Below are 46,866 nucleotides of genomic sequence, written 5' to 3'. Positions count from 1 at the left end.
GGACCCTGGCCGACGGCTGGGCCTACGCCCGACTCTATGAGTCGACCCGCCAACGCAACGACGCCCTACCCGGCTGGCTGCACTTCTACAATCACCACCGCGCTCACTCCGCCATCGGCGGCCAGCCACCAGTCACCAGGCTGACCAACCTCCCTGGACATCACACCTAGGTGCACACTCCACCCGTGGTCGCGGGCGAACCGGTGCTGGCCCGGGCGGTGCGGATCCTGTCGGTGTTCGAGCCGGGGCGGCCCGAGCTGGGTGTCGCCGAGATCGCCCGGGCATCGGGGCTGCACGTCGCCACCGCGTCGCGGCTGGTCGGGCAGCTGGTCGAGCTGGGCCTGCTCACGCGGACCGGCTCCGGTCGGCTGCGGATCGGAATGCGGCTGTGGGAGCTGGGGCAGCGGGCGTCGCCGACGCTGACCCTGCGGGCCGCCGCGCTGCCGTTCCTCGGGGACCTGCACGCCGTCGTCGGGCACCACGTGCAGCTGGGCGTCCTCGACGGCGACGAGGTCATCTTCCTCGAACGCCTCTCCGCCCCCGGGGCCGTCGTCAACCTGACCCGGATCGCCGGGCGGCTGCCGCTGCACGTCTCGTCGTCCGGTCTGGTCCTGCTCGCCCACGCGCCGCCCGACCAGCAGGAACGCGTCCTCGCGGCACCCCTGGAACGACGGACGTCCGCCACGGTGACCGACCCGGCCCGGTTGCGGGTCCTGCTCGCCCGCGTCCGGCGTGACGGCCACGTCGTCACCGAGGGGCACGTGCACCCCGACGCGACCGGCGTCGCGGTCCCGGTGCGGGGCCGGGACGGGGCCGTCGTCGCCGCGCTGTCGACGGTGCAGCCGCGCGACGGCCGGGCCCGGACCCTCGTCCCGGCCCTGCGCGCCGCGGCCCACGGCATCGCCCGGGCGCACGCCGGGGGAGACCCCGCGCCGTGAGGGCGTTCAGCCCAGGAAGTCCTCGACCACCGCGTCGAACGCGGCGGGGTTCTCCAGGAACACGAAGTGCGAGTTCGCCTCGTCGGTGCCGAACACGTGCAGCCGCGCACCCGGGACGCGCTCGGCGATCCAGCGCTGTGACTCCGGGCTCACGTGGCTGCCCTCGCAGCCGACGACCAGCGTCGGGACGTCGATCCGGGGAAGCACATCGCGCCAGTCCTGGGCGCAGTGGTCGAACAGCAGCGGCACCCCGGCGTGGGCGGGGGTGTGGGTGATCTCCTGGGCGACCAGGGACCACACGTCCTCGGCGGGGGTGCCGGAGAACATCGAGCGGACGAACGCCTCCCGCACCTTCGGGCCCTCCGGCCCGGCGAGGTTCGCGGCCAGGTCGAGCAGGCCGCCGACGTCGAAGATCGCCCCCGACCCGGCCTGCTCGTCCACCGACATCCACGGCACCGCCGCGACCGCCGCCGGCTGGTCGACCAGCGCCAGCCTGCGGATCCGGCCGGTCCCGTGGGTGTCGATGTGGCTCCACAGCACCGAGGCGCCCATCGACCAGCCGAGCAGGTCGGCGCGGTCGAGCCCGAGGTGGTCGAGCAGCTCGACGAGATCCTGTGCGAGCCGCGCGATGCGGTAGCCGTGGTGGGGCTTGTCGGAGACGCCGTGTCCGCGCTGGTCGTAGGTGATCACGCGCCGGCGGGAGCCGAGTCCGGTGAGCTGGTGGGTGAACATCGCCTGGGTCTGTCCCCAGCCGTGCAGCATCACCAGCGGGACGCCGTCGCCGCCGGAGTCGCGGAAGTCGAGCGTCACGCCGTCGGCGGTGGTGAAGGTGGCCATCGGTCCTCCTCGGGTCCGCGGAGAGTCTGGGTCGCTGTGGCTCCGGTCACCACCTCCGTTGGACGAGTGATCAGGCCGTTCCGTGCTCCGACTGTCGAAGGTGGGCCCGGGCCCCGATGACGTCGAGCGCGGTGAGCCCCAGGTGCAGCGCCAGCCGGGTCGCGCCGTCGGAGACGTCCAGGCCGGTGAGCCGGGCGACCCGGTCGAGCCGGTAGTAGAGCGAGGTCCGGTGGATGTGCAGCCGGGCGGCCGCGGCCGGGCCGTTGCCCGCCTCGTCGAGGTAGGCGCGGACGGTCGCGACCAGCCGCCCGTCGGGGTCGGCGGCGCGGAGCCGGTGCACCTCGGCCGGGAGGGTCTCCTCGGTCAGGTGGTCCGGCGGGACCGCGAGCAGCGGGCCGAGCGCCCCGAGCTCCGACCACCGGGCCACCGGGGGCCGCAGGCCCAGCTCCGCGGCCGCACAGGCGGTCCGCGCCTGCGCGACCGACCCGGTGAGCAGCTCCGGCGCGGCGACCGAGCCGCCGATCCCGGCGACGCAGCGGAACCGGCCGTGGGCCAGCTCCGCGACCCGGTCGACGACCCGGTGCACCCGCCCGGGAAGGTCCTCGGCGCCCGCCGCCGGGGGGTCGGCGAGCAGCACCGCGGTGCTGCCGGTGACCGCGGTGAGCCACCCGCACGGGTCGTCGGGGCGGCGCCCGGACAGGGCCGTCCGCAGGGCGATCCGGGCGTGCTCCCCGTCCTCACCGGCCCCGGGGACCGCGACGACGGCGGCGACCGCGCCCGGCCGTGGGGCCCGGCCCGTCGCGGCGAGCGCGGCGGCGGCCCGGGACCGGGCCGCCGGGTCGTCGCCGACGAGGTCGAGCACCCGGCGGTCGTCCTCGTGGGCCGCGTCGGCGGTGCGCGCCAGGTCCAGCAGCGGCAACGCGAGCCGGTCGGCGACCTCGGTGATCCGCCCGAGCTCGCCGGTGGTGAGCGAGCCGTCGGCGTCCATCACCATGAGCAGCGCCAGCAGCCTGCCCTCCCAGCGCACCGGGACACAGACCCGGGCGTGCATGCCCAGCTCCTCGCTGGCCGGGATGATCCCGGCGCGGGTCCAGGTCAGGACCCCCTGGGACAGCACGTAGCCGCGGATCCGCGGCTCGGCACCGCGGTTGAGCACCGCCGCGACGCGGGTCTCGTCGGCGTCGCCGTAGTGCGCGCTGGCGTAGAGGACCTGCACGGCGGGGTCGTCGATGACGACCGACCTGGACAGCTCGTCGGCGAGCCGGTCGATCAGCGTCGTCGCCGCGTCGCCGAGCACGCCACGATCCTACAGACGGAGCACTCGGCGGCCGTGGTGCTCGTCCGCGGTCGGTGTCCGCGCTCCCCGCCGCGGGCGCAGGGTGGCGGGGACGGCGACGCGAGGAGGGTCCGGTGCGGGAGCTGGAGGGCCGGGTGGCCGTGGTGTTCGGTGCGGGGTCCGCGGGGCGGGGGCTGAGCAACGGCGAGGCGGCGGCGCTGGCCTACGCCGACGCCGGCGCGGTGGTCGCCGCGGTCGACCGCGACGCCGGGGAGGCGGCCCGGGTGGCCGCGGCGATCACCGGCGCGGGTGGCGCGGCGCTGGCCGTGACCGCCGACGTCATCGACGAGGGCGACGTCGCCCGCGCCGTCGCCCGGATCGTGGACACCCTCGGGGTGCCGCACGTGCTGCACAACAACGTCGGCGCCGTGGTGCCCGGCGAGGTCACCGGGATTGACCTCGCCGACTGGAACCGGGGGCTCGCGATCAACCTGACCAGCGCCTACCTGACCTGCCGGCACACGCTGCCGCACCTGCGCGCCGCCGGCCGCGGGGCGATCGTGAACGTGTCGTCGCTGGCCGCCATCCGCGACACCGGCTACGTCTACCCGGTCTACAGCGCGGCGAAGGCCGGCCTGGACCAGCTCACGGTGTCACTGGCGCTGACGTATGCACGCGAGGGGATCCGCGCCAACGCGGTCCTGCCCGGGCTGATCGACACCCCGATGGTGCGCGAGCAGGTCGTCGACGCCCCCGATGCGTTGGCCGCCCGGCACGAGGCCAGCCCGACCGGCCGCATGGGGTCGCCACACGATGTCGCGCAGGCCGCGGTGTTCCTCGCCTCCGACCGCGCCGCCTACGTCAACGGCGTCTGCCTGCCCGTGGACGGCGGGCTGTCCGCGCGGTCCCGGTGAGATCCGGGATCAGGCCCCGGCGCCCGCGCCGACCGGCACCGGGCGCAGGGTCAGCGGCAGCAGGTCGCGGACCTCGGTGCGCAGGGTGTCCAGCGCGTGCGGGTCGTCGCCGGTGAGGAACCCCAGCAGGGCCTGCTGGAACACGCCGTCGACCATCCCGTAGGCGGCGTGCGGGCTGAGCGCGACCGTCGTGCCGGCGAGCTCGGCGTACCGGGTGACGACCCGCCACACCATGTCCTCCAGGGTGCGGTCGATCTGCCCGACGGCCTCACGCAGGTTCGGCTCGAACATGCTCTGGGCGCGCAGGTCGTACCAGAGTCGGTGCATCGGGGCCTCGTCGACGATCGTCTGGCACAGGGTGTCCGCGAACGCGGTGACCAGGCCGTCGGCGGTCGTCGCGTCGGCGACGGCGCCGTCGTAGCGGGTCACGCACACCGCCTTGTACTGCCGCACGCAGTAGACGATCAGCTCCAGCTTGTCGGCGAAGTAGTAGTGCACGACGCCGTGGCTGTACGGGGAGTTCTGGGCGATCTCGCGCAGCGACGCCCGGGCGTAGCCGAGCTCGCCGAGGGTCTGCAGGGCAGAGTCCGCCAGCGCGCGACGGCGCGCGTCGTGCTTGTCGACCGGGTTCGCCCGTGCCACGCGGCCCCCTCCCGTCGTTTGCCAGGGGCCACTGTAACCGACCGTCGCGCCTCCGACGCCGGTGTTCTGGACGCCTGACCGACGATATCTTGACAACTGGTCAGAGATGTCGGCAGTGTGTGGTTCACATCACCGATCGACAGTGGAGTCGCCGTGACGCAGATCGACCTGACCGGACGCACCGTGCTCGTGACCGGGGGCGCACAGGGACTGGGCGAGGGGATGGCCCGCGCGCTGGCCGACTCCGGTGGCCGGGTCGTCGTCGCCGACCTGCAGGACGAGGCGGGCGGCACGCTCGCGAAGTCCCTCGGCGAGCAGCACGGGTTCGTGCACCTGGACGTCACCGACGACGCCTCCTGGACCAGCGCCGTCGCCGAGACGGTGGAGCGGTTCGGCGGTCTCGACGTCGTCGTCAACAACGCGGGCGTCGAGGTCACCCAGCTGCTCGCCGACACCGAGCCCGACGACGTCCGCCGGATGCTCGAGGTCAACCTGCTCGGCACGATGCTCGGCATCAAGCACGCCTTCCGCACCATGCGCCCGGGTGGCGCGGCCGGCCGCGGCGGAGCCGTGATCAACGTGGCCTCGGTGGCCGCGACCATCGCGTTCCCCGCCATCGGCGGCTACTCCGCGACCAAGTCCGGCGTCGACCGGCTCACCCGGGTCGCGGCGATGGAGTCGGGCAAGCTCGGCTACGGGGTGCGGGTCAACTGCGTGTACCCCGGGCTCATCCCGACCGCGATGGGGCAGAAGCTCGCGGTCGAGACCGCCGGGCTCGGGCTGTTCGAGAGCCCGGAGGCCGCGGTCGGCGCGGTGGTCGAGCTGACCCCGTCGGGTCGGCTCGGCGAGGTCGCCGACATCGCCGACGTGGTCGCGTTCCTGGCCTCCGACGCCGCCCGGTTCGTCAACGGTGCCGGCCTGCCGGTCGACGGCGGCATGGGCATGTGACCCGCCGGGGTCCTCGCCGCCCGGGAGCGCCGGTCCCGGGCGGCGAGGACCCCGCGGAGTGCAGCGGAGCGCCGGTCCGGCGGAGGAGCGGACCGCGCCCTGGACACCCGGTGTCGACGACGGCTACGGTGACGGTCCGGGCTCGTCGATCCGACGACCGGATCTGCTCGATGCCTCTCACGGGCGACACCCTCTTGGGGGCCGTCGCCGTTCGGCCGTCCGGTACAGCTCCGTGCTCCGACGGCACCACGGGTCGACCGTCCTCGTAGTGGGGAACCGACCCCACCTCCCCCCTGGCGGACACATGACCGCGCCCACGCCATCCCGTCGTCTCCTCGCCGTCCCGGCGCCCGACACCGTCACCACCGACCCGCAGGTCCACGTCGGACGCGGCGTTGCCGCGACCGTCGTCATCGGCGTGTCCGGCGAGATCGACCTCGCGACCGGCCCCTCGGTCGAGGCGCGGGTGCTCGCCGCGGTCGACTCCGCGCCCGGTGGCCGGGTCGTCCTGGACCTGAACGCGGTGGGGTTCCTCGGGCTGCGTGGTGTGGCGATGCTGCGTGCGGCCGCGGACCGCGCCCGGGCCACGGGCGCCTCCCTGGTGGTGGTGCTGGACCCGGCCGCGCCGGCGGCACGCGCGCTGCGGCTGGTCCCGGGCCCCGGTCTCACCGTGGTCGCGGTCGACGTGCCGGTCGCCGACGCGTCCTGACCCCGGCGCGTGGGCGGCAGCGTCGTCGTCCCGCGGGCCGCGGGGTCAGCGGGTCAGCGGGGCAGCGGTGGCGCGGCGGGCGCGTCGAACCAGGGCTCGTCCGGGATCGACGGGTCCGGGGTCTCGCGCACCGCCGGGTCTGGGACGCCGTCGGTGGCCTGCGCCGGGCGGGTCGCGCCGAGGTAGTCGTCACCGCGCCACCGGTACCAGGAGGTCTGCACCGGCATCCCGAACGTCGGCGCGCTCACCATCCGGTCCTGCCCGACGAACAGACCGACGTGGTGGACCTTGTCGACGGTGCCGTAGAAGACCAGGTCACCCGGGCGCAGCGCGTCCCCGGCGGGCACCTGCGGGCCGCGGCGGTACTGGGCGTGCGCGGTCCGCGGCAGGACGACGCCGGCCTTGCCGTAGGCGAAGGCGGTCAGCCCGGAGCAGTCGAATCCGTGGTCGCCGTTCTCCGGCCCGTTGCCACCCCAGACGAACGGCAGCCCCACCTGGCGCAGGGCGACCTCGACCGCGGTGGCCGCCCGCTGCTCGGGCGTCCCCGGCGGCCCGGCCGCGGCGACACCGCCGGTGACGAGCAGCAGGACCACGGTGACGAGCGTCGTCGCGAACGGGGACCGCAGCGGCACGGTGTTCCTCCCGGTCGGTTCCTCCCGGTCGCCCGCGGTCGGCGGGTGCGACGCGGTCACCGGGCGGTGACCTGCGCCGAACCTAGGGACGGACCGGGGTGACCGGTAGCGGAAGCGATCGAGCGGGTGAACGGGACGACCCGGTCGGCGCCGTCACGGGATGCGCCGCCACGGGATGCGCCGCCACGGGATGCGCCGTCACGGGATGCGCGCTCGGGTGTGGCCGGAGGGACGGGTCAGCCGCCGAGGCCGGGGATGCCCGGCATCTGCGGGAGCACCGGCGTCGAGGCGAACAGGTCGAGGTACATCCCGCCGGAGACCAGCAGGCCCAGGACACCGAGCACGAGGCCGCCGAGTGCGACCGGCCGGACCCAGGCGCCCGCGGCGGGCCGGGCGGCCGGGCCGAGGACCAGGACGAGCCCGACGAGCACCGCGACCAGCGCGACGACGCCGTTGACCAGGGCGGCGACGTCCCAGGGCGCGCCGTAGAAGGACTCGATGGTGTCGCCGGGGCCGCCGGTCGCGGCCTGGATCTGCCCGACGAGCGACTCGCGCTCGCGCAGCATGTCGCCGACCGAGGTGCCGGTGAGCGAGGCGAGGCCGAGCCCCGCGGCGACGACGGCGCCGGCTCCGGCGAGTCCACCACCGGAGGTCGTCGTCGAGGTCGTCCCGGAGGTCGTCCCGGAGGTCGGAGTGGTCGTCGCGGTGTCGGCCGGGGTGCCGGACCCGGTCGGCGCGGGCGTCGCCGCGGTGGACGAGTCGCCCGTGGCCGCGCCGGTGTCGGCCGGGTCGGTCGCCTCCGGGCTCCCGGCGGCGGTCGTCGCGCTCTCGGCCGGGGTCGCGGGGGTGTCGGTGGCGGGGGAGTCGGCTCCGGTGCCATCGGTCGTCTCGGTCGTGCCGGTCGTGGTCGCCCGGTCCGTCGCGACGGAGCCGGACGCGTCGTCGGTCCCCGGGGTACCGGTCGCCGTGCCGCTGTCCGTGGACCTGCTCGTGTCGGAAGCCATGGGCCGCACCGTACGCGAGGTCATGATCGTCGTGGTGGCCCCCCACCTGGGCGGATGCGTCGCCGGTCCGTTCCGTCGGGACCATCACCGGATGGGGGCGGTGACCGGTCGCTCCCCGTGTGGTCTAGGAACCGCCGTAGGGCGGCTCACCGGTCTCCGGGACGAGCACCGGGGTGTTCTCGTCGAGGGTCTCGCCGCGGAAGAACGGCCGCAGCCGCACCGCGCAGGCCAGCATCAGCGGCACACCGAGCGCGATCATGCCGACGCCGATCACGAACACCCCGCCGACCGGGCCGAAGGAGGTCTCGCCGTAGCCGGGGTCGAGCATGTCGATCGAGCTCTGCACGAACGCCCACACCATGACCACCCCGCCGAGCAGCGGCAGCAGGCCGCGCATCAGCAGGTCGCGCGGTGAGCGCAGCAGGGTGCGCCGGAAGTACCAGACGCAGGCGAAGGCGGTGATGCCGTAGTAGAACGCCACGGCCAGGCCGAGCGAGGCGACGGTGTCGAGCAGCGCGTCCGAGCTGACCAGGCCCAGCACGAGGTAGAAGACCACCGCGGACAGTCCCATGACGACGGTGGCGAACCCGGGCGTCGCGTAGCGGGGGTGGACGCTGCCGAAGCGGGGCGGGACCGCCCCGTAGACGGCCATCGCCAGCGCGCCGCGCGCGGTGGGCAGGATCGTCGTCTGGGTCGACGACGCCGCCGACACCGCGACGGTCAGCAGCAGCACCGCGGTGAGGGCCGTGCCGCCCATCGGCGCGCCGAGCAGGGTGAGCACGTCCTCGGAGTGCTCCGGGTTCGCCAGGCCGATCCCGGTCGCGCCGAACCCGGCGTAGGACTGCAGCGCGACGGCGACGACGACGTAGATCGCCAGGAGGATCACCGTGGCCAGCAGCGCGGCCCGGCCCGGGGTGCTCGTCGAGCCGCGGGTCTCCTCGCCCACGGCCAGGCAGGCGTCCCAGCCCCAGTAGACGAAGATGCACAGGATCAGTGCCTGCGCCGCGGCCGAGCCGGAGATCCCGGTCGGGTCGAACCAGCTCCAGCTGGGCAGCACGGCCTGCGGGCCGGCGTCGCCGGAGTACACCAGCCACAGCGCACCGGCGGCCAGCACGGCGAGCACCACGATCTGGAAGACGATCAGCGCGTTCTGGAACCGCTCGGACAGCACGATCCCGCGGTGGCTGATCCAGGTCATGACCAGGATGAACAGCACCCCGACACCGACCTTGACCAGGGTGTTCTCCGCAGCGGCGTCGAACCCGAGCGCGCGCAGGGTGTAGACGGCGGCGATCTCGGCGACGTTGGCCAGCACGATGATCGCCGACACCGCGACGCCCCAGCCGCCCATCCAGCCGACCCACGGCCCGAAGGCCTTGGTGCCCCAGGTGAACGTGGTCCCGCAGTCGGGGACCGCGCGGTTCAGCTCGCGGTAGGCGACGGCGACGAACAGCATCGGCACGAACGCGACGAGGAACATCGCGGGCGCCTTCTCGCCGACGGCGAGGACGACGTAGCCGAGCGTCGCGGCGAGGCTGTAGGCAGGCGCGGTGGCGCCGAGCCCGATGACGGTGTTGCCCCACAGGCCCAGCGCTCCGGTCCGGAGCCCCTTCGGGCCGGCCTCCACGAGGGGAGGCGGTGCGGCGGCGGTCAACCGCCGATCTCGGCGGTGAGGATGGTGGGCACGGTCGTTCCCCGTCTCGTCTGCTCCCGCCCGGGTCGGCGGCGGCACACAGGATGCGGCACTGGCGCACCCGAACGGAAACGCCGGTGTCGTGTCTCACGCCCCGGCCCGGCCACCGGACCGGTCACCGGGTGGGCCGGCGGATCAGCCGGCCGATCCGCCGGGGTTCAGCACTGCCGGTGCGGCGTGCCCCGGACGCTGAACCAGTAGGCGCCGGCCTCGGCGCCGGAGATCTCGGTGCGGACCTCGGCGGTGGCCGGGCGGCCGAAGCGGCGCCGGATCGCCTTGCGGGCCGTCTTCTCGATGCGGGCGGCGAGCCGCTCCGGCTCGGAGTGCCCGGCCATGGTCAGCACGGCGACGAAGGCGTACCGGGCCGGTCCGCGACGCGGCCAGGGCCCGGTGCCGTCGGCCAGGGACAGCTCGACGGTCATCGGACGCTTGCGGTGCGTGTGCAGGGCACGGGTCAGCTCGGCCTCCACGACGTCCGCCTCGACACCCGCGGGCGCCTCGATGCGGACGATCGCCATGACGGCGCTCGCCGCGGACCCACCTGTCACCACGGTCACGGTCATGTGCTCCTTCCGGGTGCGCACCGCCCCCACGAAGGCGCGCATCACGGACATTCATGCCCTGTCCACCCGGTCATAAACAAGGACTTGACCGAAAAAGGTGCGTCAGGATCACGAGAACTGCTCATGGCGCCACCCGAACGGATCAGTGCGGTGTCGTCCCCGTCACTGCCGGACGTGAGGCGCGGGTCAGGCGTTCGAGCACCTCCAGGACGTGCTCGTAGTCGCGGCCGGTGGCCCGGCTCATGCCGATCTCGCAGGTGCGGTTGCAGGAGGCGTGGGCGTCGGCGTCGACCCCGGCGAGCTCCCACGCCTGCCCGGCGGTGGCCGCCGCGGTCAGCTCCGGGTGCAGCATCCCGCGGTCCCCGGCGAAGCCGCAGCAGCTCCACGAGTCGGGGACGACGACGTCGTCGGCGACGGCTGCGGCCAGGCGCCGCAGCGAGTCGAGCAGGCCGAGCTGGGTGGCCGAGCAGGTCGGGTGCAGGACGAGCCGGGTCAGCCGGGCGGGCACGGTGAGCGCGGGCAGGATCCGTTCGGCGGTGAACGCGACGGCATCGAGGACCCGCAGGCCGCGGTAGCGTTCCGGCCCGGACGCGACCATCACCCGCAGGCCCTCGGTGCACGACGACGCGTCGGACACCACCGGTACCGCCCCACCGCGGCTCGTCGTCCACAGCGCGGGTAGGACCCGCTCGGCCATCGCGGCGAACCCGTCGTGCAGCCCCTTGGACTTCCACGGCGTGCCGCAGCACAGGGACCCCAGGCCGGCGGGTGCGCTCGCCCGCAGCCCCGCCCGTCCGCAGAGCCGGGAGAACGCCTCGCCCGCTCCGGGGCCCGCCGAGCCGAACATGGCACCGGTGCAGGAGGAGAACAGGACGAGGTCGGCGTCGGTGGACACCAGACCGCCGGGGACCCGGCGCCCGCCGCCGCGGGGCAGGTCGGGGCTCCACTGCGGCACCTGTTCGGGGTCGGCGACCCGGCGCAGCGCCGCGGAGGCGGGCCCGGCGCCGGGCACGGTCTTGGCGACCGTGAGGGCCAGGCCGGCGGCCCGGGTGGTGGCGCCCCAGTGCTCGGCGGCGAGGGTCCAGCCCGCGCCGGCGGGGCCGTGGTCGCGTTCGCCGCGTAGCCGTCGCACCAGGTCACCGGTGTTGATCAGGACGGGGCAGGCGGTGCCGCACATGCCGTCGACGGCGCAGGTGTCGACGCCGTCGTAGGCGTAGTCGGCCTCCAGCTCGGCGAGCAGGGCGTCGTCGCCCGCGGCCCGGGCGGCGGCCATCTCGCGGCGCAGCACGATCCGCTGCCGCGGGGTGGTGGTCAGGTCGCGGCTGGGACAGACCGGCTCGCAGAACCCGCACTCCACGCAGCGGTCCACCTCGGACTCGACGGCCGGGGCGGTCTTGAGGCCGGCCAGGTGCGCGGTGGGGTCGTCGTCGAGGACGACGCCGGGGGAGAGGATCCGCTGCGGGTCGCACAGCCGCTTGATCTCCTGCATGACCTCGTAGAGCTCGTCACCGTACTGGCGGCGGACGAACGGCGACATCATGCGGCCGGTGCCGTGCTCGGCCTTGAGCGTCCCGCCGTGGGCGAGCACGAGGTCGACCATGTCGTCGGTGAACCGGCCGAAGCGGTCCCGGCCGCCCGCCGTGCCCGAGTCGTCGAGGGTCTCGGTCAGCATGAAGTGGACGTTGCCGTCCTTGGCGTGCCCGAAGATCACGGCGTGGTCGTAGTCGTGCTTCGCGAACAGCGCGATCAGGCCCTCGCAGGTCGCGAGCAGGTCCGGGACGGGTACGGCGACGTCCTCCAGCAGCGCCGCGGTGCCCGGCGGGCGGGCGCCCGCGACCTTGGCGTAGAGCGCCTTGCGCAGCTTCCACAGCCCGGCCTTCGCGACCGGGTCCGCGGACAGCTCCCGCGGGCCCCGCAGCGGCAGCCCGGAGATCAGCGCGGAGGCGTCCCCGGCGAGCTGGGTGACCTCGTCGGCGGTGTGCCCGCGGTACTCCACGAGGAACGCGGCGTGCGCCTCGACGGTCAGTGCCCGCAGCCGCGGGTCGGCATCGGTGTCGCCCTGTCCGACCCGCAGCGACGTCGCGTCCAGCAGCTCGATCGTCGCGGCGCCGGAGTCCACCAGGCCGGGCAGGGCCCGGTTGGCGGCGGCGAGGTCGTCGAACACCAGCAGCCCGGTGCGGGTGTGGGCGAGCACCGGCACGGTGCGCATGGTGATCGAGGCGAGGAACGCCAGCGTCCCCTCGGAGCCGACGAGCAGCCGGGCCAGGACCTGCACCGGGTCGTGGTGGTCGAGGAAGGAGTTCAGGCCGTAGCCCATGGTGTTCTTCAGCGCGAACTGGCGCTCGATCTCGGTGCGCAGCGCCGTGTCGCCGCGGAGCCGGTCGCGCAGCCGGGCCAGGCCCGCCCACAGCCGCGGCTCGCGGGCGCGCAGCTCGTCGTCGGCGCCGGGTGCGCCGGTGTCCAGGGTGGTGCCCGACGGCAGGACGAGCTCGACCGAGTCGAGCAGCGCGTAGCTGTTCGCGGCGGTGCCGCAGGCCATCCCGGACGAGTTGTTCGCGACGACCCCGCCCAGGGTGCAGGCGACCTCGCTGGCCGGGTCCGGGCCGAGCATCCGGCCGTACCGGGCGAGCCGGGTGTTGACCGAGCGCACCGTCGCGCCGGGCCCGACGCGCACCCGCTCGCCGCCGTCCAGGATCTCGACGTCGCGGAAGTGCCGTCGGACGTCGACCAGGATCCCGTCGGTGACGCCCTGCCCGGACAGGCTCGTCCCGCCCGAGCGGAACGTCACCGGCACCCCGCCCGCCGCGCGGAACAGCGCGGCGACCTCGGCAGCGCTCGACACCGTCACGACCGCGGCCGGGGTACGGGCGAAGTGCGACGCGTCGTGGGCCATCCGGAGCCGGTCGATCGCCCGGGTGGCGACGGCGGCCGGCCGGACCGCGGCGGCGAGCCGGTCGTGCAGGGCGAGCAGGGCCGGGCGGCCTGCCGGGTCGGTGGGCGATGTCTCCGCGGGCGATCCGGTGAGGGTCACGGTGGTGCTCCTGGCGTGTGGTGGGACGCGCGTGCACCCACCCTGCACCAGGCTCAGCCCCGTGCCGAGGGGAAGTCGGGGGGACGCTTCTCGCGCAGCGCGGCGGCGCCCTCCACCACGTCGGGGCCCATGAAGGTCAACATCGCGTAGGCGGCGGACTGCTCGAAGGCCGGTCCCGCGCTGCGCAGCCACGAGTTCAACGCCCGCTTGGTGAGCCGGATGGCCTGCTGGGAGCCGGTGCCCAGGGCGTGCGCGACCCGCAGCGCCTCGTCGAGGACCTGGTCGCGCGGCACCGCCTTCGCGACCATCCCCAACCGCTCGGCCTCGGCGCCGGTGACCATCTCGCCGGTCAGCAGGTAGTAGCGGGCCTTCGCCATCCCGGCCAGCAGCGGCCAGATGATCGCGGCGTGGTCCCCGGCGGCGACGCCGAGCTTCACGTGGCCGTCGCCCAGCTTCGCGTCCTCGGCGGCGATCGCGATGTCGGCGAGCAGCGCGACGACCACCCCGGCGCCGACGGCGACGCCGTTGATCGCCGACACGACCGGCTTCTCGCAGTCGATGATGTTCCAGACCAGGTCGGACATCTCCCGGAGCATGTGGGAGACGCGTTCGTGGTCGCCGGCCATCCGCTCGACCATGCCGAGGTCCCCGCCCGCGGAGAACGCCTTCCCGGCCCCGGTGATCACCGCGACCCGGGTGGCGGCGTCGGCGGACACGTCCCGCCAGACCCGCGCGAGCTCGCCGTGCAGGACCTCGTCGGCGGCGTTGTACTTCGCCGGGTTGTCGATGGTGATGAGCAGGACGCCGTCGTCGCGGCGCTCGAACCGCAGCTGGGTGTAGGTGCTCGGGTCGAGGGTCATGGGGGTCCTCCGGGGGCTGCGGGCAGAGCGTGTCGAGGAGTCGAGGAGTCGAGGGCGTGCGCGACCCCGGCCACGACGACGTCGCGCGCCCCGTGGTCATTCTGCACCGGCGGGCCCGAGCCCGTCGGGCCGGTCAGCGCACGACGCGCAGCGGACCGGAGGGCCGGTCGAAGAAGGTCGGGAGAGTGTCCTCGCGCGGGTCGGGGGTCCGGGGGAGGACCTCGGTCGGGGGCTCGGCGTCCTCGGGCGGACGGCGCATCCGGGGGAGGACGCCGGTCGGCGGCTCGGGCTCCCCGATCGGTTCCGCAGCGCGCTCCGCGGCGTCGGCGGCGCGGCAGTCGGCGAGCAGCTCCCGCACGTCGTCGGTCACCGCATGCCCGTCGCCGAGTGCGCGCTCGGCGACCTCGAGCGTCGCGGCGAGCAGCCCGGCCGCCCCGCGCAGGTCGCCGGTGTCGGCACGCGCGATCGCCACCGCGGCCCGGGAGGCGATCGTGCAGGGATGGTTCTCGCCGAGCACCCGTGTCCGCCGGGTGATCACGTCCTCGTGCCGGCGGACCGCCTCCTCGGCGTCGCCGGTCTCCCGGTGGGCCGCGGCCACGGCGTCGGCGGCCGCGAGTGACGCCGGATGGTCCGGGCCCAGCAGCGCCTCGCGGGCGGCGAGGTTGTGGGTGGCGAGCTCCAGCCCGCCGGTGCGGTCGTAGCCGAGCAGCAGCGCGACGGCGAGGGTCCCCTCGGCGACGAGCGTGTCGGGGTCGTCCGGACCCAGGTCGCGACGGGCGGCGGTGAGGACCTGCTGGACGCGACGGGTGGCGTCCAGCAGTCCGGGCATGTCGCCTCGACGTCCCGCGGTGCGCACGTCGGTCGCGGCGCGGTCGTGACGGGCGCGCAGGTCCTCGCGCAGGGGGGCGGTCGTCGTCGACCGTCCGGCACTGCGGTGCAGGACGGTCACCCTCCGCTCGATCATGGACAACCCGACCCCCTCCGTACTCCGCGAACGAGCCGTGATCACTCGAACAGCCCACCCGTTAGTTACGGAACGTACCCATCATCGGAAGTAACGCGCACCTCGGAGGGGTGTCCGATAATGAGACCCTCTCGTTTGTCACGTTGTGTGACAGCGAGCGCGCGGACCGTCCGGGGGGTCACTCGGCCGTGCGGTCGGCGCCCCCGAACGGGTGCACGGCCGTCGCGGCACCTGGAGCGCGGTGTCCGGGGGCTCGACAATCGTGGCCACGCCATGCGGAGAGGGGACCTCGTGTCGAGGCAGGGGGACGCCGACCACACCGATGGTGAGGTCGCGGACGACGCAGGGGCGGTGCGGCGTCCAGACACCGGCGCCGACCCCGTCGCCGGTGACCGAGTGGACCGGCCGGTGCGCCGGCCCTTCCGCCCGCCGCCTCCACGACCCCCGCTGCGGCCGACGTCGCCCTTCCTGGGAGTGGCGCCGCTCGTCGGCCCGTCTGTGGACGAGCCCGGTCCTCCGGGCATCGAGGCGTTCGGGGCCGGCGTGACGCGGCCCCGTGCGGTGCCGGAGGCCGCCGCACCGTCCTCCGACGACTCCGCGACCGCGGATCCGGTGCTCACCGCCGAGGTGCCCCCCGCGGCGGGCGCTGCGCCGGATCGGGAGAGCACCGCAGAGCCGGGCCCGGCCTCCGCTGCGCCCGCCTCCGTCGAAGCGACCTCTGCTGCGTCGACCTCTGCTGGTGCGACGGCCGCTGTGTCGACGGCCGCTGTGTCGACGGCGGCCGCGGGACCGGGATCCACGGCGCCCGCCGCCGCTGCGCCGGGCACCGCCGGGTCGGGCACCGCCGGGCCGAGCGTGCCCGGAACGCCGCCCGTCCCACCGCCCGACGGCGCCCGCTCGCTGCCACCGCCGACCGGCCCGCACCCGACCCTGCCCGGTGTCCCCGCGGTCGGGCCGCGCGCGACGCCCCGGCTCACGGCAGCGGTGCTGGTCGGGTCCCTGCTGGCGGCCGCCGGTGCGGCCGCGGGCGCGGTCGCGCTGGTGTCGGAGCAGAGCGACGGCGCAGGCTGGCCCGGCGCGACCGACCCGACGGCGGTGACCCGCCCGGACGGGGTGACCGCGGGTCTCCCCGGGGGGCCGGGACCCCTGGTCCCGATGCCCGGGGTCTCCTCCGGTGACGGGGCGCCTGACCGGGCCGCCTCGCCGGAGCGGTACCGGGCCGACCCGGATCCCGACCGCGCGTCCCGCCCGGACCCGGCCGCGGGCCCGGACGAGCGGCGGGCCGGTCCCGCGACACAGCTCCCGGCATCGAGCGCGGCACAGCGCCCGGCACCGAGCCCGGCACCGGGCGGCGGCCGCGCACCGGCGGCGCCCTCCGCTCCGCCGGTTCCGGGCGGACCGGCGGCGGGTGGCCGGGTGGCACCGGCTGCCCCGGCTCCGAGCGCCCCCGCCGGGGGGACGACCCCGGGGGCACCCGGCACCCCACCCGGCGGCACGAGCCCGGCCGGACCCGGCACGCCTGGCGCCGGCACGGGACAGCCCTCCGGCACCGGAACCGCACCGGCCCCCGCGCCCCCGGCGGGAGCCGGGCCCGCGTCGGGCCCGGGATCCGGAGCAGGGACGGGATCCGGCACGGGCACCGGGAACGGGGCGCCGGACGTGACCGGCACCGGATCCGGCGGTGGCACCGGCCGCCCGTCGACCGGACACCCGCCGGCGGGCGGCCCCGCAGGTGGCGGTGCCGCGGGTGGCGGTGCCGCGGGTGGCGGGGCTGCGGGTGGCGGGGCTGCGGGCGGCGGGGCTGCGGGCGGTGGCGCCGCACCGACGGCCCCGGCCGGCCCCGGGGCCTGACCCTCCCGGGACCGACGGACGTGGCGGCGACGGGCGACTCAGCCCGCCGCCAGGATCTGCTCCCGCAGGATGTCGGCGTGCCCGCAGTGGTGGGCCAGCTCCCGCAGGACCTGCAGCAGCAGCCAGCGGACCGTGATCGGGTACCCGCGTCCGGTCACGGTGTCGTCGAGCGCCAGCCCGGCCACGGCGTCCCGGGAACGCTCGCACACCCGCAGGTAGTGGTCCCGGACCGAGCCGATGGTCTCGTCGTCACGGGCCAGGAACGACTCCTCCACGGTCTCGGGGATGCCGAGCTCCGCGCGCGTCGCGCCGTGGACCCCGATGCCGAACCACACCGTCTCCATGAACGCGGCGTGCCGGACCAGCCCCAGCAGCGTCGTCGCCGACGGGACCAGCCGCCGTCGCGCCTGCTCCTCGGTCAGTCCGTCGAGAAGGCCGGCGATCAGCGTCCGGTACTCCTCGACGAACGCCGTCAGCTGGGTCCGCTCGTCGCCGACCATCACCGCGAAGGGATCGCTCATGGGAGCGACCGTACGACCGTGGTCGGACGGCGCAGATCGTTCCCCGCTCCGACGCGCCCGGCCGGCCCGGGCCCGCACCGTTGCAGCATGACCACGACAGACCGGATCCCCGGCCCACCGCAGGTGCCACCCGCCCGACCGGACAGCGGGTCGTGGCCGCGCGGCCGGCACCGTCCCGGACGGGCCCGGGTGGCCGGCCTCGACGCCGCCCGCGGTCTCGCGGTCCTCGGCATGATCGTCGCGCACGTCGCCGTCGCCGCGGGGTCGACCTGGCTGGTGCAGGCGGTCACCGGGCGCGCCGCGGTGCTGTTCGCGGTGCTCGGCGGGGTGTCGCTGACCCTGATGGCCGCGCCCGTCCTCGCCGCGCCGACCGCGCGGAACCGGGCGTGGCTGCGCCGCCGGATCGCGGTGCGGGGACTGCTGCTGGTGGTCCTCGGGCTGCTCCTGGCCGAGATCAGCAGTGGACCGATGGTCATCCTCGTCGTCTACGGGGTGCTGTTCTGGCTGCTCCTGCCGGTGCTGTTCGCGCCGGCCCGGGCGCTCGCGGTCGCCGCCGCGGTCTGGGCCGTCGCCGGGCCGCTGCTGTCCTGGGTGCTGCGTGCCAGGTTCGGGTCCACCCCCGACGCCGACGGCCGGACGGTGCTCGGCGCGACCGTGCAGCTGTCCGATCTCACCTCGCCCGCCGGCCTGCTGCACGCGCTCGACACGGTGCTGCTCAGCGGCGCCTACCCCGTCCTGACCTGGATGCCGTTCCTGCTGCTCGGGATGGCGCTCGGCCGGCTCGACCTGCGCACCGCGGGCACGCGGCTGGTCGCCGGCGGGGCCGCCGGCGCGGTGCTCGGTTACGCCGGGTCCTGGCTGGCGCTGGACGTCCTGGGTGGCCGCGACGCGCTCCTGGCGTCGGTCGCGCCCGTCGCCGACCGGCTCGGCGTCCCGGCCGAGCTCGCGTTGCAGCTGCTCGGCGGCACCGCCCTGGGCACGGTCGCCACCACCACACCCGCCTGGCTGCTCGCCGCGTCCCCGCACAGCGGCAGCCCGTTCGACGTCGTCGGGGCGGCCGGGGTCGCCGTCGCGGTGCTCGGCCTGTGCCTGCTCGCCGCGCGGTACGGGGGACGGCTGCTCGCTCCGCTCACCGCGACCGGCGCGCTCGCGCTGACCCTGTACGCCGGGCACATCGCGCTGCTCGCCGCACTCGGCGGGTGGCCGCAGGACGCGCCGTGGGCGGCGACGGCGCTGGTCGCGGGCCTGGCGGTGGCCGCAGCGTGGACCTGGCGCCGGCTCGTCGGGCGCGGTCCGCTGGAGGCACTGGTGCACGGCGTCTCCGTCCGCGCCGCCGGGTCTCCGCCCACGGTCGGAGACCGGGGATCGGACCCCGCTCCGATGTCCCGCGCGGCCGCCCCGCGCGAGGCTGGAGACATGGACAGCACGACGGCGGGCCGGGCGGCCGACACGATCGGGTATCGGCGATCATCGACCACGGGGCCGGCGTGGTCGGCGCGACAGGCCGGTCCCGGCCGGGAGGAGACGCGATGAGCACCGCGACACGGCTGCGGGACGTCGTGCGTCGGCTGCCCGCGCTGCGCTCGTCGCCGTCGGAGGCCCCGACCCTCGTCGAACGTGCGGTGGCGCTCGGCCGGCGCAACCCCGTCGTCGTCGACGCCGTGCTGGCCGCCCTGCTCATCTGGGTCGCGGTCAGCTGGACACTGGAGGGCAAGGGCGTCCGCTCGGACATGCGGATCGAGGCGCTGGTCGTCTCCGTGCTGGCGTCGCTGCCCGTCCCGCTGCGCCGGGTGTACCCGATGCCGGCCGCGATCGCGACCGCGGTCGTCGCGCTGGTCTGTTCCTTCGGGCTGCCCGGCACGACGGCCGCGTTCCTGCTGCCGTCGCTGGTCATGGGGTACTCGGCCGTGGCCTACGGGCCCCGCTGGGCGGGCTGGCTGGCCCTGGTCGTGCTCATGGTGGGGGTGTTCGGACCGTTCGTGGCCCGCGGTCCGGCGGCCCTGTTCGCCTCCCCGGACATGACGCCGCTGGTGCTGCTGGCCCTGATCGGGGCGATGGCGACGGTCCCGCTGCTGGTGTGGCTGCTCGGGTCGCTGCGCCGCGCCGCCCACCGTCGCACCCTCGACCTGCGCGAACGCAACCGGCTGCTGGAGGAGAGCCGCCGCCAGGAGGTCCGCCTCGAGCTGCTGGCCGAGCGGTCGCGGATCTCCCGCGAGGTGCACGACGTCGTCGCCCACTCGCTGTCCGGGATCATCGCCCAGGCCGACGGCGGCCAGTTCGCCGCACAGCGCGACCCGGCGAAGGCCGTCGAGGTGCTCGCCGGCATCGCGACGACCGGCCGTTCCGCGCTGTCCGACGTCCGCGGTCTGTTGTCGATGCTGCGCGACACCGGCCCGGACGACGGCACCGAGACCGACCCCGCGCGTCCGCAGCCCGGCGTCGGCGACGTCCCCGCACTCGTCGAGCAGGTCCGGACCGGCGGGCTGCCGGTCGACCTGCGGACCGTCGGCACCCCGCGGGAGCTCCCGACCGGCCCCGGCCTGACCGTCTACCGGATCGTGCAGGAGTCGCTGACCAACGTCATCAAGCACGCGGGGACCGGCGTGCCCACCCACGTCGAGCTGCGGTGGACCACCGACGAGCTGACCGTGCGCGTCCACGACGAGGGCGCCCGCGGCCCCGTCCCCACCCCGCCGCGCGGCGGGCACGGCCTGACCGGCATGCGGGAGCGCGCCGCCCTGCACGGCGGCTCGGTCGAGGCCGGGCCGCGCGCCGACGGCGGCTGGACGGTCCGGCTGCGCCTGCCCCTCACACCCCTGGCCCGAGGAGAACGGTGAACCCCGTACGACTGATGCTCGTCGACGACCAGGAGCTGGTCCGCACCGGCTTCGCGATGGTGCTCGATTCCTGCGACGACCTCGCCGTCGTCGCCCAGGCCGGCGACGGCGAGGCCGCACTCGCCGAGCTGGACCGCACCGAGGTCGACGTCGTGCTGATGGACGTGCGGATGCCCCGCCTCGACGGCATCGCCGCCACCCGCCGGGTCGTCGCCGAGCACCCCGGGGTGCGGGTCCTGGTGCTGACCACCTTCGACCTCGACGAGTCCGTGACCGAGGCCATCGCCGCCGGTGCCAGCGGCTTCCTGCTCAAGGACGTGTCCCCGCAGGACCTCATCGAAGCCGTCCGCACCGTGCACCGCGGCGACTCGGTCGTCGACCCGGTCTCCACCCGGCGGCTGCTGCGCGCCACCCGGCCGCTGCTCACCGCGCCCGAGCCGGCCGCGGCGGAGCCGTCGGTGGACGCCGTCGCCGCGCTCGCCGAGCTGACCCCGCGGGAGCGGGAGGTGCTCGTCCTCGTCGGCAACGGCCGGTCGAACGCCGAGATCCGGGCCGACCTCGTCGTCTCCGAGGCGACGGTGAAGACCCACATCGGGCACCTGCTCGCCAAGACGCAGTCGCGTGACCGCGTCCAGCTCGTCGCACTGGCGTTCCGGGCGGGTCTGGTCAGCTGAGCCCGGCCGCCCCGCTCAGAAGCCCGGGTGGTCGCGCAGGTTGACCTGGTCGCAGGTCAGTGCGAACGCGTCGACCTCCTCCGGCGACGGCGGTGTCGCCCGTGCCGCGAACTCCGCGAGCCCCCGGAAGTAGCGTTCCCGCGGCGCGCCGGGCACGAACAGGATGAGGAACCGCGCGTCGCTGTCGGGGCCGGTGCGGAACGCGTGCACGCCCCGGTGCGGGACGTGCACCAGGTCACCCGGCCCGGCCTCGGTCCAGGTCTCGTCGGTCATGATCCGCAGCGCGCCGTCGAGGACGTAGAAGCTCTCGGTGAACCCGGTGTGCAGGTGCGGCAGCGCGCCGGGCGAGTCCGCCGGGATCCACGACTCGAACAGGCCGAACCCGCCACCGACCTCCGTGCCGGGGGCGGCGAACCGGGTCCACGAGCCGGTCGGGGAGGTCACGGCGCGCTCGGTGGTCGCGGCGGGGCGCCACACCGCGCCGGGCTCGGGAAAGCTCACGCACCGAACGTAGCGGACCGGTGACCGGGCGTCCCGGCGCTGTGGCCGGTCACCGCCCGCGCGGGGCCGTGGGGGAGCGCCGGGGCGGCGAGCGCCCCTCGGTATCGTCACCGACGCTGCCGGAGGTGTCCGGCCGTGGCCGGAGCGGAGAGGTGGGTGAGGCACGTGCGCGTCCTCGCCCCGCTGACGTTGCTGGTCCTGGCCCTGGTGCTCTGCGCGGGACCCGCCGTCGCCACCGCCTCGGGCGGCCACGGCGCCGCGCCGGCGGTCGTCGTCGGCTCGGACTGCTCGCAGCACCCGCTCACGCTGCTGCACCCGGGGGACTGCGAGCAGGCCCCCCGCCGCGACGACGACGTGCCGGCCCCCACGCTGGTCCCGGTCGCCGTCGTCTCCGTCCTGCCCTCCGGGCACACGGGCGTCGCGCCACCCACCGCACCGGAACGGACCCTGTGCGCGCCGTCGCCGGTGGAGCACCTCTGCGTGGACCGCAACTGAGGCGTGCGGTCACCCCGCCACCGCGTCCCCGCACCCGTTCCGACCCGGCCACCGTGCCGGGCCCCGTGGAGGAAGACTCCCGATGACCCGCAACGTGAAGATCTCCCTGGCCGCCCTCGGCGCGTTCGCGCTGATCGTGGCCGCCCTGCTGTTCGCGACGCGTCCCGACACCCCAGAGACCGGCGCCGCCGCCGGCACGCCCGACAGCCTCGTCACCGCCGACGCCGCCCGCCTCAACGACGCCCCGAACGCCTCGGCCACCCTGGTCGAGTTCGCCGACTTCCAGTGCCCCGCCTGCGGCCAGGTCCAGCCGATCATGGACCAGCTGGTGGCGCAGTACGGCGACCGCGTGCAGTTCGTGTTCCGCAACTTCCCGCTGCCGATGCACCAGAACGCCGAGGCGGCGGCACTCGCCGGTGAGGCCGCCCGCGCCCAGGGCGCGTTCCACCCGATGTACGAGCGCCTGTTCCAGACCCAGCGCGACTGGTCCGAGTCCCCGGACGCGGCGACGGTGTTCCGCGGCTACGCCCAGGACCTCGGCCTCGACCTGAACGCCTACGACGCCGCGATCGCCGACCCGGCGACCGCCGCGAAGATCCAGGCCGACAAGGACGCCGGGACCGCCGCGGGCGTCGAGGGCACCCCGACGATCTTCGTCAACGGCGAGAAGGTGCAGCTCCGCTCGGTGCAGGACATCACCGACGCCCTCGACGCCGCGGTGAACCGATGAGCGTCCCGGCGGCGCCCTCCGCGGCACGGACCGAGGAGTTCTCCCGCGTCCCCACCGACACCCCGGCCGTGCCGGGGCCGGTGCCGCGGTTCCTGCCGTGGCTGCTCGTCGTCGGCGGCGTGCTGGGGCTGGTCTCGGCGTTCACACTGACCGTCGAGCGCATCGAACTGCTGATGGACCCGAGCTACACGCCGTCGTGCAGCATCAACCCGGTGCTGTCCTGCGGGTCGGTCATGACGACCCCGCAGGCGGCGTTCTTCGGGTTCCCGAACCCGCTGCTCGGGATCGGGGCGTTCGCGGTCGTGGTGACGACGGGTGTGGCCCTGCTGGCCGGGGCCCGCTTCCCGCGCTGGTGGTGGGTGGGGCTGACCGTCGGGTCCGCGCTCGGCGTCGTGTTCGTGCACTACCTGATCGTCCAGAGCCTGTACCGGATCGGCGCGCTCTGCCCGTACTGCATGGTCGTGTGGGTCGTGACGATCCCGATCTTCTGGTACTCGCTGCTCGCGACCCTGGACGCCCTCGGCGGCGGCGCGCGTGCGCTGCACGCCCGGATCGCCGGCTACCACGCGGTGCCGGTCGTGCTGTGGTTCCTGGTGATCGCGGGGCTGATCCTGCAGCGCTTCTGGACCTACTGGTCCTCGCTGCTCTGAGTTGTTCCGAACCGGTCCGCGGGGCCGGGGACGCACGTCCCCGGCCCCGCGACGGTCAGCGCTCCCGGCGGGGGTCCGCGGCGTCGATCCCCAGCACGTGACGCAGGTACAGCGGCCGGATCGCGGCCACGCAGGCCAGGAACGGCAGCACGACGGCCGCCAGCAGCGGCCACACCGCGGGCGGCGGCGCCGCCATCCCGAACAGGGGGGCGAGCGGGGTGTAGGGCACCGCGAGCCCGGCGAGCACGACGGCGCACACCGTCGCCACCACCGGCCGCGACGCGCGTCCCGCCCTGGTGCGCAGCAGGAGCAGCACCAGGACCTGGGACAGCATGCCCTCGGAGAACCCGACGGCCTGGAACACCGCCTGCTCCTGCGGGGTGTCCAGGCCCAGGAAGCGCCACACCGCCCAGAACGTGACCAGGTCGAACGCCGAGGCCAGCGGCCCCAGGACCGCCATGAACCACAGCATCCCGCGGGTGTCCCAGCGCCGGGGCCGCGCCGTCCACCCCGGCTCCACCCGGTCGAACGACAGCGAGAGCGCGGCCACGCCGAACAGCACGCCCTGCAGCAGCAGCTGCGCGGGCAGCAGCGGCAGGAACGGCAGCACCGCGGAGGCGACCAGCACCGACAGCGTGTTGCCGACGTTCAGCGCGGCGGTCACGGTCAGGTAGCGGGTGGCGCGGCCCAGGGTCCGCCTGCCCTCCTCGACCGCGGAGACGACCACGTCGGGGCTGCGGTCGGTCAGCACGATGTCCGCCGCCGCCCGCGCGGCGGGCACCGCCCCGTCGACGCCGATCCCGACGTCGGCGATCCGCAGCGCGCCGACGTCGTTGAGGCCGTCGCCGAGGAACCCGACGGTGTGCCCGCGGGCCTGCAGCGCGGCGACGACCCGCTCCTTCTGCAGCGGTCCGAGCCGGGTGAACAGGGTGGTGCGCTCCGCCGCGCGGGCCAGCGCGACCTCGCCCAGCGCGTCGAGCGCGGCCCCGTCGAGGACCCCGGTGACGGCGATCCCGGCCCGCGCGCACACCTGCTCGGCGACCGCGGTGTCGTCGCCGGTCAGGACCTTCACCGCGACGCCCTGCTCGGCGAAGCGCTCCACCGCACGGGCCGCGGACTCCCGCACCGGGTCGACCATCCCGACGAAGCCCAGCAGCAGCAGGTCGCGCTCGGGATCGTCGTCGTCACCGGCGCCCAGCGGGCGCAGCAGGGGCGTCCGGCGGGTGGCGACGGCGACGACCCGCAGCCCGGTCGCGCGGTGCCCGGCCACCGCGTCGGCGGCCGCGACCCGCAGCGACGCGGTCAGCTCGACCGGTTCGCCCGCGCGCGCGACCCGGGTGCAGCGGGGGAGCACGGTGTCCGGGTCACCGCGCACGATCACCAGCTCACCGGGGTCGTGCGCGTCGCGCAGCACCACCGCGCAGCGGCGACGGGCGTGGTCGAACGGCAGCTCCTCGACCCGGGTGAGCAGGCCGTGGGCCAGCAGCGCCGACCCGTCCCGGTCGGCGGCGGCCATGGCGTCGTCGAGGCCGTCGCGCGGGGTGGTCTGGAAACGCACCGCGACCGCCGCCGCGTCCGCCGGGGCGGGGTCGGGACGACCGTCGACGTCGACGGAGTGGGTGAACACCACCCGGTCCTCGGTGAGCGTGCCGGTCTTGTCCAGACAGGCGATGTCGATCGACCCGAGGTCGTGGATGGCCTCCGGACGGGTCACCAGCACCCCGGACTCGCGCAGCCGGGTGGTGCCGCGCAGCAGCGTGGTCCCGACGATCAGCGGCAGCAGCTCGGGGGCCAGCCCCACCGTGACGACGACGGCGAACAACAGCGCCTGCCGCACGTCGCCGGACACCTCGACGTTCACCAGCAGCACCAGTGGCGCCGCGAGCAGCATGCAGCGCACCAGCGCCCGGCGCACCGACCGCAGGCCCCGGTCCACCTCCGACTCCGGCCGGGGACGGCGGCCGCGCCCGGCGAGCTCCGCGGTGTGGGTGTGCGCGCCGGTGGCCAGCACGACCGCCGTCGCGGTGCCGCGCACCACCGTGCTCCCGGCGAACAGCAGCGCCGGGTGCGCGGTGACCGGCCCGTCGTCGGACCCGGCCCGCGACGGCCGTCGCCGCGGCCCCCGTGACGACGGCGCCCGTGACGACGGCGGAGCCTTCGCCACCGGCAGCAGCTCCCCGGACAGCGACGACTGGTCGACCAGCAGGTCCCGGGCGCGCAGCAGCCGCGCGTCGGCCGGGACGGGGTCGCCCGCGCCGAGCAGCACGACGTCGCCGGGCACCAGGTCCTCCGGCGGCACCTCGCTGTCCCGCGGTGTCGTCCCGGGGGCAGGGCGGCGGCGGACCGTCACCGTGGTCGCGGCGTGCGCCCGCAGCTCCCGCGAGAGCCGGTCGCTGCGGACGGCGTGCCACAGGCGCAGCCCGACGCCGAGCGCGGCGACGACGAGCACCAGTGTCGCGCTGCCGGGGCTGCCGGCGACGGCGAGCAGCACCCCGAGCACCGTCATCAGGCCGGAGAACGGGCCGGCGAGCGCGCGGCGGGCACGGGCGGCCGCGCCCGTGCGCCGGACGGCGTCGGTGGCGTTGTCGCCGTGCACGTGCAGCCGCAGCGCGGCGGTGTCCTCACAGAGTCCGCGGCGCGAGGACTCCAGGCCCCGGAACAGCGCGAACGCGTCGGCGTCCGCCCAGTGCCGCAGTGCGGGCTCGCCGGGCGTGGCGGGTGGACCGGCGGATGCGGGTGGCGGCCGTGCCGCGGCACCGTCGCGTCCGATCGTCCGGTCCAACGGTGCTCCTCCGGTCCCCGGCACCGCGTCCGGTGCCGCCCGGTACGGTAACAGTTGCGTAAGTGACGCAACTGTCTGGAGGTCCGGTGGAGACCGCCCCCGAGGGCCCGCAGCCCCTCGACCCCGAGCTGCTGGCCGACGCGGCCGCGGCGTTCGGGATGCTCGCCGCGACCTCGCGGCTGCAGATCGTCTGGCTGCTCGCCGAGGGCCCGCGCGACGTCGGCACGCTCGCCGCGGTCCTCGGCCAGCCGGTGGCGGCGGTGAGCCAGCACCTGGCGAAGCTCAAGCTCGCCGGGCTGGTCCGGGCCCGTCGCGAGGGCCGCCACCAGATCTACGTCATCGCCGACGCCGGCATGGTCGAGGTGGTCCGCACCGTGGTGGCCGCACAGGACCGCCGTCGCGGGCCGGACGCCGTCCGCGACCGGGGGAGCGCGTGACGCCGCCGGGCCCGGTGCCCCCGGGCCGTCCGCGTCCGGACCGTGCCGGCACGCCCCGTCCGCCCGGCGCCCCGACGGCCCGGGGGGCCGCGACCCCGCCCGCCCCCGGTGCGGCGACGAGGCGCTCCGGAGCCGCGCCGTCGACGTCCGACGCGTCGTCGCGGGCTTCCGCGGCCCGGGGCGCGGCGGCCCGGCGCGACACCCGGGCGCCGCAGGCGTGGCCCCGCTCCGGCGGTCCCGCCGGCCCCCGGCCGTCACCGGCGGTCCCCGGCGGTGCGTCGGCCGGTCCGCGGTCCCGGCCCGCCGACCCCGGCGCCCGTCCCACCACGCCGATGCGCCCGGTCGCCCCCTGGCCCCGCGCCGAGCAGCGCACACCGGCCCCGCGGTGGCACTGCGTCCGCGGCCTCGTCGCGGCGCTGTCGGTCGCGGTCTTCCTCGCCACCGGCGCCGGCTGGGCGATGGTCGGTGGCACCAGCGGCCTGACCACCGCCGACGTCACCGGCCCGCACGTCGCCGACGGCGCGACCGACATCCTGCTGGTCGGCAGCGACTCCCGGGTCGACGCCCGCGGCAACCCGCTCCCGCGCGAGGTCCTGGACGCCCTGGACGCCGGCGACGCCGACGGCCAGGACAACACCGACACCCTGATGCTGGTCCGCATCCCGGACGACCCCGACCTCGGCGCGTCCGCGGTGTCGATCCCGCGCGACTCCTGGGTCGACGTCCCCGGCCTCGGCCTGCACAAGATCAACTCTGCGCTGGCGCGCGGCGCGGCGATGGCCCGGCCGGACCTGGTCCGCCAGGGCCTGAGCGGGCCGGACCTGGAGCGGGCGGCCAACGCCGCGGGCAGCAGGCTGCTCGTGCGCACCGTCGAGGAGCTCACCGGCGTCTCGATCGACCACTACGCCCAGGTCAACCTGGCCGGGTTCGCCGACATCACCCGCGCGCTCGGCGGCGTCCCGGTGTGCCTCAAGGCCCCGGTGCACGACAGCTACTCGGGCGCCGACTTCGCCGCGGGCCCGCAGACCGTGCAGGGCGCCCGGGCGCTCCAGTTCGTCCGCCAACGCCACGGCCTGCCCGAGGGCGACCTCGACCGGGTCCGCCGTCAGCAGGCGTTCCTCGCGGGGCTGACCCACCGGCTGCTGTCGGCGGGCACCCTCACCGACCCGACGGCCGTCGCCGACCTGATGCAGGCGATCAACGGGGCGGTCGTGCTCGACCAGGGCTGGGATCTCACCTCGATGCTGGCCCACGCCTCGCAGCTGCGCGGGGACCGGGTCACCTTCCGCACCATCCCTACCGGCCGGGCCGACTACCGGACCGGCAGCGAGGGTGTCGCGGTGAAGGTCGACCCGGCGCAGGTCACCGCGTTCTTCGCCGGGCTGACCGCGCCCGGGGCGCCGGCCGACCCCGGGGCCGGCGACGACGCGGACCCCGCCGCGCCGACACCGGCCCCGGTCACCACGGAGAGCAGGACCGGACGGGCCGCGGCGCCCCGGGGTGACCCGACCCCGGCCGCCGACACCCAGCCCGAGCTGACCGCCGACGGGGTGCCCTGCGTCGACTGACGCGGCCCCGTCAACCCGGCCGAGGAGCCTCCCATCACCGAGATCATCGACTTCCTGACCTCCGTCCCGTTGTGGGTGGTGGTGCTTGTCGCGGGGCTGGTCACCCTCGGCGAGACCACGATCGGCGTCGGGCTCGTCCTGCCCGGCGAGACCGTGCTCATCGGCGCCGCGATGGCCGTCCCGGACGTCCCGGCCGCGGTGCTGGTCACCGGAGTGGTCGCCGTCGCCGCGGCCTGCGGCGACTCGATCGGCTACGCGGTCGGCCGCCGTTTCGGCCCGCGGCTGCGCGAGTCCCGGATCATCGGCCGGATGGGCCGCGACGCCTGGGACGACGCCGCCCGCACCCTGCGCCGCTGGGGTCCGTGGGCGGTGCTCGGCGCCCGGTTCCTGCCGGTGGTGCGGACGATGACCCCGGCCGCGGCGGGCGCGTCCGGACTGCCGCTGCGGCGGTTCCTGCCCGCCGTCGTCGTCGGGGCGACGGTCTGGTCGGCCGTGCACGTGACCGCAGGCTTCCTGCTGCGCGAGGCCGCCGAGCAGTTCGAGAAGGCCTTCGGGATCGCCGGCTGGGTGGTCCTCGCGGTCGTGGTCGTGGCCGGCGTCGTCGGGTGGCGGGTGCGGCGTCGTCGCGCGCAGGCCCGCCGGGCCGCCGCCCGCGAGACCGTCGCCGTGCTCGCCGAGGAGCGCCGCGACGCCGCCTGACGCCGGACGGGCGTGCCCTCAGCGCCGGATCGGCGGGTTCCGGTCGCGCCGGGCCAGCAGCACGGCGGCCCCCGCCGCGACGACGACGAGTCCGGCCAGCAGCAACGACCAGCCCAGGATCGACGGCGCGTTCGGATCGGTCGAGATCACCGAGGCGTTGATCTGTGAGACCTCACCGGGGACGAACTCCCAGGTGACGGTGCCGCCGTCGGTCTCGCCGTCGGACTCGACGACCTCGCCCGGGAAGCTCATCGCGAGCCGCACGTCGGCCCGGTCCACCGGCATCGTGGTCAGGTCGGCCCGGCCCTGCACGGCGATCCGCTCCCCGACCCGGCGCAGCTCCAGGTTCGCCCGGCCCGAGGCGTTCCCACCGAGCAGGTTCAGCTGCGAGACCTGCGCGAAGGTGAGGTTCTCGAAGGCCGCGCGGGTGCCGACGAAGCCGTCCTGGTCGTACGGCGACAGCTCGACCTCGTCCGTGAGGTCGGCCGGGACCGCCAGCTGCGGGCCGCGACCGTCCGGCGCGCCCGCGGGCGTCGCGACGACGATCGTGCCGTCGACGGTGTCGTCCGGCTGGACGGCGAGGGCCACCTGGACCCGGGCGCAGCCGGTCAGCGCGAGCAGGGCCAGCACCGCGAGCAGCACGAGCGCACGCGTCCGGGTTCGACGGCGTGCGGGTGGCGCGGTGTGGTGCGACGGCATGGCGTCATCGTGCCACCCGGGTACGACGGTCCCGGTGTCACTCGGGGGCGTGTGTCGGGTGATCCGTGGGGAGCAGGGGAAGCTCGCGCCCGAGGACGGCGAAGGGACGCGGGTCGCCGGTGAACAGGTGCTCGCGCAGCACGTCGACGAACCCGGCGCGACGGTAGAGCCGCCAGGCCCGGCCGGGCCTGGCGCGGCCGTACTCGGGGGTGGACAGCAGCATCCGGCTCCGGGCGGCGTCGCGGGCCAGCGCCCGCAGCAGCGCCTCACCGATGCCCGAGCCCTGGGCCTGCGGGTGGACGTGCAGCTCGGTCAGCTCGAAGTAGTCGGTCAGCCAGTCGACGCTCACGGCGTCGGGCTCCCCGCGCCGGGCCCGTAGTCCGCGACGGACCTCCTCGAACCACCACTGCCCGGGGCCGCCCCAGTAGCCGTAGCCGATGCCGGTGAGCCGGTCCTGCGCGTCGAGCCAGCCGACCGAGCGCCAGCCCGGTCGGTAGGAGTGCTCGAGCCACAGCGAGCGGCGCTGGCGTGCGGTCGACCGCGGGTAGCCCATCGCGGTGACGTAGACGTCGATCGCCTCGCCCAGCCGGTCGGCGAACTCGCTGCGGCCGAGACCGACCAGACGCGCCCGCGACGGCGCGGCGGTCACGGCGACCACCGGCCCCGGTGGGGACCGCACGCCCGCGCGGGTGCGGGGTCGGTGTCCGGGTGCATGTCCCCATCACACCACGCCCGGCCGGTTGCGGCGGGTCCGGACCGGGTGCCCCGCCACGGAGCCGGTGGGTGAGTGGCGCCACCCGGGCACCCGACTTGACGCGACGATCGAACACGCGTTCTACTGTCGTATGTCGAACGCGCGTTCGATGCCGGGGCGTCCGGTGGGCGGAGTGGGGGAAGCACCCCGTCGCCGGGCGTCCCGGAGACCGATTCCGGTGGTGGGAACCGAGGCCCGGCCACCGGGTGGAGGGCGTGGTGATGCCAGTGGGCGGCTTCTCGCGTTTGTTCCGGTCCCGCCAGCCGGCGGCGATCGACGTGCGCTGGCAGAACGGTGAGCCGGTCGAGTTCTCCCGGCGTCCGTCGCGCCGCGGGGAACATTTTCTGGTCACCGGGGTTCGAGACCAGTGGATCGAGGAGTCCCCGTGGCCGTTCCCGTCGCCGATGCCGGTGGGCGGGGACCGGCTGAGCTGTTGGCGGGTGCTCGCCCGGTCGGTGCAGGACCCGCAGGAGCCGCCGCGTGAGGTGGTGCTGCGGATGCGGTCCGGTCCGGGCGTGTGGGACCTGGTGAAGGTCGACTGAGTGGTGCGGGAGGTGCGGGAGGTGCACGTGCGGAGCAGGACGATGGAACTGGACCTGGCGCTGCCGGCGCCGCGGTCCGCCGGCCGGGCGGCGCCCCGGTGGCCGCCGCCCCACCGGCGCGGCGGCCCGCCCGGGCGCGGCCGGTCGCCGACGGGCTGTGGCCGCTGGACTGCGGCGCGGCACGGGGCTCGGGGCGGGGCTCGGCACGGGCCGCTGCCGACCGTACGGAGTCCGCGTCCGGTGCGGCGCCGTCCCGGCGGGGGAGCGGCCGGACCGGTACGGACCCGGTGGGGGGCGGGTGCACCGGACGGTCGGGTCGATCCGGGTCGACCGGAGCCGCCGGCCGGTCCGGGCAGGTGATCCCCCTGCCGGGCACAACCGCGCCGGCGGACGGCGGCGCCGTCCGATCGGCCGGCGAGACCGCGCGGCCGGTCGCGCCGCTCCGGTCGCCCGCGCCCGCTCCGCCGTCGCGGGATGCGCTCGGGCTGCTGCGCCAGGCTGCCGAGCAGCTCGCCGAGGCGCACCGGGAGACCGAGCCGCTGCGTCGTTACCCGGCGGCCTACCTCGCCGCGCTCCGTGCCGGGGCGGCGGTGCTGGCCATGCGGGCCCGGCCCAGGACTCGCCGGGGAGCCCCGCGCGACGTCTGGCGGCTCCTCGCCGAGGTCGCACCGGAGCTGGAGGAGTGGGCGGTGTTCTTCGCCGGCTGCTCGCGGCTGCGGATCGAGGCCGAGGCCGGGATCGGGCGGCACGTCGACCGGCGCGCCGCCGACGACCTGCTGCGCCAGGCCGAGCAGTTCGTGACCCGGGTGCAGCTGCTGCTGCCCCGGTGAGGATCCCCGCCGGAGCGGCGGACGGCGCCGGGGGCAGGTCGGGCGGGCGCGAACGGGCGCGCGGCGAGCAGACCCGAGAGGGGGTCGGTCAGGCCGAGGCGGCGGGGCGCGAGGCACTGCGCAGCACCCGGCCCAGCAGTGCGGTGAACACCGCGGAGATCTCCCGGGCGCCCGGGGTGTCCCAGGCCTGGATCGGCAGGCAGGCGCCCTGGGCCTGCTGGACCGCCGAGCGGTCGGGCAGGACGCTGTTGAACACCAGGGGGCCGAACAGCTCGCGCAGCTCGGAGATCCGGAACTCGTGCTCGGTGTTGCGCGGCCGCACCCGGTTGACCAGCACGCCCAACGGCTGCAGGCGGTCGTTGGACCGCTCGCGCTCGGTCTGGACCGCGTCGAACGCGCGCTGCACACCGGACACCGAGAACATCGTCGGGTCGGTCACCAGGATCGCCCGGTCCGCGGCCGACAGCGCGCTGCGGGTCAGCTGCCCCAGCGACGGCGGGCAGTCCACGATCACCAGCCGGTAGCGCTCCTCGGCGGGCTCGGAGCCGCCGGAGTCGTCGGTGATCAGCTCGCCCGCCAGCCGCTGCAGGGCGCGGTCGAGCCGGTACAGCTGCGCCGCCCCGGGGTCGGGGTGGTTGTGCCGCTCGGTCTGCTCCGCACCGACCAGCACGTCGAGGCCCTCGCCCCACGCCGACGGCGCGATGGCCCGCTCGACGACCGCGCGGCGCGGCTCGTCCAGCACGTCGGCGACGGTGGCCGTGGTCGGCTCCGGGTCGAGCGCGGTGGTGGCGTTGGCCTGCGGGTCGAGATCCACCACGAGGGTGGAGACGCCGTGACGCTGCGCCGCGCCGGCCAGACCCAGTGCGACCGTGGTCTTGCCGACGCCACCCTTGAGACTGAGCGTGGCGACGACCTGCACCCACCCAACCTACCGTGCGGTGCGGCACGGTCGCCGGGCGGAGTCCACATGATCGTCGGTGCCCCGCCGTGGGTGTCGTGGCGGGCGGGCGGGCCGGGCACCGGCAGGGGCCACTAGTCTCGGCGCCGTGGGATCGCCGACACGCGAGCAGGCCGGAGCAGCGCGCGGGGCTGCCGTGTTCCGGGTGCTGGACAGGGAGATCGACCGTGTCCGCCGGGACACCGGGGCCGCGCCCCGGGTGCTCGACGTCGGCGGGGGCAGCGGCACCTGGGCGGTGCCGCTGGCGATCGCCGGCTGCGCGGTGACCGTCGTCGACACCAGCCCCAACGCGCTGGCGACGCTGGCCCGACGCGCCGGTGAGGCCGGGGTCACCGACCGGGTCACCCCGGTGAACGGCGACGTCGACACCCTCGCCGAGGTCGCCCCGGCCGACGGCGCCGACCTCGTGCTGGGTCACGGGCTGCTCGAGGTCGTCGACGGCCCGGACCGGGTGCTCGCCGCGCTCGCCGCGGCCGCCGCCCCGGGCGGAGCGGTGTCGGTGCTGACGGTGGGGCGCTACGGCGCGTTCATCGGGCGCCTCGCCAGCGGCCGGTTCGCCGAGGCCCGTGCCCTGCTCACCGACCCCGAGGGGCGCACCGGTCCCGACGACCGGCTGCTGCGCCGGTTCGACGCGCACCGGCTGCAGGAGCTCGCCGCCGGGACCGGACGCCTGCAGACCGAGATCCTCCAGGGCGACGGCACGCTCGAGGCGTGGCTGCCCGGCCCCGGTCAGGAGGGCGAGGCGGCGGGCCGCGAGGAACGTGACGAACTGGACGCGCTCGCGTCGCAGGTCGGCACCCTCGCCGAGGTCGCCCCGCGGTTGCATCTGCTCGCCCGGCGGTACTGACGCCCGTCCCGCCGCCGGTGTCCGACGGTCGTCGTTCGGCTGCCGTCGGTGATCGGTCGACCGGCGTTCACTCGTCCGCCCACCCCCGTCCGGGTGGGTCCGCGACGGTCCGGGTGATGGACGACACGCCGCGCAACACCGTCCGCTCGACGATCAGCCGAGCGGGTTGGACGGTCCGGGTGGTCGCGGCACGATTCGCCTCGTACTCTTGTCCTCAGACGCCCAGGTTGGGGCGCCCGTCGTACCGGTCGGGGCGAGGAAGCCCGGTCCGAATGCGGCCTACCGTCCGATTACGTGTGCCGGAGGTGAAGGCATGCCGCTCTCCGAGCACGAGCAGCGCCTGCTCGAACAGATCGAACGCGCCCTCTACCAGGAGGACCCCAAGTTCGCGTCCTCGGTCAGCGGTAGCCGGCGGAGCAAGCCCGCCCGGCGCCGCCGGATCCAGGGCGCCGTCCTGTTCGTGGTGGGCCTCGTGCTGCTCGTCGCCGGGATCCCCTTCCGGGCGCTCTGGCTCGGCGACCTGCCGATCCTCAGCATCGTCGGCTTCCTCGCCATGCTCGGTGGCGCGCTGCTGGCGGTCACCTCGATCGGCGCCCGTCGTGGCGGCGAGGAGACGACCGGCCAGGGCGGATCCGCCCCCAAGGACAAGCAGTCCGGCGAGAGCGGCGGTGGCTTCACCGGCCGGATGGAGGAGCGCTTCCGGCGTCGCTTCGAGCAGGAGTGACACCGGGCGCCCCAGGCGACTGCCCGCGTGACGCCCGGCGGGGCGGGACACCGACTCGGTGACCCGCCCCGCTGTCGTGTGTCCGGCACCGTCGCTGGGTGCCTGACGGTCGGGTAGGGGCGCGCCGCCCACGGCTACCCACGGGGCACCGGCTCGGCGACCGCGGTCCGGCGGTCGCGTCGCCAGGAGGCCCGCTGAGCTGCGCCGGTATCGCCGCCGAGTGGGTTCCGGACTTGACTTCACAGATCTGTGTACCTAGCGTCGACCCCCAGGGGTTCACTGATCAGTGAAGGGGTCTCGGATGCGTCAGGTTCTGCACGTGGTCATGGAGTTCCTGCGGGACGTCGCCTGGGGGGTCAACGCCGGCAGCGCGATCCGGCACGGTGCCCCACCTCCTGCCCCGCGGCGCGCCCGGCCCGTCCGGGAGCACGGCGGCGACGCGATCGGAGGTCGGGAGGCCGACCAGGGCCAGGCGCACCCTCTGTGCTGGACGGTCGATGCCCGTGGGGGACTTCGCCTGGCCGGCGGCACGCTCCCCGGGCCGGGCCCGGACCCCGTCACACGCTGACGCGGAGGTCGGCCCACGCGCCGGCGGAGCCGCGAGACGATGCGGTCGCCCCCGGTCCTCTGGGTTGGGTGCGAGCGGGTACGGCGCGTGGCCAGAGTGTGGCCTGCCTGCTCAGCGCAGTACCGCTCGTTCGTCCCGCAACAGGCGCTCGGCCGCCTCTCGCGCCCTGCGCAGGAGGTCGGGGTCGTCGCCGATGCCGTGGTGGGTGATCGCGCCTTCGAGGAGCAGGAACACCAGGTTCGCCGCCGCTTCGGGACCGGCGATCCCGGGGTGGTCGGCCCGGACGAGTGCTTCGAGGTGCCGGCGCACCGCACGCTTGTGGGCGCGGACGACGCGATGGGCGGGATGGTCCGCGGGAAGCTCTCCCGCGGCGTTGATGAAGGCGCAGCCACGCTCGGAGAAGTCGACGTTCTCGGTGTAGGAGTCCCAGAGCGCCAGCACTCCCGAGCCCGGACTCGCGGCCACCCTCCGCTCCATCAGCTCCCACCACGCGTGGTGCCGAGCCTGCAGGTAGGCCTCGACCAGGCGGTCCTTCGAGCCGAACCGGTTGTAGAGCGTGCGCTTGGTGATGCCGGACTCGGCCGCGATGGTGTCGACCCCGACAGCGTGGATCCCGCACCGGTAGAAGAGCTCCGACGCCACGTCCAGGATCCGGCGCGCGCCCGCGGTCAGCGCCGGCGCACGCAGCGCCTCGTGATCCTCCGTGCTCGACATCACCGCCCTCCTCCCCGTGCTCCAGACTTCACCGATCAGTGTACGTCGCTGTCGGGCCGAGACGTGCGGCCCTCGTCGAGGTCGTCGGCCGGCGCGTCGTCGTCGGCCGGACGGCGCCCGCGCCGGACCGCCTCCGGCACGACCGAGGCCGGCAGCACCCGGGCCCGCAACGGCGTCCCGCCGGCCGCGATCGCCGTCCGCACCTCGTCCACCAGGCCGTCGAGCGTGCCGGGTCCGGGCAGCATCCCGCCGTACCAGCTCGCCTCGACCCGGCCCGCCAGCTCGCGCAGCGCCTCCGCGGGCCGCCCGGACAGGCCGTGCCGCTCGATGATGCGGTCGGCGGCCGCGCGGATGGTGTCCCCGGGCGGCACCGGTATCCCGTGGTCGCGGGAGGCAGCCAGGACCTCGTCCCACGCCGCGGTCGCCGCGCCGTCGCCGCCGGCCCGGGCGAGCCCGGCCCGTCGGGAGTACTGGTGCCGGCGCCACAGGCCCGGGGTCAGCACGACGGTGAGCACCGAGGCCGCCAGCAGCAGCGCCACGACCAGCGGCCACCACGACCCGGTCGCGGCCGTCGGCCGGTCCGCCGCCTGCTCCTCGGTGGGCGGGGGCTCCGGGGTGGGGCCGGCGGCTTCGGGGGGCGGCGGCGTCGCGGACGGCTCGTGCTGCGGGGTCTGCTCGGCGGCGGGCGTGCCGCTCTCCTGCTCCCGGGCCTGCTGGACGTAGGCCGGGTCGATGGTGCGGCCGTCGGCGAGCGGGGTCGGGTCGAAGGTCAGCCAGCCGTACCCGGGGAACCACGCCTCGACCCAGGCGTGCGCGTCCTCGGTCGTGATCGTCCGGGCCCCGGAGCCGTCGGCGTCGCCCGCGGTGAAGCCGACCGCCACCCGGGCCGGGACGTCGACGGCGCGCAGCATGACCGCCATCGCCGAGGCGTACTGCTCGCAGTAGCCGGTGCGGCCGCGGGTCAGGAAGTCGACCAGGGCGTCGCCGTTGCCGCCCGGCGCGGTCGCCAGGCTGTAGGTGAAGGGGGAGCCGGGCCCGGTGAAGTGGTTCTCCAGCGCCATCGCCCGGTCGAACGGCGTCGCGGCACCGGCGGTCACCTCGCGGGCGATCGCGGTGACCCGCGGGTCGACCCCGTCGGTGTCGAGGTAGGCCCGGTCGACCGTGGTCGGGCCGGACGCCGCGCGCAGCTGGTCGGCCGAGGGCTCCGGCAGCCGCATCGACTGGGTCCAGCCGTCCTCGGACTGCGCGCGTTCGCTGTAGACGATGCCGCCGGCGGCGTCGTAGGCCCAGCTCGGCGAGGCGACCGCGATCCGGGTGGGGTCGCCGAACACCGGCAGCCAGTAGTCGCGGAAGCCGAGGTTCTCGACCTGCACGTCCTGCGCCGCGGCCGGCCCGGACGTCGACGGCGGCAGCGGCCCGGTCAGCGGCACCCCCGGCAGCGGACGGCCCGCCTTCCAGCCCTCCTGCGGCACGTAGGTCTGCAGGGTGAGCGCACGGAGGTAGGTCGGGGTCTCCAGACCCCGGACGCTGAACAGCGGCCGCGGCTCGCTGCGGGTCAGCTGTCCGCGCAGCGAGGTGAACGGGTTCAGCCCGATCGAGCCGTCGGCGTTGCCCCCGGTCCCGCCGGTGGCGTCGAAGCGACCCGAGGTCCCCACCGACGACGCCAGCAGCCCCGCCAGCAGCGAGCCCACGACGGCGACCGCGACGACCGCGGCCCCGGCCGGGATCTGCCGCAGCCGGTCCGGGCGCAGGAGCAGCAGCACGCCGTAGCCGAGCGTCGCCGCGACGACGGTCCACCAGGGCAGCAGGTCCGGCTGCAGCGCGGTCGGCACCGCGAACACCACGAGCAGCGGCACCCCGGCCGCGGCCGGGGCGGCGACGGTCACCGCGAGACCGAACACCGCGATCGCGATCGTGCCGAACCCGAGGGTGACCAGCAGCAGGATCTCCGGGCTCGCCGGCACCGGCGGCAGGCCGCTGTCGATCTGCTGCCCGGCACCGCCGAGCAGGCCCGACAGCTCGCCGAACGCCGTGGGGCCCGGGAGCACCCCGAGCACACCACTGCCGGTGAACCACGCGGTCACCAGCAGGATCAGGGCCAGCAGCTGCCCGGGCGCGACCAGCCAGGCCCGCAGCGGCAGCAGCAGGGCACCGACCAGAGCGACCAGCACGACGGCGACGGCGGCGTGGGCGAACCAGGCCGCGCCCTGCACCACCGAGCTCATCGCCGTCCCGGCGAGCAGCACCGCGACGACGGTCGCGACCGGTCCCAGCACCACCGTCCAGGCCGGCGCGCCCGGCGTCCGGCCCGCCGGCGCGGTCTCGGCGACGGGCGCGGCGGGCGGCGGCGCGGGCCGCACGGGGGGCCGGGTCGGCGCGCTCATCCGGTCGCTCCCGCGGTGCCGGGCGAGCCGCAGGCGTCGGCCCAGGCCCGCTGGACGGTCATGTCGGAGGTGACGACGGTGGCGTGCCACCCGGCACGGCGCAGCGCGGCCGCCGCGACCGACGCCGGGCGGGCCCGCGTCGCCGCGGACCAGGTGTCGACGTCGAGGAGGACGGCGTGCCCGCCGCGCGGCCAGGCCGAGACCAGCGCGGTGACGTCCTGCGGCGCGGTCCCGCCGAGCACCGCGAGCACCCCCTCCGGATGTCCCGGTCCGGGGCCGGGTGCGGTGAACCCGGTGCTCGCCGAGGGCCGCAGCACCGCGAGCGACTCCAGCCGCGGGGGCACGGCGTCCGCGCCGGTCACACCGGGCGGCACGTCGCCGACGGTCTCGCCGGACTCGTCGACGAGCGCGACGGCCTCGCCGCGCTGGAGCAGGTGCACCGCGGCGCTGGCGGTGAACGCCACCGCCCACTCCAGGCTGGACGCGGGTCCGTGGCCGCGGTGGGCGCTGTCGCGCCGGTCGATCAGCAGGGTCACGCCGGACGGGTCGGGCCGGTCGTCGAGGCGGACCATCAGCTCGTCGCGCCGGGCGCTGGAGCGCCAGTGCACACGGCGCAGCTCGTCGCCGTGGCGGTAGGGGCGGATCAGCACGTCCGGGGTGCCGGGGCCGGGGCGGCTGCCGCCCTCGGCGCCGCGCCCGGCGGCGGTGGAGGTCAGGGCGGGCCGCCCGGTGAGCGGGGTGACCCGGGGGAGGACCAGCAGCCGGTCCGCGGGCAGGAGGTCGTGACGGAACTCGGCGAGGCCGAGCGCGTCGGTCCCGCGGCCGCGCAGCGGGCCGATCCGGTACGCACCGCGGACCGCGGGCCGCACCGGGTAGCCGACCCGGGCGCCGCGGCGACCGAGCCGGTGCACGGTGAACCGTGGCGGGTAGCGGTCGGCGGGACCGGCGGCGTCGGGCACGTGGTCGGCGATCCGCAACGCGCCCAGCAGGGCGCCGCCGGCGATCCGCAGCAGCACCGTGCCGCCGTCGCCCGCCTCCAGCCGGGCCGGTTCCAGGGTGCGCGCGATCTGCAGCGAGCGGCGCGACCGCAGCGCGACGACGAGCGCGAGCAGCGGCAGGAGCAGCACGAACGCCCCGATCCGGACGAGGTCGCGCTCGTCGAGCGCGATCGCCGAGAGGACCATCGCGGCGCCGCCCGCGAGCAGGCAGCGCCCGCGCACGGTCAGCCCCGCCGGCCGTTCCCGGCGCGGCGCGCCGCCGGCCGCGAGCGGCGCCGAGGACCCGGACGCGGCCGGGGCGCCGGGCTCGGCGGGAGCCGGTGTCCGCGGCGGCGGCGCGGTCGGCGCCATCTCAGCCCCGCGGCGGGGACGGCACCGCGACCCGCGCGACGGCGGCCCGCACCAGGTCCGCCGGCGTGCGGCGGGCCGCGACCCCCTCGGGACCCAGCATCAGCCGGTGCGCGAGAACGGGTACGGCGACGGCCTGGACGTCGTCGGGCACGACGTACCCGCGCCCGGCCGTCGATGCCCAGGCCCGGGCGGCGCGCAGCAGGTGCAGGGTCGCGCGCGGCGACGCCCCGAGGCGGACCTCGGGCAGCCGCCGCGTCGCACCGACGACCTCGACGCAGTAGCGGCGCACCTCCGCCGCGGTGTGCAGACCACGCACCCCGGCGATCATCGACCGCAGCGTGCGCAGGTCGGTCACCGGTCGCAGCCGCTCCAGCGGGTCGGTCGAGCCGTGCTCCTCGAGCATCGCCAGCTCGGCCGCCGGGTCGGGGTAGCCGACCGAGACGCGGATCGTGAACCGGTCCTGCTGGGCCTCGGGCAGCGGGTAGGTGCCGTCCATCTCCACCGGGTTCTGGGTGGCGACGACCATGAACGGGTCACCCAGCGGGTAGGTGCCGCCGTCCACGGTGACCTGGTGCTCGGCCATGCACTCCAGCAGCGCCGACTGGGTCTTCGGTGACGCGCGGTTGATCTCGTCGGCGATCACGACGTTCGCGAACACCGGGCCGGGCCGGAACTCGAACTCCGCGGTCTGCCGGTTGTAGACCGACGAGCCGGTGATGTCGCCGGGCAGCAGGTCCGGGGTGAACTGCACCCGGCTCACCGCCCCGTCGACGGCCCGGGCGAGCGCCTTGGCCAGCGTGGTCTTGCCGACGCCCGGCACGTCCTCGACGAGCAGGTGCCCCTCGGCGAGCATCGCGACCAGGGCGAGCCGGATGGTGTCGGGCTTGCCGACGATGATCCGCGCCATCGCGGCGGCGATCCGGCCCGCCGCGTCGGCGACGGCGACGGCGTCCATCGGCTCGGGCGCGTAACCGGGGTGCGCACCGCTGGCCTCGGCCCGGCGGACGGGACCACCGGACGGCGACGGGACGGGCGGTACGGAGGGCGCGGACGGCGCGCTCGACGACAACGGGCCTCCTCAGGAGACGGCTCGGATGACCCCAGTCTGTCAAACGTCCCCCGATCGGGACCGGGCGCCGCCACCCGCCCCGCGACGCTGCTCCGTACGGCCGAACGCGGCAGGCCCCGGAACTCTCCCGCCGGCGCCGTCGGCACCACCGCCGCGGCGCCCCCATGGGCCTCCACGGTGGTTCCCCCACCGCTTCTGACCTGCGGAAACAGTCGATGAACGGCGGAAGATCCACCCGTCTCGGGTTGACGGTGGGTGAGTGTGGGGTAGTGTGGTGATCGCTGGGGCGAACAGGGGTCCCAGGTGGAGGTGGGGTCGGTGTTCCTCGGCACCTACACCCCGAAGTTGGACGACAAGGGGCGGCTCACGCTGCCCGCAAAGTTCCGCGACGAGTTGCGAGGCGGCTGCATGATCACGAAAGGGCAGGACCACTGCCTCTACGTGTTCACCCGTGACGCCTTCACCGAGATGGCGCGCAAGATCGCCGCGGCCCCGCTGACGAACGAGTCGGCGCGGGTGTTCCAGCGGAACCTCTTCTCGGGCACCGACGAGCAGAACCCCGACGGCCAGGGCCGGATCGCGATCCAGTCCGAGCTGCGCCGGTACGCCGGACTGTCCAAGGACTGCGTGGTGATCGGCGCGTTCACGCGTGCCGAGATCTGGGACGCGCAGGCCTGGCAGGAGTACCAGGAGCGGCACGAGGACGAGTTCGCCAAGGCCCAGGAGGAGGTTCTGCCCGGGCTGTTCTGAGTCCCGCTGGCGGGCGGGACGACGGACGGCGGCAGTACCGAGCAGGACAGCACGACCGACAGCGGACGACACCACCGTCGCCGCCCCGACCCGGGTGCCGTGATCGAGATGGCCCTGGCACACCTTCCCCGGTGCCAGGTCCGTCTCGGCACGGCCCCCGGGTGGGGACGGCGCCGGCGCCCACCCCGACTGGGGAGTTCGGGTGGCGCGGTGGAGCCCGCGCGTCTTCGGGCGTGGAGCGGACCGGTTGTGGGAGCCGGCACGCCACACCCACGGACATCGACCGTCCCGGTCCCGGCCCCGTGGCCGGGACCGGACGGACGCCGGCCGGCACGACACACACGCACACACCACGGGGACGGACGGCGCACCGGGGGGTGGGACGTGGACGGCACTTCCGGCGACGGCGCCACCCCGCGCGACGAGCGCGCGCCCGGTGACCGGCACACCCCGGTCCTGCTGGAGCGGGTGACCGAGCTGCTCGACCCCGCCCTGCGCGACCGGGACGCGGTCTACGTGGACGCCACCCTCGGCATGGGCGGCCACGCGGCCGCGCTGCTGGCCGCGCACCCCCGGCTGACCGTCGTCGGCATGGACCGGGACCCGCAGGCCCTGGAGCTCGCCGGCCGCAGGCTCACCGCCTACGCGGACCGGCTGCACCGGGTGCACACCGTCTACGACGACGTCGCCGGCGCACTGGAGCAGGCGGGGGTGCCCGCCGCCGACGGCATCCTGTTCGACCTGGGCGTGTCCTCGCTCCAGCTCGACGAGGACGCCCGTGGCTTCTCCTATTCCCGCGACGCCGACCTCGACATGCGGATGGACCCGACCACCGGGCCGACCGCCGCCGACGTCCTGAACTCCTACACCGTCGGTGAGCTGCGCCGGATCCTGCGGGAGTACGGCGAGGAGCGGTTCGCGGGCCCGATCGCGAACGCGATCGTCCGGACCCGGGAGAAGCGCCCCTTCACCCGCAGCACCGAGCTCGTCGAGCTGCTCTACGGCGTGGTCCCGGCCGCGTCCCGGCGCACCGGCGGGCACCCGGCGAAGCGGACCTTCCAGGCCCTGCGCATCGAGGTGAACCGCGAGCTCGAGGTCCTGCGCGACGCGCTGCCCGCGGCGCTGGACGCGCTCGCCCCGGGCGGGCGGATCGTCGTCCTGTCCTACCACTCGCTGGAGGACCGGATCACCAAGCGCGTGTTCGCCGAGCGCGTCCGCTCGCGGACCCCGGTGGACCTGCCGGTGGAGCTCCCCGGACACGGACCGGAGTTCCGGCTGCTGACCCGGGGCTCCGAACAGGCGTCCGACTCCGAGGTCGCCCGCAACCCGCGGGCCGCCCCGGTGCGGCTGCGCGCGGCCCAGCGCGTGGAGGACGGGCCGTGAGCACCCGTGGCACGGCCCCGAGCACGCAGGCAGTACCGGCACGGCGGAGAGGCAGGAACCCCCGATGAGCACACCCGTCATCGAGCGCCCGGGCACCCCGGGCGGTGCCCGGGCACGGCCCGACACCCGCCAGAGCCGTCGCACCGCGGCGCCCCCGCGGATCCCGGCCCAGCGCGGCCCCGGCGACGCCCGCCGGGTGGCCGACCAGCGCCGCCGCACCGCGGCCAGGGAGAACACTGGCCGCGCGAAGTTCGTGCTGGTCGTGATGGTGCTGCTGGTCTCGGGTCTGATCGCGACGCTGTGGCTGTCGACCGCCGCGGCGGCCGACTCCTACTCGCTGCAGGCGGCCCGGGAGCGGACCGCGTCGCTCACCGAGCAGTCCGAGGCGCTCCGCAAGGAGGTCACGGTGCTGCAGAGCCCCGGCTCGCTCGCCGACCGCGCCGCGGCCCAGGGCATGGTCCGGGTGACCGACCCGGCGCGTCTGGTCGTCGCCCCCGACGGACGCGTGGACGTCGTCGGGGAGCCGAGGGCCGCCGTCGCCGCGGCGCCGCCCGCGCCGCCCGCCGCCGACGCTCCGGCACCGCAGGCCCCGCCCGCGCCCCCGGCAGGGCAGCCGGGCGCCGCCACCTCCGACCCGGCCGCCGAGGGCGGCGACGCCGCCCCGGGCGGGGCCGCGGGCACTGGGCAGGGTGCTGGGCAGGGCGCCGGTGAGGGCGCCGAGCGCGAGGTCCCGGCCGACACCCGGGCGGCGGGCGGGAACTGATGGTCTACGCGCCGCCACGCCCCCGGCCGCGGGGGCAGGGTCCACGGGGTGGACGGCGCCGGTCCCCGGCCGACGACCCGCGGTTCCGGCTGCGCCTGGCCTGGGTGGGGCTGGCCGCCCTGCTGCTGGTGTCCGGGGCGAAGCTCGTCGTCGTCCAGACGGTGCAGGCGGGCACGCTGACCGCGGACGCGGAGAAGCAGCGCGCCAGCCGGATCGTCGTTCCGGCCGAGCGCGGATCCATCACCGACCGCAACGGCGCCGTCCTGGCCTTCTCCACCGAGTCCAAGGCGCTCGTCACCAACCCGCGTCTGATCAACTCGACCAAGGGCGCGGACGCGGTCGCCTACAAGAACCGGATGGCCGAGGCCGTCGCCGCGGTGACCCACGGCGACCCCGAGGAGCTGAAGCGGGCGCTGAACAGCGACCGCGGCTACGTCGTGATGGCCACCGCGGTCGACCCCGGGCCCGCCCGTGACCTGCGCACGCAGTTCCCGGAGATCGCCGAGGAGAGCCGCGAGGCGCGCCAGTACCCGAACGGGACGCTCGCCTCGAACATCATCGGCGCCGCGACCTGGAGCGCCGACGCCCAGAAGCTCATCGGCCGGATCGGCCTGGAGTCCTCCGACGACGCCCTGCTCGCCGGGCGCGACGGCTTCCAGATCGCCGACACCGCCGAGGGTAGCGGCACCGTCATCCCCGGCAGCGTGCGCTCCGAACAGGCCGCGGTGTCCGGCTCCGACGTGCAGCTCACCATCGACTCCGACCTGCAGTTCCAGGTGCAGCGGATGCTGGCCGACTACGCGGGCCGCGCCGAGGCGCGCAGCGGCTCGGCCGTCGTCCTCGACCGGGCGACCGGGCAGGTGCTCGCGCTCGCCGACAACACCTCGTTCGACCCGGCGCAGCTGCTGTCCGCGGACCCGAACACCCTGGGCAACAAGGGTGTCACCACGCCGTTCGAGCCCGGCTCGGTCAACAAGGTGGTGACCATGGCCGCGGCGCTGGAGGCCGGCGTCGCCAAGCCCGACGACGTGCTGGCCGTGCCCGGTAGCATCGAGGTCGCCGACCGGACGATCAAGGACGCCTGGGAGCACGGCCTCGACCACTACACGCTGACCGGTGTGCTGGCGAAGTCCTCCAACGTCGGCACGCTGATGACCGCGCAGAAGGTCGGCGAGGACCGCTTCTCGGACATGCTCGCGAAGATGGGCATCGGGCAGAAGACCGGTGTCGGGCTGCCCGGCGAGAGCGGTGGGCGGGTCCCGGCCCGCGCGACCTGGTCCGGCTCCACCTTCGGCAACCTGCCGATCGGGCAGGGGCTGTCGATGACCGTGCTGCAGATGGCCGGGATGTACCAGGCCATCGCCAACGACGGCGTCCGGATCCCGCCGCGGATCGTCGCCGCGACGACCGGCCCGGACGGCGTCCGGGTGCCGACCGAGGCACCCGAGCCGGTGCAGGTGATGTCGCCGCAGACCGCGCAGACGCTGCGGACGATGCTCACCGCCGTCACCCAGAAGGCGCACGGCCAGTCCGGCACCGGGCCCGCCGCCGCGGTGCCCGGCTACGAGGTGGCGGGCAAGACCGGCACCGCCCAGCAGGTGGACCCGGCGACCGGGGCGTACTCGCGCTCCCAGTACTGGATCACCTTCGCCGGGATGCTCCCGGCCCAGGACCCGCGGTTCGTGATCGGAATCATGCTCGACGCCCCGAAGGGCGGGACGAGCGCGGCCCCGCTGTTCCACGACATCGCCTCCTACCTGGCCCAGCGCGACGCCGTGCCGGTGCAGACGACGCCCGCCCCGGTGCAGACCCTGCAGATCAGGTGACGGCGCGGCCGGGGGCGGTCCGGCTGCGTCGGGCGGTCCCGGCCGCCGCTGCCCACCCGTACGGGTGCCGGCCGGGTCGCCGTGCGCCCTGCCCGGCGGCCCGCCCACCGGACCGGAACCTGCGCCGGATGGCCCTATCCGGCTGGTCGGACGGCCGGGGGCCGGCCGGTCGTCGTTCCACCGCCCGCCGTGACCGCCTCCGCGAGCGGTCGGGGGCGCCTGACCGGGGGGAGGGGCGGCCCGCGCCGGTCGGTAACCTCCGGCCCTGTGCCCGACCTCCACACCGCAGCCACCGCCCGCTCCCGGAGCACCGGCGGAACCGCGCACGACGGCGGGCCGGATGGCGTGGTCGGCGACCGGACGGGGACGGGTGACGTGGCGGGACCGCTCGAGTCGCTGCCGGAGCGCCCCTCGCAGGTGCGCCCGGTCGACGTCGCGCTGCTCGGGCGGCTCGTCGGTGCCGAGCTGAACCCGCGGACCGCGGGCAGCGGGCCCGGCCCCCTGCTCGACCCCGCGGCCGGGCCGCACACCGTCACCGGCGCGACCCTGCGGGCGGGCTCGGTGCGCCCCGGCGACCTGTTCGCGGCGCTGCCCGGCGCCCGGGCGCACGGCGCCGACTTCGCCGCGCAGGCCATCGCCGCCGGCGCCGGCGCGATCCTGACCGACGCCGCCGGCGCGGACCGCGCCGAGATCCGGCACTCCCGGCTCCCGGTGCTGGTGCACCCGAACCCGCGCGAGGTCCTCGGGCCGGTCTCGGCCGCCGTCTACGGCGAGCCCACCGCCCGGCTGCGGGTGCTCGGGGTGACCGGCACCTCGGGCAAGACGACCGTCGCGCACCTGCTGGAGACGGGCCTGACCGCCGCCGGGCGGGCCACCGGCCTGCTCGGCACCGTGCGGACCCGGGTGCAGGTCCCCGGCAGCCCGGCCCGGGCGCTCCCCAGCGCGTTCACCACCCCCGAGGCGCCGGACCTGCAGGCGCTGTTCGCGGTCATGGCCGAGGCCGGCGTGACCGACGTGGCCATGGAGGTCTCCAGCCACGCGCTCGAGCTCGGCCGGGTCGGCGGCTCCCGGTTCACCGCAGGGGCCTTCACCAACCTGTCGCAGGACCACCTGGACTTCCACCCCACGATGACCGATTACTTCGAGGCCAAGGCCCGGCTGTTCGGCGGTGGCGGGGCGGGCGTGGAGGCCGCGCGGCACGCGGTCGTCTGCGTCGACGACGAGTGGGGCCGCCGGCTGGCGGCCCGCCACCGGGACGCGGTCACCGTCTCCCCCGAACCGCGCGGCCCGCACGCCACCTGGACGGTCCGCGACCTCACCGCCCACCCCGACGGCACCCAGACCTTCACCGCGGTCGGCCCCGGTGGGCTCGCCGTGCCGGTCACCCTGAGCCTGCCCGGCCGTTACAACGTCGCGAACGCGCTCGTCGCGCTGGCCGTGCTCGACGCCGACGGGATCGCCCCGGAGACGGCCGCGGCCGGGTTCGCCCGGGCGTCGGTACCGGGTCGGATGCAGCGCGTCGACGCCGGTCAGCCCTGGCTGGGCGTGGTCGACTACGCTCACAAGCCCGCCGCCGTCGCCGCCCTGCTCGACGCGCTGCGCCGCCAGGTCCGCCCGCACGCGCGGGTGATCACCGTGCTCGGCTGCGGCGGGGACCGCGACACCGGCAAGCGTCCGCTGATGGGCGCCGCCGCCGCGATCCGGTCCGACGTGCTCGTGGTGACCGACGACAACCCCCGCAGCGAGGACCCCGGCGCGATCCGCCGCGCGATGCTCGACGGCGCGTTCGCCGAGCCCGCCCGCGGCGACGTCATCGAGATCGGCGACCGGCGCAGCGCGATCGTCTACGCGGTCCGCTCGGCCCGCCCCGGTGACGCCGTGGTGGTCGCCGGGAAGGGCCACGAGGCGGGCCAGGAGATCAACGGCGTCAAGTACCCGTTCGACGACACC

General features: G+C 75.9%; 45 protein-coding genes (1 of these 45 cut by a window edge). 25 read left to right on the top strand and 20 right to left on the bottom strand.

Translation table 11 applies throughout. The features are described from left to right. On the top strand, positions 1-170 hold a 170-nt coding region (locus tag FVA95_RS02735), incomplete at its 5' end, for an integrase core domain-containing protein (protein ID WP_149662779.1). A 15-nt stretch (positions 171-185) separates the two neighbouring features. Continuing rightward, on the top strand, positions 186-938 hold the full coding sequence (locus FVA95_RS02730) for an IclR family transcriptional regulator (protein ID WP_205015745.1): 753 nt from the start codon (positions 186-188) through the stop codon (positions 936-938). Positions 939-944: 6 nt separating this feature from the next. Here the strand turns inward: FVA95_RS02730 and FVA95_RS02725 are convergent, their stop codons facing one another. Together FVA95_RS02725 and FVA95_RS02720 are read right to left on the bottom strand one after the other, a co-directional pair. Further along, positions 945-1,775, bottom strand: coding sequence for an alpha/beta fold hydrolase (locus tag FVA95_RS02725; protein WP_149662778.1), 831 nt, complete (start codon positions 1,773-1,775; stop codon positions 945-947). Positions 1,776-1,845: 70 nt separating this feature from the next. Continuing rightward, positions 1,846-3,072 (bottom strand): CdaR family transcriptional regulator, encoded by a 1,227-nt coding sequence (locus tag FVA95_RS02720; protein WP_149662777.1) that lies wholly within the window; start codon positions 3,070-3,072, stop codon positions 1,846-1,848. A 113-nt stretch (positions 3,073-3,185) separates the two neighbouring features. On the opposite strand from FVA95_RS02720, the gene FVA95_RS02715 reads away from it, so the two are divergent. Next, positions 3,186-3,965: an SDR family NAD(P)-dependent oxidoreductase gene (locus FVA95_RS02715; RefSeq protein ID WP_149662776.1), complete on the top strand. Its 780-nt coding sequence runs from the start codon at positions 3,186-3,188 to the stop codon at positions 3,963-3,965. Between the two features lie 9 nt (positions 3,966-3,974). Here the strand turns inward: FVA95_RS02715 and FVA95_RS02710 are convergent, their stop codons facing one another. After that, on the bottom strand, positions 3,975-4,607 hold the full coding sequence (locus FVA95_RS02710; protein ID WP_083696111.1) for a TetR/AcrR family transcriptional regulator: 633 nt from the start codon (positions 4,605-4,607) through the stop codon (positions 3,975-3,977). A gap of 153 nt (positions 4,608-4,760) precedes the next feature. On the opposite strand from FVA95_RS02710, the gene FVA95_RS02705 reads away from it, so the two are divergent. Next, on the top strand, positions 4,761-5,555 hold the full coding sequence (locus FVA95_RS02705) for an SDR family NAD(P)-dependent oxidoreductase (protein ID WP_149662775.1): 795 nt from the start codon (positions 4,761-4,763) through the stop codon (positions 5,553-5,555). Positions 5,556-5,859: 304 nt separating this feature from the next. Next, entirely contained in the window at positions 5,860-6,264 is a 405-nt protein-coding gene (locus FVA95_RS02700; protein ID WP_149662774.1) for an STAS domain-containing protein, read from the top strand. A 53-nt stretch (positions 6,265-6,317) separates the two neighbouring features. Here FVA95_RS02700 and FVA95_RS33790 read toward each other — a convergent pair whose 3' ends face one another. The 7 genes from FVA95_RS33790 to FVA95_RS02665 form a co-directional block, all read right to left on the bottom strand. Continuing rightward, on the bottom strand, positions 6,318-6,956 hold the full coding sequence (locus tag FVA95_RS33790; protein WP_149662773.1) for a C40 family peptidase: 639 nt from the start codon (positions 6,954-6,956) through the stop codon (positions 6,318-6,320). A 176-nt stretch (positions 6,957-7,132) separates the two neighbouring features. Next, positions 7,133-7,900 (bottom strand): hypothetical protein, encoded by a 768-nt coding sequence (locus tag FVA95_RS02690; protein WP_193564279.1) that lies wholly within the window; start codon positions 7,898-7,900, stop codon positions 7,133-7,135. A gap of 124 nt (positions 7,901-8,024) precedes the next feature. Beyond that, positions 8,025-9,527 carry an APC family permease gene (locus FVA95_RS02685; protein WP_226359693.1) on the bottom strand — a complete coding sequence of 501 codons (1,503 nt, stop codon included), beginning with the start codon at positions 9,525-9,527 and terminating at the stop codon, positions 8,025-8,027. A gap of 224 nt (positions 9,528-9,751) precedes the next feature. Then, complete coding sequence (locus FVA95_RS02680; protein WP_145981382.1) at positions 9,752-10,198, bottom strand: hypothetical protein; 447 nt, start codon at positions 10,196-10,198, stop codon at positions 9,752-9,754. A gap of 100 nt (positions 10,199-10,298) precedes the next feature. Then, positions 10,299-13,187 carry an FAD-binding and (Fe-S)-binding domain-containing protein gene (locus FVA95_RS02675; RefSeq protein ID WP_240051222.1) on the bottom strand — a complete coding sequence of 963 codons (2,889 nt, stop codon included), beginning with the start codon at positions 13,185-13,187 and terminating at the stop codon, positions 10,299-10,301. A gap of 53 nt (positions 13,188-13,240) precedes the next feature. Further along, the gene (locus FVA95_RS02670; RefSeq protein ID WP_149662770.1) at positions 13,241-14,047 is read right to left on the bottom strand and encodes an enoyl-CoA hydratase/isomerase family protein; all 807 of its coding nucleotides are present in this window, start codon (positions 14,045-14,047) and stop codon (positions 13,241-13,243) included. Between the two features lie 133 nt (positions 14,048-14,180). Further along, positions 14,181-15,011, bottom strand: coding sequence for a tetratricopeptide repeat protein (locus tag FVA95_RS02665; RefSeq protein WP_149662769.1), 831 nt, complete (start codon positions 15,009-15,011; stop codon positions 14,181-14,183). Between the two features lie 291 nt (positions 15,012-15,302). Between FVA95_RS02665 and FVA95_RS02660 the strand changes: the two genes are divergently transcribed. Next, positions 15,303-16,862: a hypothetical protein gene (locus FVA95_RS02660; RefSeq protein WP_149662768.1), complete on the top strand. Its 1,560-nt coding sequence runs from the start codon at positions 15,303-15,305 to the stop codon at positions 16,860-16,862. 38 nt (positions 16,863-16,900) lie between these two features. Here the strand turns inward: FVA95_RS02660 and FVA95_RS02655 are convergent, their stop codons facing one another. Beyond that, positions 16,901-17,383 carry a DinB family protein gene (locus FVA95_RS02655; protein ID WP_149662767.1) on the bottom strand — a complete coding sequence of 161 codons (483 nt, stop codon included), beginning with the start codon at positions 17,381-17,383 and terminating at the stop codon, positions 16,901-16,903. 87 nt (positions 17,384-17,470) lie between these two features. On the opposite strand from FVA95_RS02655, the gene FVA95_RS02650 reads away from it, so the two are divergent. From FVA95_RS02650 to FVA95_RS02640, 3 genes are read left to right on the top strand one after another with little or no spacing between them, the layout of a single operon-like run. Then, positions 17,471-18,916 carry a heparan-alpha-glucosaminide N-acetyltransferase domain-containing protein gene (locus FVA95_RS02650; RefSeq protein ID WP_149662766.1) on the top strand — a complete coding sequence of 482 codons (1,446 nt, stop codon included), beginning with the start codon at positions 17,471-17,473 and terminating at the stop codon, positions 18,914-18,916. Next, entirely contained in the window at positions 18,913-20,220 is a 1,308-nt protein-coding gene (locus FVA95_RS02645; protein WP_149662765.1) for a sensor histidine kinase, read from the top strand. The genes FVA95_RS02650 and FVA95_RS02645 overlap by 4 nt, the downstream gene beginning before the upstream one ends. Continuing rightward, the gene (locus tag FVA95_RS02640) at positions 20,217-20,894 is read left to right on the top strand and encodes a response regulator transcription factor (protein WP_233147492.1); all 678 of its coding nucleotides are present in this window, start codon (positions 20,217-20,219) and stop codon (positions 20,892-20,894) included. Before FVA95_RS02645 ends, FVA95_RS02640 begins: the two co-directional genes overlap by 4 nt. Before the next feature lie 15 nt (positions 20,895-20,909). Here FVA95_RS02640 and FVA95_RS30680 read toward each other — a convergent pair whose 3' ends face one another. After that, positions 20,910-21,395: a cupin domain-containing protein gene (locus FVA95_RS30680; protein WP_161992168.1), complete on the bottom strand. Its 486-nt coding sequence runs from the start codon at positions 21,393-21,395 to the stop codon at positions 20,910-20,912. A 156-nt stretch (positions 21,396-21,551) separates the two neighbouring features. On the opposite strand from FVA95_RS30680, the gene FVA95_RS30675 reads away from it, so the two are divergent. The 3 genes from FVA95_RS30675 (at position 21,552) to FVA95_RS02625 (ending at position 23,270) form a co-directional block, all read left to right on the top strand. Then, positions 21,552-21,890, top strand: a complete 339-nt coding sequence (locus FVA95_RS30675) for a hypothetical protein (RefSeq protein ID WP_161992167.1) — start codon at positions 21,552-21,554, stop codon at positions 21,888-21,890. 82 nt (positions 21,891-21,972) lie between these two features. Continuing rightward, a complete protein-coding gene (locus FVA95_RS02630; RefSeq protein ID WP_020626884.1) occupies positions 21,973-22,620 on the top strand; it encodes a thioredoxin domain-containing protein in 648 nt (215 codons plus the stop codon). Further along, a complete protein-coding gene (locus tag FVA95_RS02625) occupies positions 22,617-23,270 on the top strand; it encodes a vitamin K epoxide reductase family protein (RefSeq protein WP_149662763.1) in 654 nt (217 codons plus the stop codon). The genes FVA95_RS02630 and FVA95_RS02625 overlap by 4 nt, the downstream gene beginning before the upstream one ends. 55 nt (positions 23,271-23,325) lie before the next feature. On the opposite strand, the gene mgtA is transcribed toward FVA95_RS02625, so the two are convergent. Next, positions 23,326-26,052, bottom strand: a complete 2,727-nt coding sequence (gene mgtA, locus FVA95_RS02620; RefSeq protein WP_240051221.1) for a magnesium-translocating P-type ATPase — start codon at positions 26,050-26,052, stop codon at positions 23,326-23,328. 86 nt (positions 26,053-26,138) lie between these two features. Between mgtA and FVA95_RS02615 the strand changes: the two genes are divergently transcribed. The 3 genes from FVA95_RS02615 to FVA95_RS02605 all read left to right on the top strand — a co-directional run bounded on the left by FVA95_RS02615 (position 26,139) and on the right by FVA95_RS02605 (position 28,756). After that, positions 26,139-26,489: a metalloregulator ArsR/SmtB family transcription factor gene (locus tag FVA95_RS02615; protein WP_240051220.1), complete on the top strand. Its 351-nt coding sequence runs from the start codon at positions 26,139-26,141 to the stop codon at positions 26,487-26,489. Beyond that, positions 26,486-28,057 (top strand): LCP family protein, encoded by a 1,572-nt coding sequence (locus FVA95_RS02610; protein WP_149662762.1) that lies wholly within the window; start codon positions 26,486-26,488, stop codon positions 28,055-28,057. The genes FVA95_RS02615 and FVA95_RS02610 overlap by 4 nt, the downstream gene beginning before the upstream one ends. Positions 28,058-28,135: 78 nt before the next feature. Further along, the gene (locus FVA95_RS02605) at positions 28,136-28,756 is read left to right on the top strand and encodes a DedA family protein (protein WP_240051219.1); all 621 of its coding nucleotides are present in this window, start codon (positions 28,136-28,138) and stop codon (positions 28,754-28,756) included. Between the two features lie 18 nt (positions 28,757-28,774). On the opposite strand, the gene FVA95_RS02600 is transcribed toward FVA95_RS02605, so the two are convergent. Continuing rightward, positions 28,775-29,455 carry a DUF3153 domain-containing protein gene (locus FVA95_RS02600; protein ID WP_149662760.1) on the bottom strand — a complete coding sequence of 227 codons (681 nt, stop codon included), beginning with the start codon at positions 29,453-29,455 and terminating at the stop codon, positions 28,775-28,777. Between the two features lie 37 nt (positions 29,456-29,492). Then, complete coding sequence (locus FVA95_RS02595) at positions 29,493-30,104, bottom strand: N-acetyltransferase (RefSeq protein WP_193564281.1); 612 nt, start codon at positions 30,102-30,104, stop codon at positions 29,493-29,495. Between the two features lie 326 nt (positions 30,105-30,430). Between FVA95_RS02595 and FVA95_RS02590 the strand changes: the two genes are divergently transcribed. Both FVA95_RS02590 and FVA95_RS02585 read left to right on the top strand, forming a co-directional pair. Beyond that, on the top strand, positions 30,431-30,751 hold the full coding sequence (locus tag FVA95_RS02590) for a hypothetical protein (RefSeq protein ID WP_051050348.1): 321 nt from the start codon (positions 30,431-30,433) through the stop codon (positions 30,749-30,751). Positions 30,752-31,107: 356 nt separating this feature from the next. Next, positions 31,108-31,581, top strand: a complete 474-nt coding sequence (locus FVA95_RS02585) for an SAV_6107 family HEPN domain-containing protein (protein ID WP_240051218.1) — start codon at positions 31,108-31,110, stop codon at positions 31,579-31,581. 88 nt (positions 31,582-31,669) lie between these two features. Here FVA95_RS02585 and FVA95_RS02580 read toward each other — a convergent pair whose 3' ends face one another. Beyond that, positions 31,670-32,500 (bottom strand): ParA family protein, encoded by an 831-nt coding sequence (locus tag FVA95_RS02580; RefSeq protein ID WP_020623749.1) that lies wholly within the window; start codon positions 32,498-32,500, stop codon positions 31,670-31,672. A gap of 127 nt (positions 32,501-32,627) precedes the next feature. Here FVA95_RS02580 and FVA95_RS02575 point away from each other — a divergent pair, with 127 nt between their 5' ends. The 3 genes from FVA95_RS02575 (at position 32,628) to FVA95_RS02565 (ending at position 34,678) form a co-directional block, all read left to right on the top strand. Then, positions 32,628-33,386, top strand: coding sequence for a bifunctional 2-polyprenyl-6-hydroxyphenol methylase/3-demethylubiquinol 3-O-methyltransferase UbiG (locus FVA95_RS02575; RefSeq protein ID WP_240051217.1), 759 nt, complete (start codon positions 32,628-32,630; stop codon positions 33,384-33,386). A gap of 313 nt (positions 33,387-33,699) precedes the next feature. Further along, the gene (locus FVA95_RS02570; RefSeq protein WP_020623751.1) at positions 33,700-34,110 is read left to right on the top strand and encodes a DUF3040 domain-containing protein; all 411 of its coding nucleotides are present in this window, start codon (positions 33,700-33,702) and stop codon (positions 34,108-34,110) included. Positions 34,111-34,411: 301 nt separating this feature from the next. Continuing rightward, complete coding sequence (locus FVA95_RS02565; RefSeq protein WP_149662759.1) at positions 34,412-34,678, top strand: hypothetical protein; 267 nt, start codon at positions 34,412-34,414, stop codon at positions 34,676-34,678. A 111-nt stretch (positions 34,679-34,789) separates the two neighbouring features. On the opposite strand, the gene FVA95_RS02560 is transcribed toward FVA95_RS02565, so the two are convergent. From FVA95_RS02560 to FVA95_RS02545, 4 genes are read right to left on the bottom strand one after another with little or no spacing between them, the layout of a single operon-like run. Further along, complete coding sequence (locus FVA95_RS02560) at positions 34,790-35,392, bottom strand: TetR/AcrR family transcriptional regulator (RefSeq protein WP_149662758.1); 603 nt, start codon at positions 35,390-35,392, stop codon at positions 34,790-34,792. Positions 35,393-35,427: 35 nt separating this feature from the next. After that, positions 35,428-37,776: a DUF3488 and transglutaminase-like domain-containing protein gene (locus FVA95_RS02555; protein ID WP_149662757.1), complete on the bottom strand. Its 2,349-nt coding sequence runs from the start codon at positions 37,774-37,776 to the stop codon at positions 35,428-35,430. Beyond that, complete coding sequence (locus tag FVA95_RS02550; RefSeq protein ID WP_149662756.1) at positions 37,773-39,125, bottom strand: DUF58 domain-containing protein; 1,353 nt, start codon at positions 39,123-39,125, stop codon at positions 37,773-37,775. Before FVA95_RS02550 ends, FVA95_RS02555 begins: the two co-directional genes overlap by 4 nt. Before the next feature lies 1 nt (position 39,126). Next, positions 39,127-40,080: a MoxR family ATPase gene (locus FVA95_RS02545; RefSeq protein ID WP_149662784.1), complete on the bottom strand. Its 954-nt coding sequence runs from the start codon at positions 40,078-40,080 to the stop codon at positions 39,127-39,129. 432 nt (positions 40,081-40,512) lie between these two features. Between FVA95_RS02545 and mraZ the strand changes: the two genes are divergently transcribed. The 5 genes from mraZ to FVA95_RS02520 form a co-directional block, all read left to right on the top strand. Continuing rightward, on the top strand, positions 40,513-40,944 hold the full coding sequence (gene mraZ, locus FVA95_RS02540) for a division/cell wall cluster transcriptional repressor MraZ (protein WP_043276508.1): 432 nt from the start codon (positions 40,513-40,515) through the stop codon (positions 40,942-40,944). A gap of 384 nt (positions 40,945-41,328) precedes the next feature. Further along, positions 41,329-42,327 (top strand): 16S rRNA (cytosine(1402)-N(4))-methyltransferase RsmH, encoded by a 999-nt coding sequence (gene rsmH / locus FVA95_RS02535; protein ID WP_149662755.1) that lies wholly within the window; start codon positions 41,329-41,331, stop codon positions 42,325-42,327. Positions 42,328-42,391: 64 nt separating this feature from the next. Next, a complete protein-coding gene (locus tag FVA95_RS02530; protein WP_149662754.1) occupies positions 42,392-43,090 on the top strand; it encodes a hypothetical protein in 699 nt (232 codons plus the stop codon). Beyond that, positions 43,090-44,916 carry a penicillin-binding protein 2 gene (locus tag FVA95_RS02525; RefSeq protein ID WP_149662753.1) on the top strand — a complete coding sequence of 609 codons (1,827 nt, stop codon included), beginning with the start codon at positions 43,090-43,092 and terminating at the stop codon, positions 44,914-44,916. Before FVA95_RS02530 ends, FVA95_RS02525 begins: the two co-directional genes overlap by 1 nt. 375 nt (positions 44,917-45,291) lie before the next feature. Continuing rightward, positions 45,292-46,866: the 5' portion of a UDP-N-acetylmuramoyl-L-alanyl-D-glutamate--2,6-diaminopimelate ligase gene (locus FVA95_RS02520; RefSeq protein ID WP_149662752.1), read on the top strand. 36 nt of this gene lie beyond the right edge of the window; 1,575 of the gene's 1,611 nt are visible here — the first part of the coding sequence; it begins with the start codon at positions 45,292-45,294; the stop codon falls past the right edge of the window.

The sequence above is a fragment of the Pseudonocardia sp. EV170527-09 genome, assembly GCF_008369905.1.
In the GTDB taxonomy this organism is placed as follows: domain Bacteria; phylum Actinomycetota; class Actinomycetes; order Mycobacteriales; family Pseudonocardiaceae; genus Pseudonocardia.
The sequence above is the reverse complement of the archived record's forward strand: the minus strand, read 5'-3'. Positions and strand labels throughout refer to the sequence as shown.

Bases quoted from the DNA above. Each gene is read 5' to 3' on its own strand.
- FVA95_RS02725 (WP_149662778.1), bottom strand. From the start codon at position 1,775: ATGGCCACCTTCACCACCGCCGACGGCGTGACGCTCGACTTCCGCGAC.
- FVA95_RS02700 (WP_149662774.1), top strand. From the start codon at position 5,860: ATGACCGCGCCCACGCCATCCCGTCGTCTCCTCGCCGTCCCGGCGCCC.
- FVA95_RS02690 (WP_193564279.1), bottom strand. From the start codon at position 7,900: ATGGCTTCCGACACGAGCAGGTCCACGGACAGCGGCACGGCGACCGGT.
- FVA95_RS02680 (WP_145981382.1), bottom strand. From the start codon at position 10,198: ATGCGCGCCTTCGTGGGGGCGGTGCGCACCCGGAAGGAGCACATGACC.
- FVA95_RS02670 (WP_149662770.1), bottom strand. From the start codon at position 14,047: ATGACCCTCGACCCGAGCACCTACACCCAGCTGCGGTTCGAGCGCCGC.
- FVA95_RS02665 (WP_149662769.1), bottom strand. From the start codon at position 15,011: ATGATCGAGCGGAGGGTGACCGTCCTGCACCGCAGTGCCGGACGGTCG.
- FVA95_RS02655 (WP_149662767.1), bottom strand. From the start codon at position 17,383: ATGAGCGATCCCTTCGCGGTGATGGTCGGCGACGAGCGGACCCAGCTG.
- FVA95_RS02650 (WP_149662766.1), top strand. From the start codon at position 17,471: ATGACCACGACAGACCGGATCCCCGGCCCACCGCAGGTGCCACCCGCC.
- FVA95_RS02645 (WP_149662765.1), top strand. From the start codon at position 18,913: ATGAGCACCGCGACACGGCTGCGGGACGTCGTGCGTCGGCTGCCCGCG.
- FVA95_RS02630 (WP_020626884.1), top strand. From the start codon at position 21,973: ATGACCCGCAACGTGAAGATCTCCCTGGCCGCCCTCGGCGCGTTCGCG.
- FVA95_RS02625 (WP_149662763.1), top strand. From the start codon at position 22,617: ATGAGCGTCCCGGCGGCGCCCTCCGCGGCACGGACCGAGGAGTTCTCC.
- FVA95_RS02600 (WP_149662760.1), bottom strand. From the start codon at position 29,455: ATGCCGTCGCACCACACCGCGCCACCCGCACGCCGTCGAACCCGGACG.
- FVA95_RS02590 (WP_051050348.1), top strand. From the start codon at position 30,431: ATGCCAGTGGGCGGCTTCTCGCGTTTGTTCCGGTCCCGCCAGCCGGCG.
- FVA95_RS02570 (WP_020623751.1), top strand. From the start codon at position 33,700: ATGCCGCTCTCCGAGCACGAGCAGCGCCTGCTCGAACAGATCGAACGC.
- FVA95_RS02565 (WP_149662759.1), top strand. From the start codon at position 34,412: ATGCGTCAGGTTCTGCACGTGGTCATGGAGTTCCTGCGGGACGTCGCC.
- FVA95_RS02560 (WP_149662758.1), bottom strand. From the start codon at position 35,392: ATGTCGAGCACGGAGGATCACGAGGCGCTGCGTGCGCCGGCGCTGACC.
- FVA95_RS02555 (WP_149662757.1), bottom strand. From the start codon at position 37,776: ATGAGCGCGCCGACCCGGCCCCCCGTGCGGCCCGCGCCGCCGCCCGCC.
- FVA95_RS02550 (WP_149662756.1), bottom strand. From the start codon at position 39,125: ATGGCGCCGACCGCGCCGCCGCCGCGGACACCGGCTCCCGCCGAGCCC.
- FVA95_RS02545 (WP_149662784.1), bottom strand. From the start codon at position 40,080: ATGGACGCCGTCGCCGTCGCCGACGCGGCGGGCCGGATCGCCGCCGCG.
- FVA95_RS02530 (WP_149662754.1), top strand. From the start codon at position 42,392: ATGAGCACACCCGTCATCGAGCGCCCGGGCACCCCGGGCGGTGCCCGG.
- FVA95_RS02525 (WP_149662753.1), top strand. From the start codon at position 43,090: ATGGTCTACGCGCCGCCACGCCCCCGGCCGCGGGGGCAGGGTCCACGG.